General features: G+C 38.6%; 28 protein-coding genes. 10 read left to right on the forward strand and 18 right to left on the reverse strand.

The genetic code is table 11. The features are described from left to right. Window positions 1-125: 125 nt before the first annotated feature. A complete protein-coding gene (locus GJQ68_RS16105) occupies window positions 126-818 on the reverse strand; it encodes a carbohydrate-binding family 9-like protein (RefSeq protein WP_162418331.1) in 693 nt (230 codons plus the stop codon). Window positions 819-1,142: 324 nt separating this feature from the next. Here GJQ68_RS16105 and GJQ68_RS16110 point away from each other — a divergent pair, with 324 nt between their 5' ends. The 3 genes from GJQ68_RS16110 (at window position 1,143) to GJQ68_RS16120 (ending at window position 5,434) form a co-directional block, all read left to right on the forward strand. Further along, complete coding sequence (locus GJQ68_RS16110; RefSeq protein WP_162418332.1) at window positions 1,143-1,637, forward strand: Cif family virulence factor; 495 nt, start codon at window positions 1,143-1,145, stop codon at window positions 1,635-1,637. A gap of 483 nt (window positions 1,638-2,120) precedes the next feature. Beyond that, window positions 2,121-3,347, forward strand: a complete 1,227-nt coding sequence (locus tag GJQ68_RS16115) for a glycoside hydrolase family 18 protein (RefSeq protein ID WP_162418333.1) — start codon at window positions 2,121-2,123, stop codon at window positions 3,345-3,347. Between the two features lie 1,406 nt (window positions 3,348-4,753). After that, window positions 4,754-5,434, forward strand: coding sequence for a sugar transferase (locus tag GJQ68_RS16120; protein WP_162418334.1), 681 nt, complete (start codon window positions 4,754-4,756; stop codon window positions 5,432-5,434). Between the two features lie 198 nt (window positions 5,435-5,632). On the opposite strand, the gene GJQ68_RS16125 is transcribed toward GJQ68_RS16120, so the two are convergent. Then, window positions 5,633-6,433, reverse strand: a complete 801-nt coding sequence (locus GJQ68_RS16125; RefSeq protein WP_162418335.1) for a WecB/TagA/CpsF family glycosyltransferase — start codon at window positions 6,431-6,433, stop codon at window positions 5,633-5,635. Window positions 6,434-7,169: 736 nt separating this feature from the next. Here GJQ68_RS16125 and GJQ68_RS16130 point away from each other — a divergent pair. After that, the gene (locus tag GJQ68_RS16130) at window positions 7,170-12,032 is read left to right on the forward strand and encodes a malectin domain-containing carbohydrate-binding protein (RefSeq protein WP_162418336.1); all 4,863 of its coding nucleotides are present in this window, start codon (window positions 7,170-7,172) and stop codon (window positions 12,030-12,032) included. 70 nt (window positions 12,033-12,102) lie between these two features. Here the strand turns inward: GJQ68_RS16130 and GJQ68_RS16135 are convergent, their stop codons facing one another. Further along, window positions 12,103-12,840 carry a DUF4184 family protein gene (locus GJQ68_RS16135; RefSeq protein WP_162418337.1) on the reverse strand — a complete coding sequence of 246 codons (738 nt, stop codon included), beginning with the start codon at window positions 12,838-12,840 and terminating at the stop codon, window positions 12,103-12,105. A gap of 69 nt (window positions 12,841-12,909) precedes the next feature. Next, on the reverse strand, window positions 12,910-16,818 hold the full coding sequence (locus GJQ68_RS16140) for a glycosyltransferase (RefSeq protein ID WP_162418338.1): 3,909 nt from the start codon (window positions 16,816-16,818) through the stop codon (window positions 12,910-12,912). A gap of 151 nt (window positions 16,819-16,969) precedes the next feature. Here GJQ68_RS16140 and GJQ68_RS16145 point away from each other — a divergent pair, with 151 nt between their 5' ends. After that, window positions 16,970-18,253 (forward strand): glycoside hydrolase 5 family protein, encoded by a 1,284-nt coding sequence (locus GJQ68_RS16145; protein WP_162418339.1) that lies wholly within the window; start codon window positions 16,970-16,972, stop codon window positions 18,251-18,253. Window positions 18,254-18,293: 40 nt separating this feature from the next. Here the strand turns inward: GJQ68_RS16145 and GJQ68_RS16150 are convergent, their stop codons facing one another. Genes GJQ68_RS16150 through GJQ68_RS16195 form a run of 10 tightly spaced genes read right to left on the reverse strand, consistent with a single transcriptional unit; the run spans window position 18,294 to window position 30,724 of the window. After that, a complete protein-coding gene (locus GJQ68_RS16150) occupies window positions 18,294-19,175 on the reverse strand; it encodes a hypothetical protein (RefSeq protein WP_162418340.1) in 882 nt (293 codons plus the stop codon). Window positions 19,176-19,209: 34 nt separating this feature from the next. Further along, the gene (locus GJQ68_RS16155) at window positions 19,210-20,094 is read right to left on the reverse strand and encodes a glycosyltransferase family 2 protein (RefSeq protein WP_162418341.1); all 885 of its coding nucleotides are present in this window, start codon (window positions 20,092-20,094) and stop codon (window positions 19,210-19,212) included. 13 nt (window positions 20,095-20,107) lie between these two features. After that, complete coding sequence (locus tag GJQ68_RS16160; protein WP_162418342.1) at window positions 20,108-21,313, reverse strand: glycosyltransferase family 4 protein; 1,206 nt, start codon at window positions 21,311-21,313, stop codon at window positions 20,108-20,110. 31 nt (window positions 21,314-21,344) lie between these two features. Further along, window positions 21,345-22,181 carry a glycosyltransferase family 2 protein gene (locus GJQ68_RS16165; RefSeq protein WP_162418343.1) on the reverse strand — a complete coding sequence of 279 codons (837 nt, stop codon included), beginning with the start codon at window positions 22,179-22,181 and terminating at the stop codon, window positions 21,345-21,347. Between the two features lie 11 nt (window positions 22,182-22,192). Further along, a complete protein-coding gene (locus GJQ68_RS16170) occupies window positions 22,193-23,233 on the reverse strand; it encodes a glycosyltransferase family 4 protein (protein ID WP_162418344.1) in 1,041 nt (346 codons plus the stop codon). Window positions 23,234-23,244: 11 nt separating this feature from the next. Continuing rightward, the gene (locus GJQ68_RS16175; RefSeq protein WP_162418345.1) at window positions 23,245-24,561 is read right to left on the reverse strand and encodes a hypothetical protein; all 1,317 of its coding nucleotides are present in this window, start codon (window positions 24,559-24,561) and stop codon (window positions 23,245-23,247) included. A gap of 15 nt (window positions 24,562-24,576) precedes the next feature. After that, on the reverse strand, window positions 24,577-25,674 hold the full coding sequence (locus tag GJQ68_RS16180; protein WP_162418346.1) for a glycosyltransferase family 4 protein: 1,098 nt from the start codon (window positions 25,672-25,674) through the stop codon (window positions 24,577-24,579). After that, window positions 25,671-26,831 carry a glycosyltransferase family 4 protein gene (locus GJQ68_RS16185; protein ID WP_162418347.1) on the reverse strand — a complete coding sequence of 387 codons (1,161 nt, stop codon included), beginning with the start codon at window positions 26,829-26,831 and terminating at the stop codon, window positions 25,671-25,673. Before GJQ68_RS16185 ends, GJQ68_RS16180 begins: the two co-directional genes overlap by 4 nt. Then, window positions 26,831-28,372 carry a lipopolysaccharide biosynthesis protein gene (locus tag GJQ68_RS16190; RefSeq protein WP_162418348.1) on the reverse strand — a complete coding sequence of 514 codons (1,542 nt, stop codon included), beginning with the start codon at window positions 28,370-28,372 and terminating at the stop codon, window positions 26,831-26,833. Before GJQ68_RS16190 ends, GJQ68_RS16185 begins: the two co-directional genes overlap by 1 nt. Window positions 28,373-28,402: 30 nt before the next feature. Further along, window positions 28,403-30,724, reverse strand: a complete 2,322-nt coding sequence (locus GJQ68_RS16195) for a GumC family protein (RefSeq protein ID WP_162418349.1) — start codon at window positions 30,722-30,724, stop codon at window positions 28,403-28,405. A 1,098-nt stretch (window positions 30,725-31,822) separates the two neighbouring features. Between GJQ68_RS16195 and GJQ68_RS16200 the strand changes: the two genes are divergently transcribed. The 4 genes from GJQ68_RS16200 (at window position 31,823) to GJQ68_RS16215 (ending at window position 37,336) form a co-directional block, all read left to right on the forward strand. Further along, on the forward strand, window positions 31,823-32,092 hold the full coding sequence (locus GJQ68_RS16200) for a hypothetical protein (RefSeq protein WP_162418350.1): 270 nt from the start codon (window positions 31,823-31,825) through the stop codon (window positions 32,090-32,092). 740 nt (window positions 32,093-32,832) lie between these two features. Further along, the gene (locus GJQ68_RS16205; RefSeq protein WP_162418351.1) at window positions 32,833-33,312 is read left to right on the forward strand and encodes a response regulator; all 480 of its coding nucleotides are present in this window, start codon (window positions 32,833-32,835) and stop codon (window positions 33,310-33,312) included. Between the two features lie 67 nt (window positions 33,313-33,379). Next, the gene (locus tag GJQ68_RS16210) at window positions 33,380-36,874 is read left to right on the forward strand and encodes a CheR family methyltransferase (protein ID WP_162418352.1); all 3,495 of its coding nucleotides are present in this window, start codon (window positions 33,380-33,382) and stop codon (window positions 36,872-36,874) included. A gap of 15 nt (window positions 36,875-36,889) precedes the next feature. Then, complete coding sequence (locus GJQ68_RS16215; protein WP_162418353.1) at window positions 36,890-37,336, forward strand: response regulator; 447 nt, start codon at window positions 36,890-36,892, stop codon at window positions 37,334-37,336. Between the two features lie 43 nt (window positions 37,337-37,379). Here the strand turns inward: GJQ68_RS16215 and GJQ68_RS16220 are convergent, their stop codons facing one another. Together GJQ68_RS16220 and GJQ68_RS16225 are read right to left on the reverse strand one after the other, a co-directional pair. Continuing rightward, window positions 37,380-37,778, reverse strand: coding sequence for a response regulator (locus GJQ68_RS16220; RefSeq protein WP_162418354.1), 399 nt, complete (start codon window positions 37,776-37,778; stop codon window positions 37,380-37,382). Next, window positions 37,775-39,259, reverse strand: a complete 1,485-nt coding sequence (locus GJQ68_RS16225; protein WP_162418355.1) for a PAS domain-containing sensor histidine kinase — start codon at window positions 39,257-39,259, stop codon at window positions 37,775-37,777. Before GJQ68_RS16225 ends, GJQ68_RS16220 begins: the two co-directional genes overlap by 4 nt. A gap of 691 nt (window positions 39,260-39,950) precedes the next feature. Between GJQ68_RS16225 and tnpA the strand changes: the two genes are divergently transcribed. After that, the gene (gene tnpA / locus GJQ68_RS16230; RefSeq protein WP_162418356.1) at window positions 39,951-40,400 is read left to right on the forward strand and encodes an IS200/IS605 family transposase; all 450 of its coding nucleotides are present in this window, start codon (window positions 39,951-39,953) and stop codon (window positions 40,398-40,400) included. A 938-nt stretch (window positions 40,401-41,338) separates the two neighbouring features. Here the strand turns inward: tnpA and katG are convergent. Further along, entirely contained in the window at window positions 41,339-43,582 is a 2,244-nt protein-coding gene (gene katG / locus GJQ68_RS16235; RefSeq protein WP_162418357.1) for a catalase/peroxidase HPI, read from the reverse strand. A 93-nt stretch (window positions 43,583-43,675) separates the two neighbouring features. Beyond that, window positions 43,676-43,855 (reverse strand): hypothetical protein (locus GJQ68_RS23380; RefSeq protein ID WP_235941613.1); only part of this gene is annotated, 180 nt, incomplete at its 5' end.

Below are 43,855 nucleotides of genomic sequence, written 5' to 3' on the forward strand. Positions count from 1 at the left end.
TAACCGTGAACCTTCCTGGGAACGCCTTTTCGTGGGTTCAATCTGAGCCGGCATTACAAATGCCTCCATGCCGTTTTCACCTTAATATAAAAATTTCACACCCAGCGGAGGTACGTTTAGTTAATTTATTCTTTTATTACCGTTTTGCCAAAAGCGGAAGGGATATGAAAATCAGGCGTTGGGCTTTCTGGTCTTATCCAGGAAAACCAGGTAACATCTTCGGTTACCAAACTTTTATAGTCGGCTCGAAAGATTCCAAGATAAAAGGGGGATGAGATCCCCAGTTCTTTTAGTTCGAGTAGGGAGATCTTGCCTTCAACCATGTATCCCGTTTCCGTGATTTTGGCAGCCAGCTCTTTGCTGGTAAAATCCCAACTTTGGTTAAAATCACGGTAATGGGCCGCAGAATAATCGAGCACGTTTCCATTCGGGTCAATTTCGATGCAATAATACCTTGCCAGCGTTGTATCGCTGGAAAAAAAGAGTTCAACCCGATCTTCCCTTTCTACAGATGCCTCGTTTTCAAAAGGAACGGTTGTAACGGTATTGTCCCGCACATCAAAGACGAAATTCAAATATTTTGGCGAAACAAAGGCTCTGAACGTTGTTTTATCGACATTTTCTTCGTTTGGCCAGGGAGAAACCAACCCTTTAATTACCCTGGCTTGTTCCCATGCATCTTCGTCAATAATGCCGTCTGCCACTATTTCGCTTTCTATGGAAGGAATGGCGAGTCGGGACGGTGTTGAATCTCCGCAAGAGAAAAGTAACAATACTAGGGTGAACAGGTACGGTTGCCGATCTGAGATTTTAGTCATTTTTACTTTTCTGTTCTGTTTCTGTTTTCTGATGACCTGATTCATGCGTTTATAATTGGTTTTTCCATACCTGACATTGTTCGGTTACCGGTACATCCCATGCCTGGCCAGGCGGTTTTCGGGCATGATGAAATGAAATGTATCCAAATGTACACACTCCTGGTGAAAAAAATTCTTTCAAAAAAACAAAAGAAATTCTAGATTGAGGTAGTGTTACTGGGTAAATAACGTACCAGGTGCAATTTACCCAAAGCGGCACTCCAAAATTTTTGAATGTGAAAAACCTTCAGAGGATTAAGTGAAACCTTTAACCGTATATCAATTATGCATGTAAAAAACAACCTGTTAGTCTTTCTTCTGCTATACTCGCTGAACGGATTTTCGCAAAATAGCGATAGCCAAGATCGTGATCGATTGGCCGAATTAGACGCGTTCTGGATCGAAGTTTCACGTACGATCGAAGAGGGCGACTTTGAAGGCTATGCAGTCACGTTTCATGAAAAGGCTACGTTGGTTTCCGGTGTTAGCGGGGTCGCCTATCCGATCGCTAAGGCCCTTGCCGGATGGAAAAAAGATTTTGACGATACCCAATCCGGAGTAAGGAAGTCATCCGTGGCATTTCGATTTAACAGGCGATTAGGAGACCCTACCACCGCCTATGAAAGTGGAATTTTCCACTATTCCTTTGAATTGAATGGAGAAAAGCAGGGCTATTACATCCATTTTGATGGCTTGTTGGTAAAAGAGGGCAGCTGGAAAATGATGATGGAATACCAAAAAAGTCGGGCCACCCAAGAAGAATGGGATGCGTTGGAATAGGTTCGGGAAAACGAATATACTTTAAAACAGGAATTTAACCTGTGATTCCCTTGCGACCTTTTAACGGACCTTTCTTTCTTTATTTCATCTGTTTATAATTTTCTTTAAGTTGCCACATAGCCTGTCCCGATCTTAAATCGGGAGAATCTCGCGTGCTTTATAATCATCCCTCCGTGGGTCGCTTGCGTCATGCTCGATTTCATGAAAGCATTTACCCAGCATGGGATTTGTTTACTTTTACTGTAACCGCCATTGCCGTTGCTATTTCTCTTTTTGAATAACCGTTTTTTTAAACTTCTCTTTTTCTACGGCATCCCCCTGGTTTTAATTAGTTCAAAAGTGGCTGCTGACGACGCAGGGGCCACCCAAAATGCCCAATTTATAAAATAAAATTTTCAGGTTTTGCTTTAACTTTAACAAAAAATTTATTTAATTGATTAATGAAACACCTTACCTGACCTACGTCCCTAAAAACGAACAAACATGCGACCTACCTGGAAAAGCACAAACCTACCTTATCTCCTGGCCCTTTTTTTTATTTTTGGCTGTTCCAATCAGCCAAACAACCAAGGAGAGCAAACTCAGGAGGTAGCTTCCCCGGCAAGTGGGCCTGTGGTGATGGCCTATTACGTGCCGGAACGTGACTATAAGCCGGCGGAGCTACCCGTCGAAAAGCTTACCCACATTATTTACTCCTTTACCCATGTGATTGAGGGGGAAATGAAATTCAGAAACCCTGAGGAGGCCGGTCCAAAGCTCGAGGCCTTAGTGAAGCAAAAGGAGCGCAATCCCGACCTCAAGGTAATGATCGCCTGTGGCGGTTGGGGAGCGGATGGATTTTCGGACATGGCCCTGACGGAAGCGAGCCGCGCAAAATTTATTGAGAGCGCCGCTACCTTTATTGAAGCCTACCAATTGGACGGCATGGACATGGACTGGGAGTATCCGGGAATATCGGGTGCCGGTACCATGGCCCGGGAAGAAGATACGCAACATTTCACCGCGCTGATGAAAGGCCTACGCAAGATGCTGGACGAATTTGATACACCAAAGCTGCTGACCTTTGCATCGGCGGGATGGAAGCGTTACTACGACCATATAGAGCTAAATGAGGTCATGAAATATGCCGATTACACCAATGTAATGACCTATGATCAGGTATCCGGGGTCTCCGAATATACCGGGCACCATACTCCGCTGGGAGACGTAAAGAGTGAAGATATTGCGGGCACGCCTTTTCATGATTACCTGGATAGCTTGTACCGGATAGGAGCCAATAAAGATCCCCACCCACGCTCTGCGGAAAAAATTGTGAATTTCCTGATCGAAGAAGGGGTTGATCCCGGCCAGATAGTCATAGGAAGTGCGTTTTACGGCCGGGTTTGGAAAGGCGTTCCTCCGGAAAACAACGGACTGTATCAACTTAGTGGGGGCATCCAAATTGGCTGGATGGCCTATCACCAAATCCGGGAGAAGTATGAACCAGACAGTAACTTTCAGCGCTATTGGGATGAGCAGGCCCAAGCGCCCTATATGTACAATGCTGCAGACAGCCTGATGGTATCCTATGACGATACCGTTTCAGTAAGGGCAAAAACCAACTATGCCCAAGAAAAAGGCCTGGGTGGCATTATGTTTTGGGAACTGGGCAACGATACCAAGGAGGAAGGCAGTTTGCTGGATGCCATTTACAAAGCGGCACAAGAGTAGCGTGGATTCAATAGAAAGTGACAACAGAACCACTCATTGTTCTTCGTAACTCTTTTTATTGTCACAGAGGACTCAAAGAGCCACAAAGGGCACGGAGTTTTTTTGGTATTACTTCGTGCTGTGCTTTGTGAGTCCCCTTTTTTGTTCGTTCCCATTCTCTTTGTCCCTATGTGATTCCGTCTACCGATGCTGTCCAACGAATTGCAAAAACACATCCTCATCCAGATTCCTGTGTTTAAAAAAAGTTAGGTTTACCGATGACGTATTTTTACCACCCCCTGTCTCCCCCTCCTAAAACAGGAGGGGGCCCGGAGGGAGGTGATTTGATGTCACTCTTAATTTTTTTAACATGTTGATTTTTAAATAGTTAAAAAAAATACCGTCATCCCGATTTCTGCATTTTTTAAATGTTAATTCTCGCAGTGACGGGAACGGCTTGCGGTTACTCCAACGTCGTCATTGCGAGCGCTAGCGAAGCAATCTTAACCGGAGCGTTGATGTAAGAATCACGAAAAAGGGCAGTTAAATACGATGGACGTGTCCGTCTTCCGACAGACTGCCGCGGGTGCTGGGGCGGTTAATGAAATACGATTGGGGTCAGATTAGCCCCCTCGCAGTGACGGCATCGGGTCGCGGTTTCTCCAACGTCGTCATTGCGAGCGCAGCGAAGCAATCTGATTCGAAGCGTTTGACGTAAGGAGTTCGAGAAATGAGGTTTTATATACGCCTCATGTGTCCGTAAATCGACAATTTTACCACCCCCTTTCTCCCCCGCCTGAAAACAGGAGGGGGCTCGGAGGGAGGTGACAGGCTAGTCAGAAGCATACGGCAAATCCCAACCAATCGCTGGTATAAAATCAATTTTAAATCGAACGAATAGGTCTGGAAATTATAATGAAATTCAGTGAATTTATAATACTAAATAGCGAATAATACAACTCAAATAAATTATTATCGGTTGGAAATGTAACCTTCTAAACTGTAATTATTTCAATAAATAAGTTTATAGGTATGGGACAGAAATTTTTTGAAATGAAATTAGGCAGAATAAAAATTATTTTTTTATCTTTAAGTCATATACAGCAAAAAAAATGCATTTCAAAAACAATAAAATGTTTCACAATCGTCTTGTTTTTGGTTTAATTTTTTGCTCTAACGCCTGTAGGGGCAGATCCAATTTTATAACCTAAGCAAACCTAATGCGCTCAGATTTAAGCAACAATTAAAATTAAGTAGTAAACAGGAACGATTGAATTGCCTGTATACTACAATCAAAAACCCATGTTAATTAGTCCAAACCCCTTGGATGGAATGATTAGGTGTCCGGTAGAAAAAAAGGAAATGGGTTGGTCTGTTAATGCTGGATAGTTAGAAAATAGAGTTTCCATTGAATTACCGGTAGTTCCATGTATAAGACCTTATTTAGAAATAATGCATTCCATCAAGGGGTAGCGGAAAAACAAACCTCAAAAGATGGACTGAGTGAAAAAAGCCTTCCCTTGAGAATAAAGAATGGTCTTGATTTTTTCATGGCGTTTACCTTCCTGATCGTTATCGCTACCTGGTTATTTCCCCTCATTGCCCTGCTGATAAAAGCCGGTTCGAAGGGGCCGGTGATTTTTAAGCAATTACGGCACGGAAAGGACAACAAACCGTTTTATTGTTTGAAGTTCCGGACCATGGTCGTAAACGATAAAGCCGATACGGTACAGGCAAAAAAAGGAGACCGGCGCATCACCCCATTCGGATCTTTTTTGAGAAAAAGCAGTTTGGATGAATTGCCTCAATTGATCAATATAGTAAGAGGGGAGATGTCACTCATCGGTCCCCGGCCCCATGCAGTGCCCATGAATGAAATCTTTTCGGATCGGATTCCAGGGTATATGAACCGCCATGCCATCAAGCCGGGCCTTACGGGGCTGGCCCAATCCAGGGGATACAGAGGGGAGATTAAAAGCTATCAGGACTTGTACTTCCGGTATCGGCTGGATTTGTTTTACTTTAAAAAATGGAATTTACAGCTGGATGTAAAAATTCTGGTTTGGACCGTTTATTCGCTGTTATTTGATAATAAGAATGCGTATTGAATGGAAAAAGGCAGCCACCTGGGGAGATTGCTTATTGCGTTCAATAGTTCGTTTTCTTAAAGTAGAAGATTTGGGGAAAAAGGGCCGATGAGTAATTTACGTTGACTTCATTTTCTTTAAAGAAAAGTAAATCGGGTACTCGCTGAGACGCTTACCAGGCAGATTTCATATAGGTTACCCGACCCGCTATTCCCCCAATTAATTCATTTTTTCAGAAATTTCCTTCATGCTTTTGAAGCGGCCTTTCTCCTGTTTTTTAGAGGATATCCTACTAAGGATTTCCAGAAACAGGTCCTTAAAAAAAACAGGGCCGTAGTAGCCATACCGAACCCACATTCTTCGGGGCTCCTTGGCGAAGCGTACCAGCCATTCCAGGCCCCAATTGATCCAGGCTTTGCCCGGTCTTTTGACCGTTCCCGCGTAAAAGTCAAATACCGCTCCAATGGAACAAATAACAGGGGCTTCCAAAAATTCTTTGTTCGCAAAAGCCCACTTTTCCTGCTTGGGGGCTGTCATGCCGATAAACAGCACATCGGGCCGAAAGGTATTTGCAGCTTTGATCATTTGTTCGGAATCCGACCCGCTGAAGGTGTTTTTAAAAGGTGGAGAATAATACCCTACTTCAATATTTGGGAACTCCTTTTTGCACCGGGCTTTAATGGCATTTAAGGTGCTTTCCGAAGAACCCAAATAGAAACACTTGCCTCCTTTATTATTAAGGTCTTCCAGTAGGTATTGATGCAGGTCTGCCCCCGCAATTTTCTTAATTTTTTTTCCTGTAATTAACCAGTTAGCCAAAACAATGGCAATGCCATCCGGCAAGATTACATCTGCTTCCAAAAGGGATGTTCTGAACTCGGGATCTTCTTTTGTTAGACAGTAGGAGTACTGATTTAAGGTTTGTATCAATACCTTCTCTGATTTGGGTAAATGAACTAACTCCTGGCTAAATAGGCTGAAGTCGTGGAGTTGATTTTTGAGGGTGGCTGTTGGTGACATGGGTTGGCATTTTTTTATAAGAGACGGCAGGGCTTTAATCTTGCTATTATTCAATAAAATATTTAATAATTACATATTTTATTAAATAAGAAATTTTTAACATTGTTTATAGTTTGATAAGTAAATTTTAAAATTTGGTAGAGGTTTATAGAACATATTTTATTGACGGGTCTTGTTCAAATATAAAAATATTATTTTTTTATATGTAATTAAAACGCATAAAAGTGTCAAATAAATCATAAAAAAAGGTGTATGCAGTTATTGCAGCGTTTTTTGTCCTCCTTGTAAAAAAATCGCAGTCAGGTCTTTTGTCTGTTTGGAAATGAAAACTGGGATTTGAACGGCCACAAACACCTGCCAACCTTGAAAAACATTGGAATTTTAAAAACCAGATGAAATATTTTCTTTCATCATTCGTCTGACCTTCACTAATTCATAGACAAAATGCACAATAGAATAAAAGAAATATTTTCAAAAAAAATCAACTAATTTAAAGCCCTTCGAATTTGTTTTTTTATATAATAAACCGTTTATTAAGCGTGATCACCGTATTATCAAAATATCATTTTGATGTATTCAAAATTCAATTAATATAATTTTAATTTTCAGAATACGGTTTTTATAGGATTTTCGACAATTATCACCAATCAAATGGAGAAATTTTCGGGGAAGATAATAAAAAAATAAACCTTGAAAGATCCTTAAAGTGAGTAGTAACCTTTTTAAATTCAACACAATGAAAACGCTGTTTTATATATTGTTTATCGTTTTAGGGCTGACTTTTTTGGTACAGCCCAGCCAGGCGGCCAATTATTACTTTTCTACAGAATTAGGTAATGATTCCAGAAGTTTTATGGAGGCACAGGACCCCAAGACCCCCTGGAAGTCCATCCAAAAATTAAATGAAATTTTTAATACCCTGAAGCCGGGAGACCAGGTACTCTTCCGTAGGGGGGAAAAATTCTTTGGTAGCATCAATATCAATCAATCCGGATCAGTTGGAAGTCCCATTGTTATTGGTGCTTATGGCGAAGGAGAAAAACCGATCATCACCAGTATGGTACAAATAACGGATTGGGAGGCCAAAGGGAATAACCTATTTGAAGCACCTGTCGAAAGTTTCTCTGAGATGATTAATGTCCTAACCATCGACGGAACCCCTTTTGCTATGGGGAGATATCCAAATGCTTCAGAAGAAAATGGTGGCTACTTGACCATTTCTTCGCATAATAATAACGATGCGGTGAAATCCCAGGAGTTGAATTCATTTCCGGACTTTACTGGAGGTGAAATTGTTATCAGGAAAAAACGATGGACTATAGATAGGCTTAATATTACATCTCAAAGTGGAAACGAAATTTCATTTAATCCGTCGGGAGGTACATATTCTCCCTCAGTAGGTTACGGGTTTTTTATTCAAAACCACCCTCAAACATTGGATCAGGAAGGTGAATGGTATTTTGATAAAATTAATAGAAAAATTTTGTTGTTTAGTAATGAAGGTTTAGTTTCCACAGAAAAAATTGAGTTAGCAACATTAGATAGACTACTAAAAGTCAACCCTATGTCGAGCTCTATTTTAGTTCAAGATTTAATTTTTTTAGGAGCAAATGAAAATAATATCGAAATTTCTCAGTCGTCAGATATAAGCATTGTAGATTGTGAATTGAGGTATTCTGGAATTAATTCAATTGAATCAATAAAGGGGTTAAACTTACTAATTGAAAATTCAATAATAGAAGATAGTTATAGTGGTGCTATTTTCCTTAGAGGTAACAGAAACTATACTATCAGAAATAATCAAATACATAGGACTCAAATATTTCCTGGAATGGGTGGAAATGGTAACGGAAGAGGTGTGGCTATTTCAACTGATCATCTTGCCCATAACGGATTGATTGAAGGAAATACAATTGTCAAAACTGGATACGTTGGTATAAATTTAAATGGAGATAATACCGTAATAAGAAACAATTTTATCGATACCTTCTGTTTTATCAAGGATGATGGTGGTGGTATTTATACTCATGTTGGTTCATTGCAGTATGACTTTACTAATCGTGAGATAAGTGAAAATATTATAATAAATGGAGTAGGAGCAGTTGAAGGAACGCCTGATTTCAATAAAAAAAACAACGGAGCTGCCGAAGGAATATATATTGATGATAACTCTTCTGGAATAGAAATTAGTGGTAACAGCATATCGAAAATCTCTAATAATGGTATTTTTGTCCATAATGCTAGCAATTTATCTATTAATAAAAATAAAATATACGATACAAGTCAAGGTATATCATTTATACATGATAACAGTGGAAATCCTATTAGGAACATTAAAGTTAATTCAAATGAAATTCTCTTAAATAATTTTGATGAATATTTTGTTAGAATTAGATCAAAATTAAATGACCTTTCTGAAATGGGAGATTTCAATTATAATTATTATTCAAATCCTTTTAATAATGCGAATACTATTTCAGTAGGAATGCCTGACTCATTAAATAGAATGTTGATTCAAAATATTAACCTGAAGCAATGGAGCAATTTATTTCAGGTTGACCGTGAATCAACGGGTAGCCCAATATTTTTGTCATATTTTTTTATTAAAGATAGGATTGGAAACAATAAATTTTTAAACAATGATTTTGACTCAAAATTGGAAGGTATAGGCTGTTGGTCCCCAAACAGTAATTGTAATTTTACCATTGAAAACAGTGAATTTCTTGATGGAAATGCACTAAAAGGGTTTTTCCCAGATAAAGGTTTTTTAATTGTCGATGTTAAGGAAATAAAACTGGGGTCGAAGTATAATTTAAAATTTTCTGCGTTTTCGAAACAATCCATGACACTTAAGGTGTTTTTGAGGAAAAAGGACTCTCCTTATCAACGAATTTCTGACGTTAAATATTTAAGTGTATCTGACTTGGAAGATGAAGTTAATGAACTGTTTTTATCAGAAGGAAGTGAAGAAAATGCCGTTTTGATTTTAGAACCTCAAGATTCTGAAGCTGAATTTTGGATTGATAATTTGTATTTAGAAGAAGTTACTGGTGAGTTTGTTGATAGAGAAGAGATGGTAATTTTTGAATATAATGACTCTTCCTCTAAAAAATCAATAAAGTTGGACGGAGTATATTTAGATTTAAAAAGTAATATTCATTCAGGAAATATTTTAATAGAACCTTATTCCTCTGTACTACTGATTAAAGTTCCTGAAGAAAAATTAAGCTTATTTCCGGTGCCCATTTCCACTTTAGAATTAACTAATCCGCTAGACAATACAATTTGGAGGGAAGGCGAACAAGTGTCCATTGATGTTAAGATTGACGTTGGTGATATTAATGATATTGAAAAAATAAATTATTATTTCTGTGAAACACTGATCGCCACAAAAAGTGAGGATCCCTTTACCTGTACCTGGAAGAATATTCCATTCGGCAGGCATTACTTGCATGTGGAAGCTCTTGACAAATATGGTAGGGCTATTACTTCAGATAGTATCTTTGTTGAGGTTAAGAAACCCAATGAGGCACCGATTATTTATTTGGATATGCCTTTCGAAAATACTAACATTTTTGCCGGAGAATCCTTGCAAATTAAAGGCAGTGCCATGGATTTGGATGGTGAGATTGAACAGATTGAATTTTTTGCAAATAATGGACGTATTGGACGTACCGAAAAAAGTCCTTTTGACTTTTCCTGGGAAGCCGTTCCGCAGGGAACCTATGTCCTAACAGTAAAAGTGACCGATAATGAAGGTCTCGAAAATGTCTCTGATCCCTTAAAAATTTCAGTTGAACAAAACAACTCCCTTTTTCCTGATGAGCGTATTCTTTCGGAAAGCAACGGCCTTTTTTTTAATTTGGGCTCATTCGCCGAGGTCAGCATGGTTTCCCGTACTTTTAAAGGGGAAGAGGCTATTGTCGGCTATATCAAAGGCAAGACTCTCTCATTTACGGATTCTAGCAGCTTTGGTGCGCCGCTTTTTTGGACGGAACGTTTTGGTACCGAGTTTACGATTGCTATTCCGGTACCCAATGGTACTTACACAGTTAATACTTATCATAACGAACTTTGGTTCGGGAAGGGTGGACCGGAGGCCAAATTCGGGCAGCGGGTATATGATATTATTCTGCAACAAGAAGCGGTAAAAGAGAAATTTGACCTCTTTCTTGAAAATGATAACCAGCCGACGGTACTTACTTTTGAACAGATTGAGGTCACGAATGGCGTGCTCGAATTGGGATTGAAGGCATACGCCAATAATGCCAGTATCAGTGGCTTTGCGATTTCCCAAAACGATATAGAACCGGTCCTGAGGCTTAAAGCAGGGCAGCTTTCTGATGTGGTGTACAATGGAGATACCTTTGAATCAGACTTAAAATTCAAGGAATATTACGGCAATTCCTCTACGTATAGCCATACCAAGGCCAGCGATCAGCCACTTTTCCAATCGGAACGTAATGGATCAGTGCTAAGTTATGCAATTCCCCTTCCAAATGGTATCTATACGGTAAAGACCTATCACCATGAACTCTATTTCGGTCTTTTGGGACCGTCTGCCGGGGCAGGAAGAAGGGTCTTTGACATTACCCTGGAAAATCAAACAGTAAAAAAGGAATTTGACCTTTTTGTAGAAAGCCAAAACAGACCTACGGTACTGACGTTTGAGCAAATCGCGGTAACCGATGGGGTATTGAATATCGGCATGGTGGCTAGTAGCAATAGGGCAACCGTTTCTGCCATTTCCATTTATGAAAATGAGGTGGATTTAACCCATACCGCTGGAGAGGATTTTACCTTATTTGTAAATACAGGTAGTCAGTCGGATGAATTATTTGATGGGAGCGTATTTTCCAGTGAAGCCAATTTAGAAGGAGGGGTTTACAACACTGACTCCTGGACCTATTCCAACGGGAATGCTTCCGACGAAAGATTGTTTCAGACCGAGCGCAATTCAGGAAAGCTCAACTACCGCATACCGGTTCCTGATGGGGTTTATACTGTCTATACCATGCATAACGAATTGTATTTCGGATATGCCGGACCCTCTTCCAGAGCTGGAAGAAGGGTTTTTGATATCAGCGTGGAAGGGAAATTGGTTAAAAATGGCTTTGACATCTTTTCGGAGAATGGCAATAAACCAACGGTATTGGAATTTATAGATATTCAGGTAAGTGATGGTTTTCTGGATTTGGAATTACTGGCCAGGCAAAATCGGGCTACGCTTTCCGGAATTGCCATAGTACGAAATGGCAAGGGTGGCTCAATTAAGGGAGCCGAGAATAGGGAAGCAATCGGTAGCGAAGTTTTCAGGATAGAAAAAGAGCAACCTATCCTTAATGAAGCAATCAGGGTTTTTCCCAATCCTGCGAGGAATGAAGTAACCGTTGAACTAGGGGTTGATATCACAGAAGGAGGGATTCTTATCCATAATATGGCAGGCCAATTAGTAAAGCATTTTGACCTGAATAGCCTTCCGAGAAATAATAAAGGGTGTACGGTTTCATTAGATGCTATATCCCAGGGAGTATACCTGTTATCGGTATTTGATGGGTTAAAATTGGTGGAAAGGAAAAAGCTAATTGTCGTTAAATAATGGGAAAAGGATTCTTGCTTCAAAATATCAATTTTGTTTTTAACTTAGTTTTCCTTGGAGAATAACTTATTCAGATGAAGTTATTTCTTCGAAAGATAATGCAAGAAAACAATAATCCCCATAAGCAGGAGGCAATTCCTGCAAACACCAATTCAAAAAATTCAATTTTCGTATACCCTAACCAAACCCTGGTAAATAGAATACTGGCTGCGGAAAGAAAAAGGATAGACCAGAATTTTAACTTTGAAACGTAATTGGCTGAAGCTATTTTATCTTTATCCAAAAATAAGATAATCAGGTAAATAGAAAGGATTCCTAATAAGGAACTTGTGTCATCAAAGTATCGAAAATAGTTAAGTATTAAATCTGTCGTTTCATGTGTTAAGCCTATGAAACGGCTTATTCGGATTAAGGTATCAGGAGAATGCGTGATGTTATCCCAAATGATATGACTGATTGCTCCAATGAATATGGAAATCAATACCTTTCCATAATTTTTTTTAAAAATTTCCCCAAACACTACTACTTTAAAGCGGTAAAGTCTTTTTCTGAGGTGTTCTGGAAGATTTTCTATCAAAGGGTTCCTTATGACAGCATGAAATAAAAGTGCTAGTAAAATACCCATAGGAAGGTTAAACCAAAAAACGCCCCCCCAGGAGTGGCTATAAAAACTTTCAGCCTCCATTTTTAAAAATTTCTCAAAATCAGGGGCTAAACTACCTGTGATTAAACCGGTTAGCGAAAGGTACCTGCCAAAAGAACATTTTAGAGGAAATATTATCGCGGGATGAGAGAATGTAAAGGGCATAGAAATATCATGATTTCTAATTATAATGGAATAAACTTAATATATGTTTGTTTTGCCTTTTTCCACAGTTTATTTTAATAATAGCGGCCTGGAGGCAGTCACTACATTTCCTTCTCTATCTGTAGCATAAACATAAATTCTATAATTGCCGGATTTCTCGGGTAACCGGATTTCAACAAATTGATTATTCATTAATGAATTAACAATAGGTTTATCCTTTCTCCAGGTCTCCTGATCCAAAATTTCCCAATCATAGGATAATTCCCTCTGATAGGTATTGATGATACCTGCTGAAAACCAAAGGTTGGATCCTGGATTTCCTGCATACCAATTCCCGACAACGGTCAACTCGGGGAAATAATCCGGATTTACAGCTTCATTTTTCCATGCGCTTTTTAAATAATAATACGCAGGCTTTAACCTTCCTTTATAGTCAGTTATACCATACCAGGTAGCCGTACCCTCATACCTGTCCCTCCAACTAAAGGCCATGCCTCCCAGGTTGAACCCTTTATTTGCCTGGATGTATTCCTGCCATTGCTTTTTATACCATTTACCTTTTGAAACAGAAGAACGTTCAATTAATAAACTATCATTCCTAAAATCCCCGTAGGCTTTATTCCAATATCCTTTTGGCCCAAATTCCGTAATCATGTAGGGCCTTGAGGTATCTAATCGGGAGAAGACCTTTTTCAATTCACTAATGTTTTCTTTGTAGTAAGAATTGATTCCGATAACATCCAAAGATGGAGCATATTTTCTGTACGCATGTACTGCCGTATTGAGATCAAAATGATCGTGCTCTTCTGATGACAGAACCGGTCTTGTTGGATCTGCGATATGAATTTTCTGAGCCAAAGTTTCTATAAATTGCAGGTAGGCTTTTCTATTTAGGTCCAAATAAGGTTTTTCATAGAATTTTTTTAAAAGACCCCAGGTTTCGTTACCGATGTTCCAGGCAATTATAGTTGATTCTTCCTTGTATTTGTCCACATAGTCCAGTACCCTTTTTTCGTAATTCAATAGTGCATTTTTGTCCTTATAATAATCAATGGACGGATCAAACCAAAATCCATACATGATCTTTAAACCTGTTTCACCTGCTACAGAAAAGATATTTTTGTCATAAATTTGAGGTTCATACCTTCTAATGGTATTGGCACCAGCAGCCTTTATTTGATTGAAATCATGCTTCAGTTGATTTCTGGTTAAGGGGTAGAATCCCTCATGCCAGTCATGTCCGGTATTGTAACAGATACCTTTTACATAAAAAGGTTTGCCATCCACATTCCAGGAATAATTTCCATACTTGCCCTGAATCACGTTACTTTTGTATGTGTAGTTTGGTAAAAGGAAATCAGAGTTGATATCTTTATTCAAAGGACTATCAAAAGAGCTTAATATCGGAGCTAGGGCAGAAATATCAAATGTCCAGTCGATAAATGTTGTTATATCATCCGGACGCCAATCACTTACCCAGTTTTTATCTTTATTGCTGTAGAAAAAAACCAGGGCATTGATTTCTGGGTGGGAACTCTTGATTCGCACTAAGGCCTCCCTGTTCCATTGGACTGGATCGATACCATAAGAAGTAGAGCCAAATTCTGCGAGCATTACCGGAAGTTTTAATGACAGCTCTTCTATTTTATCGGCAAATGGCTCGTATATTTCGCTGAAATCACGAACCTTTTGATCGCTATAGGCCTGGCCGTAGTTCAAAGCTGTCAAACCGATCCAATCAACATATCCATTGTTATCCCTATTTATGCCATCTCCATAAGGAAAATAAGCCTTCATTTTAGAGGCTGACCAGGGACTCCATACCCAACTTACATTTTTAGCTCCCAAATCTTCAAATCGCTCGTATATATAGATCCAGGCAGCCTTAAATTCTTCCGGGGAATTTCCACCGGCTTCAGACCATGGATACATGGGGTTGTCCATCTCATGGGCAAAACGTAAAAATACAGGTGATTTAAGGTCTCTCAGTGCTAAAGCCATCTGATCAATATAGGTATCAAAATGGCCTTTGCTGATGTATTGCAATACTTTTTTATTTTCCCTCAAATCGGGATGGTTCTTGTATTCCTCAAATAAATTGGTAAATGGTTCCCAGGTGATCATTGGGATGGCACCATGGTCAATCACTTTTTGCCAACGACTTATGGGTAGGGGATCATCCCCCCAGGCCAAATAAGTAGAAATAATGGCCCAATCACATCCACTGGCTTTTTCTGTTTTTGTCACACGAGCCATATCCTCAGCCAAATCTAAAACAGGTAAGTAGGCACCCAGGTAAAACCCTCCTAACTTGTCAGAAATATTTGCCTGCCCTTTGGTTTCTTGCTCATCATCCTTGACGGAGGTAAAACCGCCGGGAATCAATAACACCAAAGTAGCTGCCAAAGAGAATATGACTACCGGAATGGCCATTTTATTTATTTTTGAATAAGTAATATTTAGGCTTAGCGGATTTTGACTTTCTTTTAGGCTATCTCGAAAATTTTTGACATAGTCAATCAATTGAGATTGACTTATAAAAACTGAAATCAAAAAGATCAGTCCATTTGTCAGCGCAAAAGCAGCCATTAAAAAGCTATAGGGATGCCAATCCCTGTTCAATCCATAAACTGCGGCAACTATGGAAAATAGGCCAATAACTAAGTTTGGAATGCTTAATAAAAATTCATTTTTATAGGAATGAACCTTTGGCGTAGGAATATACAATACCTTTTTATTGATAAGCGTGTAGAAAAAACCCAGGATATAGATCCACCAGGTTCCCACCCGCAAAATACCACCCAAAAGGTGTATGCCTTTTTCTTCCGGATCATGCAAATAGGTTTGGCTTTTTGCTCTGACCAGTAAGCCCAATAATAACAATGGTGTGAAATACCCAAAAAATTTCCAGGGATTCATCTGCCAGGGGTAGGTACCGGTTAACAATGCATATACAGGTACTGCCACATCGATAAGCGTGATGAAGCCAAACAAATAGTATAGGGGTAATAGTCCATAATGAATCTTTTGTTTCCAGGAAAATTTTCCGAATAGCTTTGGGAACAAGTTTAGCCATAGGTCAAAAGTCCCTCTGCTCCATTTAAGCTGTTGTTGGTAGTAGGCTGATAAACTGCTCGGCACAAGACCTTTCGATACGATTTCAGGCACATAAACGGATTCCCAACCTTCGGCATGGAGTAGCATACTGGTATGCATGTCTTCTGTTAATCCGGGTGCATGACCCCCTACAGACTCCAATGCTTTTCGTCTAAAGGTGCAATTGGCTCCGATAGCTTGTGCAGTGCCATATTCGCCCATGATTCGCATATAGGGACCGTAAAAGGTATAGGTTTGTTCTGCTGCGGCTTTGGCTATGAGGGTTTCATATTGGTTTTTATAGGCTTGTACTACCTGCACATAGCCGATTTTCGGATCCTGAAAGTAGGGAAGCACTTTATCCAAAAAATCAGGTGCTGGCACATGATCAGGATCAAGGATGACGCAAAATTCGCCATTAGACCGAGCCAATGCATGATTGATATTGCCTGCTTTTGCATTTTCATGAGTTCTTCTGGTAATATGGTAAACTCCTAATTCACCGCACAATTGCTTTAAATGCGGGTCGTCGCCCTCGTCGCAAAGATAATTGTTGTGGGGATGCCTGACTGCTACCATGGCCTTTAAAGTTTCGGCTATCATTTCAAATGGTTCTCCCGGACAGGCAGTTGTAAACATATCTACCTTGTATGACTTATTTAACTTAGGGGGCTCCAATTTGGGTTTTACCCCTGACAGTCCCTCAAAGTGGTACCACTCAAAAATTAATTCCAATAGTTTGAAAAGTAGTGCAACTGTCAATAACCAATACAATAACCGGTGACCTATTCCTACCTCTGCAAAGAATTTATAAACAAACCATCCCAGGGAAAGAAAGGCCCCCCAAACCAAAAACCGAAAAAAATTGAATTTTCTAAACATATAACAATTTAGTTTTAAGTTTTTTAATTATTTGAGCGGTGATATTCCGGATTCTTTTCGATAGGATTTATGTTACTAAAATGATCTGCCATTTTCATTTTTCATTTATTGGATTTTTAGGTATATTTTTGTAGCAAAATAAAAAACGAACATGTCAAAACCCATCCTGTACACCTTACTTATTTTTTTTACTTCCTGTAACCCATCCGAAAATGATTTTAAGCCTGAGGTAGAGATCATAGAAGATGGTAATCAGTTTCAACTTTATAGACATGGAGAGCCTTATTTTATCAAAGGTGCCAGTGGGTTTGCGGAACTGGAAAAGTTAAAAGATTATGGGGGTAATTCCCTAAGGACATGGAACACTGAAAATGCAGGTGAAATTCTGGATCAGGCGCATCAACTTGGGCTTACCGTAACCCTGGGCCTGGAAGTAGGCAGGGAGTGGTGGGGCCAGGATTTTCAATATTGGAATTTGAAACAGGTTAATGAAAAGATTGAAGGCTTGAGGATGATTGTGGAGAAGTACAAAGACCATCCCGCCCTTTTGATGTGGGGTTTGGGGAACGAGGTTCATGTATTTGGTGGTAACAGGCTGTTGATCATGCTCACCCTGAACAAAATTGCAAAAATGATCCATGACACTGACCCAAATCACCCGGTAATGACTACCACTCCCATGGGCCCGGGTTTCTCCAAATATGGATTGATGCGGATATTATGCCCCTATATAGATCTTTTGGGTGTAAATGGATTTGAAAGGATACCGGATTTGTATGGTGAAATACGAAGCCCCTTAGGATGGAATAAACCTTATATTTTGTCCGAATGGGGACCCCAGGGGCATTGGGAATCTGGTCAATCTGAATGGGGAGCAAGCTATGAAAAGAGTAGTTCGGAAAAGGCTTTACTCATGGATAGAAACTGGGAAATTATACACAGAGACCAGGAACTTTTTTTAGGAGGATATGCCTTTTATTGGGGCCATAAATATGAGGTAACCCATACCTTTTTTAGTTTGTTTTCCTCCGATGGATTGGAGTCTGAATCTGTTAATATCCTTCAAAGCAAATGGAAAGGGGATAGCATTGATAATTGGGCTCCCCGCATTGATTCGGTTTTAATTTCCCCTAATGATAGGAAAGACAACATTTACCTGGTGGCAGATTCTACCTACCAGGCAAGGGTCATGGCATCAGATGTGGACGGGGACACTGTCAGATATTGGTGGGAACTGAGACCAGAAGGGAAGAACTATATTGAATCCGGAGATTTTAACAATACACTTCAACACCTGTTAACACCCATGGATTCCTCCACTATAAGGATTCGGACCCCGGCCTATGAAGGGCCTTACCGGTTATTTGTTTTTGCCTATGATAACCACGATCATTTTGCCTCGCACAACATTCCCTTTTACGTGGTAGTAAAATAAATATTAAGGGTTTTTTGGGTTAGTGAATTGGAATTAACTGTTATTTGTAAGGGATAACCTTATCTTGAATAAATCTGAGTATTATTTCCTTGTTAATGCTCTGATAATTTACAATCATATTTGGATTAATAAATATCCCTTGTTTTACTTCCTTTTGAATTTGATCGTGGATGGAAAAATGTTCACATTTAACTTCTACTCCCTCTTTATCATTAGGGATAACCAAATAACTTTTATCTTTGATACAATCAAAATGGTACAATGCCAGTCCACCAAAAGCCGAGTATACCGGTATGAGGGGCATTTTTTTCTTTAAAAATGACCATTTGTACTGATTAGCTTTTATTTGTTCCAGCTTTTGAATCCCATCTTGATTTCCCATTTCTATTAGGGCATAGCTATCATGATAGCGCTTTTTCAATAGTGGAGAATAAGAAATACCATTGGCGGATACAGCATCCCATTGATCCGCCAACCCGAAAGAATGCGCAATCCCAGCCTGGGAAAAATTATTAATGTCCAGATCAATCACCATCATGAAATCAAAATTCTGTTTCTTCCTTCTTATTTCTTCCATATATTGATTTCTATAGGCAGCCATTTTGGATATTCTGTGGGAAGAATAATACTTATTAATCCGCTTGTTTAAATCATGATTGATAGGATATTCATTAAATTTATGGCAACTAATAAAGACCTTATCATTATTTTTTTGCCAGTCTTGTAAAATACTTTTAGTATTATCAATGCTATCATTTTCAAAGATAAGGATTTGAAAATTTTTGAATTTCTTGGTGATTTGATTAAGGCGGGGAATATTTTTTTTAAGATTTTTTTCACAATCCCTAACTATAGAGCAAATAACGATGGTCGAATTTCCCATCAAATCATAGCCCCTGCTTATTATTTTTTCATAAGACATATTCATAAAACATTGATCGATAAGTGTAAAAAAGTTACATGAATTGTAATAAACGGTTCTTAATTCTGTTAATCAATGAAAATTTATTTTTAAATTCTTTGTTGAGTTTCGTATCCATTTTAGGTTTTTTTTCAAAATAAAAAATTGATTTCTGCGTCGTATCCAAACATGTGTCGAAACGTGTTGTTTTTTTTGTATTTGAGGCGGCTTCACCAAAACCAATGGAAATTACCTTGGACTGGGAGGGAAATACAGTATATTGGTCATTTTTAAATTGGTTATAACACCAGCGAATGGCCCAGGAATCTATTTTTCCATTCATTTGCTTATAAAGCATCCAGGGGAGATCACTGCCTCCTCTCATGAATTGGTATTGACCGAAAGGATTCCTTTTGAATTTTTTGAAATCTTTGACCTCCCAATCCACTTCCTTCCATCTGTTCTGCCAGGTCCCCCAGCCCCAGGAGCTGGCTCGGTAGCCCAGGTACCAGTCTTTGGGATAATCCTTTAAGGAGGGTAAGTCTAAACTGTATCCTGAGATTGAGAAGATTTTATTTTCCGAGGAATAAAAATCAAGGGCCTGATTCATGAAATTCAAAAAATTAGGAGAGGTTATGAGATCGTCTTCCAAAACAATTACTTTTCCAAATTGCTCAATTATTGTAGAGACTCCATCAATGATGGAATGGGACAATCCCTTATTTACCTGGGATAGGTAAACCTCTACTGATTTAAAGCCATTGACATCCTCAATCAATTCCCTGACTTTCTCAACATCTGCCAAAGAATTCTTTTTTGGTCCATCAGAAAAAATAAAAAGCCGACTATCTTTTGCCAATGAATTCGCTTTTAGTGCTTGAAGGGTACGTAGGGTTTCCTTTGGTCTATTATATGTGAATAAGCAAATGGGTGCAAACATTTAATTTTATTAATTAATGATAATAATTATCAATTACGTACTTTACCTTCTCTTTCCATAGTTGACTTTTCGCAAACTTTATGGCTTGCTCACTCATGCTCTGATATTTATCTGGATTTTCCGATAGAAAAATAATTTCATTTTTCAATTCATTAATCGTTTCTTGCAGGTTAGTAATTGGTGCCTTATAACCCGTTGATGAGGTTATTGTTTCTCCTTGACCGTGTAAATCCAATGTAAAAACCGGTAGGCCAAATGCCATAGCTTCCAATAACTGAGCAGGGCAGGAATCCCTTAAAGATGTAAAGAGAAAACAATCATGGCTTAAATAGAAAGATTTAACCTCTTCGTAACCAACTTCTCCTATCCAGTTTACTTTTTCTTCTAACTTGTGAATTTTTATTCGTCTCTTTAATTCTTCTCTCATTTCTCCATCTCCCACTACAGTAAGTGAAATTTCAGGATGATCACACAAAGCCTTCATTACATCCAGGGTCAATAATACCCCTTTTCTCGGCATCAGTCTTCCCACCCACAATAACTTAAGTTTGCCCGATTTAATGCTTTTGGGCTTTGATTTTATTGGGAAAAAGTTTAAAGGAATGGATGAATCTAAAAGAAATGCTACATTATTGTGAGGGTACTTTTTAACCAAATCATAAGTATCTGAATTAGAGGTCAATATGACTTTTGCTTCCTTAAGCATGGATTTAAAGCCAGGGTTAAATTTCTGTAAATATTTACTTATTTGTTCCCGAATCAATTCTTTCTTCCAATCATTTAAAAAGTATGGTTTAAATATTATGGGAGCTGACTGACCTCCTCCTGTTGGACCAAATATAAAAGGGACTCCTAATTTATACAGAAAGGAGCCTATCTGTATATTTCCCCAGGTCACATGATGCACTATATCAAAATCAATAATTGCATGATATTTTCTAGCTTTAGCATAACAATTCCATTGCCAAAGGAAATAATATAGGTACATCCCCTGATATGAAATTGAGTATAATTTCTCCAATTGAAATGGTAATTTTATAAAATGAAAATGAAGATTTTCAGGTATTTTTTTTAATTTTAAGTTGTTTTTTTCTGTTGATCTTGTAAAACAATGTACCTCATGACCCTGGTTTGAAAGTTCCCATGCCCAATTCCATCCATACCCGGGTTCAGACCCCTTGTTGGGACTGCAAGCAAAAGAAGACAATAATATTTTCATGATTAAGTATGAGAAGTTAAACTAAAAGTCCCTATTTCCACCAATTTGGAAATAGTAGGCGTATATGTATTGAAATAAAATGTTTAATTGCAATGTGATAGCCGAAATGTCTTTTTTCGAAAATAAAATACTCCATTGGGGGACTGTAACCTAATGGGGAGTACAAATTTCTTATTCTTTCCTTTAAAGGAGTTTGGCTAATTTGCCATTTGGGTAGTTTAATATTCTTTTCACAGGTTCCAACGTATACTTTGGTACAATAGAGAACAATCCCCTCTTTTTTTGCCCTTAATCCATAATCTATATCCCCTACGGCGTGCCGAAATGTAAGATCCAGGTTCCCAACTTTTTGAAATACGAAATCCGGGATCAATACGCAATTTCCATTGATTAGGTCACAGGTGCTAAGTTCTCCATTAGGAACATTAGGATAGTACTTATTGTTAAGGAAATATCTACCACCATAGCTAAAGGTCCCTTTTTCTTTTGCAGATTCGAAGGTTCCACATATAATTGATTTGTGATCAAAAGATTCCGATGATACCACCAATTCAGTGAGGGCAAAATCATACAAAAATGAATCATCATTTAACCATAAATAGAAATCATAATTTTTTTTTGAAGCTTCGCTCCAGGCTTTATGCATTCCTCTATTCCAATATAAATTTCCATCACCCTTAAGTGTGGTGATTTCACTGAATTTTTTTTTAACCGCTATGGCTGTTCCGTCTATTGATCCATCATCTACCAAGTAAACATGACAACCAATATTACTATTCAATCCTTTTTGGTTAAACAAGTTTTCAAGGCATAATAGGGTTTTCTCTTTTCTATTGTGACAGGTCATTAATACGGCAATTTTATACATATTTTAACTAATTAAATATCTATTACCCTAAAAAATTCTGATCTGATGACATCTCCTGAATATTTTTCTTCCATTATATTTCTACTTGCTTTTTTGAAGGCATTAATTTTATCTATATCATTTACTAGGTTTAGCAATAGCTGTATACATGAAGCCTGTGTATCTGAGATGTATCCATTTTTTCCATTTTCGATTATTTCTCTTGCTCCTAATGCAAATTTGGTGGTAATAACAGCCAATCCCGCAGCTGCAGCCTCCCCAATTACCTGGGGATAGGCATCATATCGTGTAGGCAAAATGAAAATATCGTGATTTAGAAAAAGATTTCTATGGATATCTGAACCGTATTTTATTCCTTTTATAAAGGTAAGTCCATCAGGATGTTCCGGTAGCCAATTCGTTACTATGGTCAATTCCACTATTCCTTTCAGTTCCTTTTTCCATGCCTCCACCAAAAGATCCCCACCTTTCCTATGATAATCTGCGCCAATAAAGAGTACTCTTGGGACCTTTGGTGTATTCCTAAAAGGAAATTTAAATCTATCAATATCAAAGGGCATTGGGCATCTGAAGAGTTGATATTTTTCAACCTTGTATGTTTTTAAAAGGTTAGAATATACAGCGTCAGTCAAGCATATTATTTTAGGACATTGAAGCAATAGCTTTTGATGAATTTTAAAGATTATGGATTTCTCAAATTTTTTATGAAGCAAAGCAGCGTATAGAGTTCGGGTCCAATCTAGTGAAATAATTATATTTGCTTTTTGCCATGCACCGAGAGTAAAAAGTGCTGGACTAATTCCCTGGAAAATTATAGTACAATCGGTTTTTGAATAAGATTTTATAATTTCTCTTAAATGCAATGCATTTAATAGACGGTTGCAATAAGTATTAGTTATATTAATTCCAAGGACCTTGTGTTTGATTTTATCATTAAGAGAGATGAAGTCCACGTCACCATTAAAGATTTTTTGTATATTTAATTCAAGTGTTTTATTACCCAAATCCACTGGAAATGTGATAAATAATATATTTGATTTAGGTGCTTTCAAATCAATTTAATTTATTTTTCACTAATTAAAATACTGTCCTCAATAGTATTTTTTAAGTTTAAATTTCGATAGTTTTTATCGAATATTCCTCTTGCCCAAATTTTAATTTCAAGATCATTCATTTTTCGAAAATATGGAGATAAACCAAAGCCGATTAATATCCATAACATTCCATAATTTAAATCGAAATTATTTACATCCTCTACCCATGAATATACCCAGCGGAAGGCGATGAATACTCCAATTAATTTCGAATAGATATTATTAGATTTTGTTACAGCGTAAAAAGAGGCTTGATAGAAAATCATAAAGTAGATAAAAACACCAACTACGCCAGTCCAAGTAAAAATATTAACTATTGCGACTTCGTTCTTAAATCTTTCATTTACACCAAAATTTTCTATCATTTCCTTGCCAAACCATTCAGTTTCATTTCCTCTGGCAGGTGATCTTCCAATTATCCAGCTATTATATTTAGTGGCTGTTGATAATACCTCTTCATAAATAAATGTTCGAGTATCAGCTGTTAGATCTTCCTTTTCATTTTCACCTTTGGAATTAATTTTCACCTCAGAATAATCTCCTTCGATATATTGGTCTATTTCGAAAATGTTAAATACATCACTTATAGCAAGCCAAAATAATAGAACCGGAATAATAAATAATATGTTACAAAGTATAAATAGTTGGTGTTTTGAAATCCATCTTTTAAATGGATACAAAAGCAAGATTAGATAGGGTATAATAAATTTGATTACATTACTTCGTGCTCCTAAATTAGAGAATAATATAAATATTGTTATTAACCCAATTAAAGCGATCCATCTATATTGGTAATCTGGAAGAAAAAAAATTAAAAATGTTATAGGAATAAGGTAAAATCCATAAGTTTGACTTGGTATTAAGAATATGAGGAATAGAAAAAATATCGGTAATAGTATCTTTAAATAATTGCTTATTGTTATTTGTAATATTTTTGGCTTTATAAATATTACAGTAATAATTGGCAACATAAGAGGGAAAATATTTGATATCAAACTTTTCCAGTGCCAATAAGTTTCTGCTTCGAATATCCCACGTATTATGCTAATTATATTCCATAATATATATATATTAATATAGATAAATAATTTTCTGTTATATTTATTAGAAGAATGAATATTTTGAGCAAAGAAAATAGATAATGCTAATAAAGATATTGGCCAGATTAGTATCGGATTTGTTAGATTTAGTCCTAAACTATTTTCTAAATATACTGATATTGAAATAAATGAAATTATTGAGATACCTAAGAATATTATATTGGATATTAATTTTTCTCGTTTCATTTTGTTTTGTATCAATTATTGATATAAATCAATAATTGATTTTATATTTTTTTCTAATCGATATTCATTTAAAACAAGTTTAAAGGCATTGTCTGCTTTTTCTTTGGCAGCTTTATATTTAAAATAGCACGAAATAACGGTTTGAGCTAGGACTTTATAATTTGATTCTATTAAAAATCCATTGTCATTATCTTTTATTAAGTCCCTTAGTCCTGGACTGTCATATAGAATAACTGGAATCTTACATGCCATTGCTTCTATTGATGCAATGCTTAATCCTTCAAATTTCGAAGTCATAACGAATAAATCTGCTGATATTAGTAACTCTCTTACATTACTTTTATTACCTAAAAATCTTATCGAATTAAATACATTAAGTTCTAATGCTAATTTTCTTTCATAGAATTCCATTTCGCCTATTCCTAAATGAATATAAACACAGTTTATTTTTTCGTTGATAATCGGCATTGATTTAATTATATCTGCGTGATTTTTAATATCTGTACATCCCCCTGTAGAAATTATTACGAAACTATCTTTTGATATTGATAATTTTTCTTTTATTTCATTTTTTAAATTGTTGGTTGTCTCCGGATAGAATTTTCTCAAGTCAATCCAATTATTGATCTTTTTAGATGGATTATGATAGATTTCTAACTCGTTATTATACACACTTTCCCCGATTGTTTGATATGTTGTGTTACAATATTTTCTGAATATTGCTCGTGTAAAAATCTGAAAAAATCTAGTCTGTAATTTGTTTTGGAAATTATTATGTTGGGTCTTAATTATCTTTATTCCTGCTAATTTCCCAACTAAGAATATTAAATATAGGCTATTACGATGTACGTGTAATACGTCTATCTTTTCTGTTTTTAAATAATTATATATTTTTCTGTAATTTGAAAATATATTAAAGATGTTATTAATTGGCCAATGAAGTACCTTTATATTCTGGTTTTCAAATTGGCTTTTAAATTCTCCAATTTTTTTACCTGTACTTACAATAATTATCTCAATATTTTTTTCTTTAAAGAATTTTATAGCATCTGAATACATAATTTCTGCACCAGAATATTTTAATTCATTAAAGATATGTAAAACGCGTATCATTTGCATACAATGTTTTTATATAATTCTATATAGTTTCTACAAATTTCTTTCTGTGAGAATCTTTTTACTACATTTGATAAACCTTCTATGCTTAATTTTTCATAATAATATTTATCGTTTACCAATTTAGCAATAGCGTTGGCTACAATTTCTGGTTTTTCAATATCAATTAGGCAGCCAGCAGCTCCATAGTTCAATACCCATGGTACTGCCCCAGAATTCTTTCCTGCTATAACAGGGATGCCTTTTGCCATTGCTTCAATTATGTTATTCCCAAAGCTTTCCTCTCTTGCCGTATGTAGCATTATATCAAAATTATGTAATTCTTTTAAAAATTTTCTATGTGGTAATTTTCCTCTAAAAATTACATTCATATTTAATCCTTTTTTACATATTTGTTTATAGTTTTTACTTGATTCCCCAAGTCCTTCTCCTATCATTGTTAGTTTTATATTTTTTATTTTAGTGTTAGCGATATTAAATGCTAATAAAGCTGTTTCAGGATTCTTAAAATATGTCCATCCATTTGCTACATAACAAATTTGTATTTCTTTTTTAGTAGGGTAGACTCTTTTTTGTTCAATTTCATAATCATTTATGGGATTAGGAATTATATCTCCAGCTAAATTAATACCTGATTTCAGATATGGTGAATTATAGGAGAAATGTTTTCCTTTTTTTCTAACCCATAGGTCCATTAATAATCTAGATAGCCGATATGGATGTTTAGTTAATTTTAAGATTCTAAATGAATCATCCCTGAAAGTAATTAAATGGGGAACTTTTGATAAAATTGTACCTATAGCGAATTCATAACTCCAGTGAGCATTTACTATATCTAAATTTTCTTTTTCCTCATTTATAAATAATTTTATTTGTTTAATCTCTTTTCGACAGAAATCGAAAGTTTTTATTTTGTTACTAGATCTAAAATGCCCTATAATAACTTTTAACTTTGGTCCTTCTAATATGTGTTTTTCCTTCACTGTTGGATCTAATGTAAATACTGTGACCTTATGTCCATTTTTTATTAATCCATCAATTATTATATTTATCGCTGTCCCACCTAAGCCTAAATTTTCTTCCGTTCGTTTTAAATTTTTTAAATGGATTTTTAGTTCGGATATGTTAATAGGTGAAGCTATTCCAATGTTCATTATTTATTATTTAGTTTGATTAATTTTATAGCGTAGTAGAATTTTTCCTTTAATAGATTTTTTTCCGAATTTATTATTCCAAAATACCATATATTATATAACGTTAATAGTGTTCCGAACACTAATAATAGTAATAATCTTAGTATTCCTTCATCTAATAGTATATATATTAATGTTGATATAAGGAAATATATTCCTGTTATTGTTACTGTTTTTAATACCACACTATTTATGAAGTTTTTTATTGATAAACCAAATGTTATTTTTCCAAAATAGATAATTATGTTGCTCATAATTATTTGATATATTATAAATTGAATATATAGATAATATGGTTCGTATCCGTTTTTAAACAAAATATAATTTATAGGTAAATTTAGTGATGTTATTATTGCGGCAATAATCTGATATTGTTTTATTTTTCCTACTGCTAATATTGCTGAATTTACTGGTATTACTAATTGTGATACTAGATTTTTTATTAATAATAATCTACAAAAAATTATTGCATATTCAGGTATGTCAATTAGCCAGTATTTAAAAATGAACTCCATTTCTATTATTAATGGAATAGAAATTAGCATTAATAAATAAAATGAAAATCTACTGCCTGTTAATGTCGCTTTTTTCATAAATGACCTATTACCAGCACCTTCACTTTTAGCGATTATAGGATTTAATGCTCTTTGTAAAGTTAATGAAAACACTCCTACCTGACCATTTATTTGATTCGCAATAGCTTGTGCTGCATTTATATTCGCTCCAAAGAACATATTTAATACTATTCCTTGACCATAAGTTGAAATCATACTGCTTGAGGAATTTATTAATGACCATGATGCGAAATTTGTCATGTTTTTAAATATTTTAGGATCATAATATTTTTTGAAAGAGAATTTGGTTTCCTCATATCTCCACCAACAAAACCCTATCCTAGATATTAGTAAAAAAAGTGATAATAATGTTAATAGCAACCCATAACCTATTAAAGGATCGTACAGTGATTGATATGTTAAAAACCAAGCGATTAAAAATTTTACTATAGATTCAAAAATTCCAATTACCGCAAACAAAGTCATGTTTTCATGGGCATTAATTATTGCATCAAATGGAACTCCTATTATGCTGAAAAAAGTGCTTATTACCATAAACTGGTATATAGTTTTTGCTGCTAATAGTCTTTCCTCAGGTATTTCTAATACCTCGTTTAACAAAATATGGCCCACTATTTCTAATAAAATAACTGCTGCTATTGAAATGACAATATGTAATATTAAACTAACATTAAATATTTTTTTTAATTCCAAAATTGTTCCTTCTCCTTGTGCATATGACATAAATCTTTGCGAAGCTGCAGTCATTGATGCGTTTAAAAATCCAAGCATGGAAATTGCACCAGCTACAACATTGAAAATTCCATAGTCATTTTCTCCTAATGCGTTTAATATTAATCTAGTTGAATATAGCGAGATAAAAACAGTAATTGCCATTTTACCATACAGGATACTTGTATTTACGGCTACCCTACTTGCTGCTTTCATAAAATAAAATGGCTATTTGATTTATTTGCATCAATTTATCTTTTCATAATATCCTTTACCATAGTCATTTTTATAGCCGTATTTTTTGTCTAATATTCCATTGAAAACGATCTTCATGTTTGGAAATGTTTTCTTTGAGATTAGGGTTTCTATATGCGGTAACAATGATTTATGGGTGTGTCCCTGCCTGATAACGTATAGGGATAAATCTGCTAATCCCCCGATCAATAAGGCATCTGTCACCAATTTAACAGGTGGCGTATCTAAAATGATATCATCAAATTGCTCCCGTAATCTAGTTATTAAAATTTTCAGTTCTTGTTTTTCTAATAGTTCGGATGGATTGGTTACCTCTTGTCCACTTGGGATGATGAATAATCTTTCATGGTACCCAGATGGGTGGATGATCTCTTCCAATTTCACCTCTCCCTTTAAATAGCTTGTTAAACCAGGTAACTTTTGATTTAATCCAAACATATTTGAAATTTCTGGCCTCCTTAGGTCCAATTCTAGTATGATCGTTTTTTTATCTGAAATGGCCAAAGCGGCTCCTAGGTTCGCTGCTATGAAACTTTTTCCTTCTTTTGCAATACTTGAAGTTAATACGGCTACCCTCCCTTTTGCTTGCTTTTGATGTAAAAAGTGTAGTTGCGTTCTTAATATCCTGAATTGTTCTGTTAGGACATTGTTCTTTTGGGTTTTCATTATTAACGGATCTCTTAACTTTTGAAAAGACAGCTCGGCAATCACGGGGACACTTAGCGAATCCTCGATTTCTGCTTTGCCAGCAATTTTATTATTCATCAAGCTTCTTAAAAATATTAATCCTAATGGCATAAGAAGACCAAATAGTGTGGCAGCCCCAACAATTTTATACTTCTGAGGTGAATATACCTCACTTACATAGGGATCATCTACTACCCTTACCTCTGAAAGTGTTGCAGCAAAATTTAGTGAAAGTTCCTCTCTTTTTTCCAGAAGGTAAACGTATAAGCCTTCTTTGATGGCTTGTTGTCGTTTGATACTGATGAATTCCCTTTCCTGTCCAGGAATGTTTTTGATAGAGGCTTCATATTTGGCATTTAGGGCCTCTAGTTCCTCTTTTGTACTGATCAATCTCGATTTAATATTGGATACACTTTCTTTAATGGCCGATTTGGTGGAATTAATTCTACGCATTAGACGAATCAACAATGGACTATTTTCTGAAGTTGTTGCTGCTAAATCCTCTTTCTCCAGCTGTAATTCGGATAATTGCTCGATAAGGTTGATTAATCTTCTGTCCGATACTCCAAGTATGGTAGGGATGTTTTCACTATTCTCTTCGTTTAAAATATACGATTCTATTTCTTCCAGTGTATTTATTTGTAAACTTACCTCATTTAGTTGTCGGTCATATGATTGTACATTTTGAAGGTAGATATTTGATTGGGATGAGATATCTGTTAAGCCTATACTACTTCGGTAGTCTTCTACTTCCCCTTCCACATTGCTTAAATCCCCAGCAACAGATGCCAACCTTTGGTCAATAAAATCAAGCGTATTTTGAATTATTTTGTTCCTTTCAAACAAAGTGAGCTGGTTGTAATTGTCAATTAATCTATTTAATATGCTTATTCCTCTTTGGGGCACCTCATCCACTAATGTTATACCAACCACCGGAGAATCTTCATTTAATAGTTCTACTAGAATATTTTCTTTATAACCATTGATGATGACATCTTTATTAAAAATATATATAAAAATAACTTCGCCAATATAGTCTTTTAAATATTCAGTCGGTTCCAGTCTCCAATCTCCTATCGTACTTTCTACCTTTTCTGAAAACACATAATCTATTTCCTGCCCATTCTCATCTGTTATCGAAAAAGTATGTTGGTCTTTAATTTTAATTTGTACTATATCTTGGTTTGAAATTATTTCAGACGAAATTATTTCTAATTTTATTGGTTTTTTTTGATATAACTCTGAATAGTCGGAACCTTCCAATATATAGTAGTACACATTTAATTCAAGATCCTCTACAATTTTGGAAATGATATTTCTCGATCTTAAAACCTCAATTTCATTTTCCACTGATTTTGGTAATTGTCCCGATTCAAGTTCCTTTAATATTCCTTCGTTTCCAGGTTTGTTGTTCCCTTCCGGAATAATTAAGGTTGTTTGAATTTCATAGCTCATGGTTTGTTGCCGTAAATAGTAAACGGCTAGGCTTATTGTAATGGCTAAACTAAAGACAAATAGCCATTTGTAATACCAGAGTTTAGCTAGTATTTGATTCAGATCGAAGTTTTCTCCTTCTTCAATTTTATTTAATTTTTTAAGAATTTTTTCCTGAATTTTATTTTCCATGATTATCTTATTCTGCGCTGAGATATGCTGGTATTTTTTTATGGATTTTATTCTGATCCAGAACCCAATAGTAGTTACATCTTACAGTCCCCTAAAATTGGATAGTCTTTCTGCCTGAGTAATTGGCTTCAAAAATATAATTACAGGATTTACAGGATTAAGTATAGTCGCATTTTCTTTTTTATGGATTACAATCGTTCACAGCTTCGCCCGGTCAGTCACAAAAACTTCATTTTTTGCAGGTTAAACAGGGTTTGGGTAGGTCGTTGGTAAGGTGATTTGTTTAACCGGGTTAAGAAAGTTTATTTTATACTAGCTGTATATTACCTGTAATAGGTTTATTTTCTCAGAGGCGCAATTGCTTTTCGCATAAAAATCAGGATGATTTAAATTAGTCGTAAAATTTCTTTTTGGTTGAAATTTCATTTTAAGGTTATCCTCTAAGAAAGTAAAAACCTGATCCTTTCAGGAATCAAAATTAGTCGCTGTTTTATTGTTCCTGAAATTTCCTACAGGAAATCAAATATACAAATGATTTTTACAAACCATAATAAAAAGAACGTAAAAAGTGCATTTTAAATAGCTAAATATGCGTTTTGAATTCATATTTAACCCTTTCATTTAGTTGGCTGGAGTTTAATTATCAAGTTAAAATACTATGCTTGAAAGCCATAATAACTTATAAATAGAATTAATCCGGTATAATATAATGTTTTTTGGCACTTTCGTAAGTGATTTTTCTTCCTTTCGATACAATAAATTTCAAGGCTTTTTATAATGGATTTTCGTTTAACGCTTTCAAGGTTCCGGTGTCTCTATTATCCTTGTGACGGCCACGGGTGCTGGGTCGGTTTTCGGTATCATTTTTAATTTTCGTCAGTATCCTACCGATGACGTATTTTATAAGTGTTTGGTGTTCAATATGATATAATCACTTCAAAAATACATCGTCATCCTGATTTCTGCGTTTAAAAAAAGTTAAGTCTACCATTGACGGGAGCGTGTCGCATCGATGTCAACGTCGTCATTGCGAGCGCAGCGAAGCAATCTGATTCGAAGCGTTGATGTAAGGATTACGAAAAAGGTCAGTTAAATAGGATGGATGTTTACGTTTTCCGACAGACTGCCGCGGGTGCTGGGGCGGTCAGTGAAAGGCGATTGGAGTCAGGTCAGCACCCTCGCAGTGACGGGAAGCGTTCGACGGGAAGGGAATACCGTCATTGCGAGCGCCAGCGAAGCAATCTGATTCGAAGCGTAGACATAAGTATTACGAATAAAGGGCAGGTAAATACCCCTGCTGTGCACGTCTTCCGACAGACTGCCGCGGGTGCTGGGGCGGTTAGTGAAATACGAATGGAGTCAGGTTAGCACCCTCGCAGTGACGGCATCGGTTCGCAGTTACTCCAACGTCGTCATTGCGAGCGCAGCGAAGCAATCTGAATCGGAGCGTTTGCCGTAAAGAGTTCGAGAAAAGGGCATTAAAATACGCCGGACGTGCACGTCTTCCGACAGTCTGCCGCGGGTGCTGGGACGGTTAATGAAATACGATTGGGGTCAGATTAGCCCCCTCGCAGTGACGGACTGCGTTTCCAGTGCGCACACCGCGTCATTGCGAGCGCCAGCGAAGCAATCTGAACCGGAGCGTTTGCCGTATGGAGTTCGAGAAAAGGGCAGTAAAATACGATGGACGTGTACGTCTTCCGACAGACTGCCGCGGGTGCTGGGGCGGTCAATGAAATACGATTGGGGTCAGGTTAGCCCCCTCGCAGTGACGGACTGCGTTTCCAGTGCGCACACCGCGTCATTGCGAGCGCTAGCGAAGCAATCTGAACCGGAGCGTTGATTCAAGGAGTTCGAGAAATGGTCGGTTAAATACGCCGGATGTTTACGTCTTCCTACAGACTGCCGCGGGTGCTTGATGAAATACGATTGGGGTCAGATTAGCCCCCTCGCAGTGACGATTCTCGCTTCCCCTCCCTAAGTCTCTCAGTCCCTAAGTCCCTCCGTCCCTCAGTCTCTCAGTCCCTCAGTCACCTTACACATTCCCTCCAATTAAAGGTAATTGCGTTAATAATTGCTAATACATTTTAACATTCTTAAATTGATGAATGATTTCACAACACATCAATATCCTTCTTGCCGATGACGATCAGGCCGATTGCCTTCTTTTTAAAGCTGCCCTGCAAGAGTTGCCGGTATCCGCAAGTCTCACCATCGTGCAAAATGGAGAGGAGGTCATGGAGGAACTAAGCAAAAATGGGAAAAAGCTGCCCGATGTGCTTTTTCTGGACATTAACATGCCGCGAAAAAGTGGCTTTGCCACCTTGGGAGAGATAAAACGAAACACCGGGCTACAGAAACTTCCGGTGATTATGTTTTCTACCTCTGCGGACCTGGAATCGATAAAGAAGGTTTTTAGAGATGCCGCACACTATTATATCTGCAAGCCGGTTGAATTTGCGAATTGGAAAAAAGTCATCTACGAAGCGCTAACCCTGGTAACGGAAAAGGATCACTCCCTGCCGCTCGAAGAAAACTTTATGATCACAGGCGCTTCCATCGTTATTCCCGATAATCCTAAAAAGTAAACAAAGGGTAACCCATGCCAGTGAGATAACGCTCGCTTTCCAAGATAAGGATAGTACCTGAATGCCAATGAAAAAGAACCCATCAACATCCAGCCGATCCAAACCGCTTCCTGCTTCCAAGCGCCATTTCCCCATCGTTGCCATAGGGGCATCTGCAGGAGCTTTGGAGGCAATGACAGAATTGTTACAATACCTGCTGGCAGATACGGGGATGGCGTTTATATATGTGCAGCACCTTAGTCCGGACCACAAGAGCATGCTGACTGAAATTTTGTCGAAGAAGACAAAAATGAAGGTGCAGGAAATTGACGACATGGAGATGATACAGCCCGATAATGTTTTCGTCATTCCCTATGACAAAGGTATTGAGGTGACAGACGGTCAAATAAAATTAATTCCCCGATCCGACAGCAGTAATGCGATTTCCATCGATGTCCTTTTCTCCTCTCTCGCTCAGGCGCAAAAAGAACGGGTGATCGGTATCATTCTCTCGGGTAGCGCTAGCGATGGTACTGTTGGAATAAAAGACATTAAGCATGAAGGTGGGTTAACCTTTGCGCAAGACGACTCTGCAAAATTCACCAGCATGCCCCACTCTGCCATCGCAGCAGGCATGGTGGACTTTATTTTATCGCCTAAGGAAATTGCCGAAGAACTGGCGCGCCTCAGCAAACACCCTTTTGTTAAGCACAAAGGGGAGCACCCCGTTAGCGATGAGGTGATTGAGAATGACAACCCCGATTTAAAAGTGATTCTCACTCAACTATATAAAGCCACCGGTATTGATTTCGGCGAATATAAAATGAATACGATCAAGCGGCGGATCGTTCGCAGAATGCTGTTGTATAGGCTAACAGACCTCAACGAATATGCGGAGCTGCTTTCCAAAGAAAACAAGGAGACGGATATTCTTTACCAGGATCTACTTATTAACGTAACCAGCTTTTTTCGCGATACCGATACTCACAAATATTTACAAAGTGATCTTTTCCCGGAATTGCTGAAACGGAAAAAAGGAGGGGAGTCGCTTCGGATTTGGGTGCCGGCCTGTGCAACGGGCGAAGAAGTGTATTCCATCGCCATGATGTTGCTTGAGATCAGCGAAAGTCAGTCATCCAACACACCCATACAGATCTTTGCAACGGACCTCAGTGTAGATGCTATTAATAAGGCTCGTGTTGGCACTTTTACCAAGCAGGAATTAGAAACCGTTTCGCCAAAGCGTATTCAGCGTTTCTTTACAAAAGCAGAAGGTAGTTTCCGGGTAAATAAAGCCGTACGCGATATGTGTGTGTTCGCTCCGCACAACGTTTTGCGGGACCCGCCTTTTTCCCGCCTCGATTTTATCAGTTGCCGTAACCTCCTGATTTATTTTGATTCCGCCGCACAAAAAAAAGCGATCAACACCTTTCATTACGCGTTAAACAGCGATGGTTTTTTGATGCTTGGCAAATCAGAAAACATCAGTCACTCAACCCATCTTTTTTCACCCTACAAGGAGAAGTATAAAATATTTTCCCGCAAAAAAAATGCAGGCTCGCATAGGCTGCCTGAACTTTCTCCGCGTATGAAGCAGAGTGCTGTAGCTGAGAAAAATACTCCCTCAGCCAATCGGAAAAAAGCTCAGGTCAATGTTTCTGTTTCTCAAAGGGAGTTGGACGATGCCATTGATGAGGTGCTTGTTTCGGAATTCCTGCCGGCAAGCGTGGTGATCAATCACCACTTGGAAATCCTCCAGTTTCGCGGCACCACCGATTTATTCCTGACGCACCCAAAAGGCAAAGCCACGTTCAATGTGTTAAAAATGGCCCGACCGGAAATTTCGTTTGAGTTGCGAACGGCCATTTCCAAGGTCATTAAGTCGGAAAACCGCTTGCGCAAAACCGGCATTGAATTGAAAGTAGATTCGGGCGTAAAAGTGATCAGTTTTGAAGTAGTTCCGCTTGACATCGAATGGGACGAGCCGTTGCTCCTAATAATTTTTACAGAACACGAACAAGCTGAGCTTTATTCAAAGCAAGCCAATGGCAAAAATGACAATTCGCCTGCAAAAGACAGAAGGATCAAGAAATTGGAACAGGAATTGGCAACTGCGCGCGCGGACGCGCTTTCCGTCTCACAGGAGCAGGAGGCATTTACCGAAGAATTGCAAAGTGCGCATGAAGAAGTGGTTTCGAGCAACGAGGAACTGCAAACCGTAAATGAAGAGTTGGAAACGTCAAAGGAAGAAATAGAATCGACCAACGAAGAACTCATTACTACCAATCAGGAGTTGCAAACACGCATCGACCTACTTAACGAATCCTATGAGTATTCCAATGCCATTGTCTCGACCATGCACGATCCCTTGCTTGTTTTAGGGAACGACCTTCGGGTAAAATCTGCAAACAAGGCATTCTACAAAACCTTTGACGTGACCGAAGCAGAAACCGAGGGAGTACTGCTTTATGAATTGGGCAACAAACAATGGAACATTCCCGAGCTGCGGAAATTGCTTGAAAAGATTATTCCTAATAACGCTGAATTCCATGATTTCGAGGTTAAACATACCTTTCTGGACATAGGCGAAAAGATAATGTCACTCAATGCAAGCCGTGTGGTCCAGAAAACGCATCGGGAAGACCTAATTCTCCTTATTATCTCTGATATTACCGAAGTAAGACGCCTGATAGTAGAAAAGGAACAGCGGGATAAAGAATTTCTCAAAAAGGAAATTCGGGATCGAAAAGCAGAGAAATTGAAATTAGAGCAAGCGGTTGATAAAAGAACAGAGGAGTTAAAAGTAGCCAATGAATCTCTGGATAGCAGAAATAAAGAACTGCTGAATATGAACAAAGAACTGGAAGCATTCACCTATGTTTCAAGTCATGACTTACAAGAGCCACTTCGTAAAGTACAAACGTTCACGGGCATCATTCTAGAAAAAGAGGAGCCGCATTTATCAGACAAAGGGAAAAATTATTTCCATCTCATCCAACAGGAAACGGTAAGAATGCGGCAACTAATCCAGGACTTGCTAGCCTTTTCGGGTATCAGCGCTGGCGAACGGAAATTTGAAAACACGGACCTCAACAAAGTGATAGATGAAGTAAAAAAGGAATTTAAAGAGCTGATCGATGAAAAGCAGGCGGTAATAGAAGTGAATGAAATCGGGGAAGTTTACGTAATTCCTTTTCAGTTTCGTCAGCTGATGCACAATCTTATTGGCAACGCGCTCAAGTATTCACACCCGAAAAGGCAGCTTCACATAAAAATAACGAGCCGGGTTATCCAAAGCGGGGAATTAAATTTGGAGGGGCTTTATCCTCAAAAAGAATACTGCCAAATCATTCTTAGCGACAACGGAATAGGCTTTGAACAACGATTCAGCACCAAAATATTTGAAGTATTACAAAAGCTCCATGGCAAGGATGAATATGCCGGGACAGGCATCGGACTTGCCATCGTAAAAAAAGTAGTTGACAATCACAATGGGATCATTACCGCAAACAGCGAACTGAATAAAGGAGCCACTTTTAACATATACTTGCCTACCGGTCAGGCGGGCCTGTCTGGGTCCTAATAAACCTAAGTCAATATGGAAAACGAACCGCTACATATACTTCTTGCCGATGATGATGAAAACGACCGTCTTATTTTTACGGAAGCATTTGCCGAATTAGAGATCAAGACAGTTGTTGCCACGGTAAAGGACGGAATGCAACTCATGGAAAGGCTCCGTGATAGAACGATCCCTTTACCCGATCTACTTTTTCTGGATCTCAACATGCCACGCAAGGATGGATTGGAATGCTTGAAGGAAATCAGATGCGATAAAAAACTAAAAGGAATATCCATCGCTATTTATTCAACATCGGGTAATAAGAAGGATTTGGAAGAAACCTTCCTCAATGGCGCGAATATTTACGTTATCAAACCAAGTAGCTTTAGTAAACTCAAGACGGTGTTGGAAAAAGCAGTTATGACCGCTTTTCAGTACCAGGACGAGAAATTGAAAAGAGATAACTTTTTGCTCCTGGTCTAAAAACGCCAAAAGACGGACATTCGGCGGGAGCGAATAGGTGTAGTTAAAGGCGATCCACAATATCGTAGAGTTTCTCGGCCGTGATGGGCTTAAATATAAAATCAGAAACCTCACTGTTGGATTTTGCCCGGGCTACGTCGTCCGGGGAAATAGAGGAGGAGCAGATGTAAATGGTGATGGTTTTTTTAGGGTCCAGTTTTAACTTGCTAAACTCCTGCAAAAACTGCCAACCATCCATGATCGGCATGCTTAGATCCAAAAAGATTACTTCTGGTAATTCATCCTGATTGTCGAGGTTATTCTTAATAAAATTCAATGCCTCCAATCCATTTTCAAATACCCTGATGTGGTCTACCAAATTGGTCTTATTCAAGGTTTTTCGGGTTAGGTAAATAAATACCTCATCGTCATCAATCAGGGTTAGGTTTTTTATACTGCTCATACTTCTGCATTTAAAATTTTTACAAAAAATGTACTCCCTTTATCGGGTTGGCTTTCCACCCAAATTTCTCCTCCCATGGCCTCAACCTGCGTTTTGATCATAAAAAGACCAAAACCTTTGGCATCGGGATGCTTATGAAATGTCTTGCGGATTTTAAAAAGGTGCTGCCTGTGAAGGTCCAGGTCAATACCCATGCCGTTGTCAACGAAAGATAATAAGGTTGCTCCGGATACCGGAGTAGATTCAATGAATATTTCCGGATCTCGTTTGGGGGATTTGTATTTTAAGGCGTTGCTTATCAGGTTAGCAAAAATACTTTCCAGGTATTTTTGAGGAAAAAAGACCCATGGTGCTTTACTGAAATCGGCCCTTATATTCGCCTGATAGTTTTTAATTTGTGTTTCAAAACCAACAACTGTTTTTTCCAGGCAATGGTCCAGGTATTGCTTATCAGCGGTAATACCCGTGTCCTGTTTTACCTGAATGGACTCTACCAGTTCGTTAAAGACTTCCATCAGGTGGTTTACCACCGGTTTCATCTTGGACTGAATCTCATTTTTTTCCTCTTCGGACTCGCTATTATCCATAAAGTCGATTAACATGGAAATGTTAATCAACGGTCCCCTAAGGTTATGGGAGACAATATTGCAAAAATCCACCAATTGCCTGTTTTTGGATTCCAGGACTTTGCCGTGTTCAATGGCTTGATGATTGATCTTTTTTATATGCGCTTCCCCCTTTTTCCTTTCCGTGATATCGGAGCGAATGGCTACGTATTGGTAGGGCTTACCGTCTGCTTTCAAAAAAGGCACAATGGTGGTATCCACCCAGTAGTAGGTTCCGTCTTTAGCCTTATTTTTTAGCTCTCCTTTCCATACCCTGCCATTGGCGATCGTGGTCCACAAGTCACGTATATAGGCTTTAGAGTGATATCCGGAGTTGATAATGCGGTGGTCCTTACCGATTAGTTCCTGTGCACTGTATTTTGAAATCTTACAAAAATTTTCATTTACATGCCTGATAATGCCTTTTTGATCGGTGATGGCAACGATTGCCGATACATCCAGGGCATATTTATAATCGGAAATCTCCTTTAGAGATCGGTTCAAATCCGCCTCGCCTTTTTTTCGATCGGTAATATCAAAGCGAATGGCTACGTATTGGTATGGTTTGCCCTCTTTATTAAGAAAGGGTACGATGGTGGTGTCCACCCAGTAATAGGCACCGTCTTTGGCCCTGTTTTTTATTTCACCTTTCCACACCTTGCCCTTGGCAATGTTGGTCCAAAGGTTTCGAATGAAAGATTTCGGATGATAACCTGAATTAATGAGACGGTGATCCTGACCGATAAGTTCTTTCCTGCTGTATTTTGAAATTTTGCAAAAATTATCATTCACATAGGTGATTATGCCTATTTGGTCGGTAATGGCGACGATCGCCGATTCGTCCAGGGCATACATATAATCAGCTATTTTTTCCATAGTAACCGTTTGGATGTTGGAGCTGTTTATTCCTATTTAAAAAAGGAAAAAGAGACTACCGCTGCAAAAAGCTCTGGTTATGGTTATTTTCTCCATGGAGCCCTGGCAAAATGGTTGCCCCCCTTGCATTAATTAAATGAATGAACGTAATTAAGGTTCAAATGTTATTGTTTAAGGTATGAAATAAATATTACCAGCGAAAACGACAACTACTCGGAAAAGATATAGATAAAAAAACGCGTTGCCTCTTATCTGGAAATAACACCTCAGCGTTTAAGCAGAATCCAACCCGGAGGTTTTGTTCTTCTTGAATTCCTGATAATAAGGCAATTGTGATTTAATGGTTGTTTAAAAGGTTTCGTTTTCTGTATTTTTGATGAGCTTGGTTGCGCTTATAAATGCATATTTACTTCACGATACTTTAATTGTAAGAGGTATTCCCTACCCAAATTGGCATCTGTAGAAATTTTTTCCCTTTAGCCCAATCACATTATAATGAGGTCCCATATACCTCCCCAGGAAATAAGCTCCTATTCGACTCCGAAGCCTGTAGGGCTTCAACAATAATAACCCCGGGCGAAACCCGGGGTTTATAAGCCAATCTATCCTTCCATCAACCCCGAAGTGGGTTGAATATTTCGAAAAAGAATTTTATTTCGTAACTTACTTAGAACGCTAAGTCCTTGATCTAATGAGCAGTTATAAACAAATACTCTACCATTCAGTATTAGGAACAAAAAACAGAAACGCAACAATTCCCAATACGCACTGCGAAGAACTATACCGCTACATTGGGGGTATCGTTAAAAATAAAGGCTGTACGCTTTACCAGATAAACGGAATCGGAGATCATATTCATCTCTTAACTGATTTACACCCCACCCTGGCTTTATCCGATTTCATTAAAGATATTAAATTAGCAAGCAGCTTATGGATGAAGGAACACACGAGTTTTCCCTACTGGAACGCGTGGGGAAAGGGGTACGGCGCATTTACTTGTACATACAGAGAAAAAGACCGTATTACATCCTATATCAAGAGGCAGAAAGAACATCACAAAAAGGAATCCTTTTTAGAGGAATACAAACGATTGTTAAAAGAAAACGGTATTGAATTCGACGAACGTTATCTTTTCTTATAATACATGTTCAACCCCATCCGGGGTTGGAGGTATTTTTTTGTTAGCTTTCCGTGGGCTGCGCCCACGGTTATTGTTGTTCAGGCCCTTCAGGCCTGGGTTACCGAGAGAATCATCAGCAGCCGAAATTGGCATCTGTAGAAATAGCCCAATCACATTATAATGAGGTCCCAAATCACTTCCCAAGTAGCAAGCTCTTATTCGACTCCGAAGCCTGTAGGGCTTCAACAATAATAACCCCGGGCGAAACCCGGGGTTTATAAGCCAATCTATCCTTCCATCAACCCCGAAGTGGGTTGAACACGGTCCTGGCTACACGTTATGCCATCTTCTAATACCATTTCCCCTGCTGAGCATGGGTGGATATAATGGCTCGATTATTGGAATAGTTGTTTTAAAACGTATGTACGATAGGTTCTACCCTATCCGTGGTGGGGGTTCGTATTCGTTAGCTTTCCGAGGGCTGCACCCACGGTTATTGTTGTTCAGGCCCTTCAGGCCTGGGTTACCGAGAGAATCATCAGCAGCCGAAATTGGCATCTGTAGAAATAGCCCAATCACATTATAATGAGGTCCCAAATCACTTCCCAAGTAGCAAGCTCTTATTCGACTCCGAAGCCTGTAGGGCTTCAACAATAATAACCCCGGGCGAAACCCGGGGTTTACAAGCCAATCTATCCTTCCATCAACCCCGAAGTGGGTTGAACACCTTTTTTCCAAAAAAGCCCGGAATCAAGTACGAAGCCGTTCAAACGAACTAAATTGCCATATATTAAAATCGAACTCAGGTTTATAGGGAGTGTGAGGCGGACCTATTGGTTCATAAGCTGGTCCGCTTCTCTAAAGATTAAGCGGGTAGATCCTATCATTTGAACTACAATTAAATAAAGGTGACCCGAGATCGAGTCACCTTTGTCTGTTTACAGAATGAAAAATAACGGTTAGCTTTTCAGTTCGAAGCGATCCAGGTTCATGACCTTGTCCCAGGCAGCTACAAAATCCCGGACAAATTTTTCCTTACCATCGCTGCAACCGTACACCTCTGAAATGGCACGTAATTCTGAATTGGAGCCAAAAATAAGGTCGGCACGGGTTCCAGTCCATTTGCGTTCCCCAGTTTTTCGATCCCTACCTTCGAAAATCTTGTCCGAATCGTCCACGGCTTTCCAACTTGTTCCCATGTCCAAAAGGTTGACAAAGAAATCATTGGTAAGCACACCGGGCTGTTTGGTGAATACACCGTGTCCGGATTGATCAAAATTCGTATTGAGTACACGCATTCCACCTACCAGTGCGGTCATTTCCGGAGCGGTCAGTGTCATTAATTGCGAACGATCTACCAACATCTCTTCGGCAGCTACCTGATGTTGAGCATCCTGGTAGTTGCGGAAGCCGTCGGCGGCTGGCTCCAGAATTGCAAAAGATTCCACGTCAGTCTGTTCCTGGGTAGCATCTGTACGCCCTGGAGAAAAGGGAACCGTCACATTCTGTCCGGCATCTTTGGCTGCTTTTTCGATGGCAGCGCATCCCCCCAGGACGATCAGGTCGGCAAGAGAGACTTTTTTATTACCGCCCTGTGATCCGTTAAAGGTTTCCTGAACCCCCTTTAGCTTATCCAGTACCCTGGCAAGCTGTGTCGGGTTATTGACCTCCCAGTCTTTTTGAGGTGCCAGTTGGATTCTTGCACCATTCGCGCCGCCTCGTTTGTCCGAACCCCGGAAGGTAGAAGCGGAAGCCCACGCGGTACTGACAAGCTCCGAAACCGAAAGACCGGAATCCAGGATTCTTTTTTTCAGGTCGGCAATATCCTTGTTGTCCACCAATTCATGATCCACGGCAGGGACAGGGTCTTGCCAGATCAGGTCCTCCTGAGGTACTTCAGGGCCCAGGTACCGGGCACGAGGTCCCATGTCACGATGGGTAAGTTTAAACCAGGCCTTCGCAAAGGCATCGGCAAATTCATCCGGGTTCTCATAGAAATGGCGGGAAATTTTTTCGTATTCCGGATCCATGCGCAAGGCCAGATCGGTGGTCAACATGAACGGCGCATGACTTTTAGAAGGATCGTGCGGATCGGGCACCGTCCCGGCACCGCCACCGTCTTTTGGCCGCCATTGATTGGCACCAGCAGGGCTTTTGAATAGCTCCCACTCGTAACCGAATAGGTTTTCGAAGAAATTATTACTCCATTGGGTAGGCGTGGTCGTCCAGGCGCCTTCCAATCCACTGGTGATGGTGTTGTTTCCATTTCCGGAACCCAGGGTGGTTTTCCAGCCCAGGCCCATTTCCTCGATTCCAGCGCCTGCCGGCTCGGGGCCTACGTATTTGGTGGGGTCTCCGGCACCGTGTGTTTTTCCGAAGGTATGCCCACCGGCAATCAATGCTACGGTTTCGTAATCATTCATGGCCATCCTTCCGAACGTTTCACGAATATCCCGGGCTGCAGCTACCGGATCCGGCTTTCCATTGGGGCCTTCCGGGTTTACATAAATCAGCCCCATCTGTACGGCTCCCAGTGGATTTTCAAGCTCCCGGTCACCGCTGTACCGCTTGTCTCCCAGCCATTCGGCTTCCGAGCCCCAGTACACATCTTCCTCCGGCTCCCATATGTCTTCCCTGCCGCCGGCATATCCATACGTTTCGAGCCCCATGGATTCCAGGGCCACGTTCCCCGCCAGAATCATCAGATCTGCCCAGGAAAGCTTTCGTCCGTATTTTTGCTTGACGGGCCAGAGTAGTAGACGGGCTTTATCCAGGTTGGCATTGTCAGGCCAACTATTAAGCGGAGCAAATCGCTGCGTTCCGGTGCCACCGCCGCCACGGCCATCCGAAATCCGGTACGTACCGGCACTGTGCCAGGCCATTCGGATGATAAAAGGACCGTAATGCCCGTAATCTGCCGGCCACCAATCCTGTGAAGTGGTCAATGCTTCGTGTAAATCCTTTTTCACCTCCGCGAGGTCAAGGGAGTTAAATTCTTCCGCATAGTTAAACTGCTCTCCCATGGGATTGGAAAGGGAAGAATGCTGGCGAAGTATGTTTAACTTTAATTGGTTGGGCCACCAGTCCCGGTTTCTGGTTCCTCCACCGGCACTTTGTTTTAGGGCTCCTCCATGAAAAGGACATTTCGCCACGCTCTCATTGAAGTCTGATAGTTTTGCATTTGGGTTTGTGTTGTTTTCCATAACGACGTATAAAATTTGTTTCTTTTTTCTTCAACAAGATACCAAAATTTGTAATTATGAAAAATTAAAATCCATTGAAAAAATCTATGGGCCTTACCTGTTCTCTATGCCTGGATTGAATTGGCAAATTTTACGTACCCAAATCCCCTTAAAAAGGGGGATTTGCTGAAATGCTTTTTTAAAGCGGAATTGGAGCCATTGCAACGGGCTGAGATAGTTCTCCGGTAATACCGTGACCGTTAATCCATCCGTATCCAAATCCCCCTTGCCAAG

It is taken from the genome of Cyclobacterium roseum (assembly GCF_010119225.1).
In the GTDB taxonomy this organism is placed as follows: Bacteria; Bacteroidota; Bacteroidia; order Cytophagales; family Cyclobacteriaceae; genus Cyclobacterium; species Cyclobacterium roseum.

Bases quoted from the DNA above. Each gene is read 5' to 3' on its own strand.
- GJQ68_RS16220 (WP_162418354.1), bottom strand. From the start codon at position 37,778: ATGAGCAGTATAAAAAACCTAACCCTGATTGATGACGATGAGGTATTT.
- GJQ68_RS16205 (WP_162418351.1), top strand. From the start codon at position 32,833: ATGATTTCACAACACATCAATATCCTTCTTGCCGATGACGATCAGGCC.
- GJQ68_RS16165 (WP_162418343.1), bottom strand. From the start codon at position 22,181: ATGTATAAAATTGCCGTATTAATGACCTGTCACAATAGAAAAGAGAAA.
- GJQ68_RS16105 (WP_162418331.1), bottom strand. From the start codon at position 818: ATGACTAAAATCTCAGATCGGCAACCGTACCTGTTCACCCTAGTATTG.
- GJQ68_RS16210 (WP_162418352.1), top strand. From the start codon at position 33,380: ATGAAAAAGAACCCATCAACATCCAGCCGATCCAAACCGCTTCCTGCT.
- katG (WP_162418357.1), bottom strand. From the start codon at position 43,582: ATGGAAAACAACACAAACCCAAATGCAAAACTATCAGACTTCAATGAG.
- GJQ68_RS16130 (WP_162418336.1), top strand. From the start codon at position 7,170: ATGAAAACGCTGTTTTATATATTGTTTATCGTTTTAGGGCTGACTTTT.
- GJQ68_RS16125 (WP_162418335.1), bottom strand. From the start codon at position 6,433: ATGTCACCAACAGCCACCCTCAAAAATCAACTCCACGACTTCAGCCTA.
- GJQ68_RS16185 (WP_162418347.1), bottom strand. From the start codon at position 26,831: ATGAACATTGGAATAGCTTCACCTATTAACATATCCGAACTAAAAATC.
- GJQ68_RS16225 (WP_162418355.1), bottom strand. From the start codon at position 39,259: ATGGAAAAAATAGCTGATTATATGTATGCCCTGGACGAATCGGCGATC.
- GJQ68_RS16200 (WP_162418350.1), top strand. From the start codon at position 31,823: ATGGATGTTTACGTTTTCCGACAGACTGCCGCGGGTGCTGGGGCGGTC.
- GJQ68_RS16175 (WP_162418345.1), bottom strand. From the start codon at position 24,561: ATGAAACGAGAAAAATTAATATCCAATATAATATTCTTAGGTATCTCA.
- GJQ68_RS16140 (WP_162418338.1), bottom strand. From the start codon at position 16,818: ATGTTTAGAAAATTCAATTTTTTTCGGTTTTTGGTTTGGGGGGCCTTT.
- GJQ68_RS16120 (WP_162418334.1), top strand. From the start codon at position 4,754: ATGTATAAGACCTTATTTAGAAATAATGCATTCCATCAAGGGGTAGCG.
- GJQ68_RS16150 (WP_162418340.1), bottom strand. From the start codon at position 19,175: ATGTCTTATGAAAAAATAATAAGCAGGGGCTATGATTTGATGGGAAAT.
- GJQ68_RS16190 (WP_162418348.1), bottom strand. From the start codon at position 28,372: ATGAAAGCAGCAAGTAGGGTAGCCGTAAATACAAGTATCCTGTATGGT.
- GJQ68_RS16180 (WP_162418346.1), bottom strand. From the start codon at position 25,674: ATGATACGCGTTTTACATATCTTTAATGAATTAAAATATTCTGGTGCA.
- GJQ68_RS16110 (WP_162418332.1), top strand. From the start codon at position 1,143: ATGCATGTAAAAAACAACCTGTTAGTCTTTCTTCTGCTATACTCGCTG.
- GJQ68_RS16115 (WP_162418333.1), top strand. From the start codon at position 2,121: ATGCGACCTACCTGGAAAAGCACAAACCTACCTTATCTCCTGGCCCTT.
- GJQ68_RS16215 (WP_162418353.1), top strand. From the start codon at position 36,890: ATGGAAAACGAACCGCTACATATACTTCTTGCCGATGATGATGAAAAC.
- GJQ68_RS16155 (WP_162418341.1), bottom strand. From the start codon at position 20,094: ATGTTTGCACCCATTTGCTTATTCACATATAATAGACCAAAGGAAACC.
- GJQ68_RS16135 (WP_162418337.1), bottom strand. From the start codon at position 12,840: ATGCCCTTTACATTCTCTCATCCCGCGATAATATTTCCTCTAAAATGT.
- GJQ68_RS16160 (WP_162418342.1), bottom strand. From the start codon at position 21,313: ATGAAAATATTATTGTCTTCTTTTGCTTGCAGTCCCAACAAGGGGTCT.
- GJQ68_RS16145 (WP_162418339.1), top strand. From the start codon at position 16,970: ATGTCAAAACCCATCCTGTACACCTTACTTATTTTTTTTACTTCCTGT.
- tnpA (WP_162418356.1), top strand. From the start codon at position 39,951: ATGAGCAGTTATAAACAAATACTCTACCATTCAGTATTAGGAACAAAA.
- GJQ68_RS16195 (WP_162418349.1), bottom strand. From the start codon at position 30,724: ATGGAAAATAAAATTCAGGAAAAAATTCTTAAAAAATTAAATAAAATT.